The sequence below is a fragment of the Staphylococcus warneri genome (assembly GCF_900636385.1).
GTDB classification, from domain to species: Bacteria; Bacillota; Bacilli; order Staphylococcales; family Staphylococcaceae; genus Staphylococcus; species Staphylococcus warneri.
In genome coordinates this window covers 1,499,454-1,557,124 of the sequence record NZ_LR134269.1, presented here as the reverse complement: position 1 = coordinate 1,557,124, position 57,671 = coordinate 1,499,454, and the positions used below count along the sequence as shown (strand labels likewise).

The 57,671-nt window shown below is 32.6% G+C and carries 46 protein-coding genes and 3 pseudogenes (1 of these 49 only partly in view); 47 read left to right on the top strand and 2 right to left on the bottom strand.

From position 1 onward, the window contains the following. Positions 1 to 423: 423 nt before the first annotated feature. From rpsP to rplS, 4 genes are all read left to right on the top strand, one after another. Positions 424 to 699, top strand: coding sequence for a 30S ribosomal protein S16 (gene rpsP / locus EL082_RS07485; protein ID WP_002466054.1), 276 nt, complete (start codon positions 424 to 426; stop codon positions 697 to 699). A 167-nt stretch (positions 700 to 866) separates the two neighbouring features. Then, complete coding sequence (rimM, locus tag EL082_RS07480; protein ID WP_002466057.1) at positions 867 to 1,370, top strand: ribosome maturation factor RimM; 504 nt, start codon at positions 867 to 869, stop codon at positions 1,368 to 1,370. Further along, on the top strand, positions 1,370 to 2,107 hold the full coding sequence (trmD, locus tag EL082_RS07475; protein ID WP_002466037.1) for a tRNA (guanosine(37)-N1)-methyltransferase TrmD: 738 nt from the start codon (positions 1,370 to 1,372) through the stop codon (positions 2,105 to 2,107). Before rimM ends, trmD begins: the two co-directional genes overlap by 1 nt. 105 nt (positions 2,108 to 2,212) lie before the next feature. Next, entirely contained in the window at positions 2,213 to 2,563 is a 351-nt protein-coding gene (gene rplS / locus EL082_RS07470) for a 50S ribosomal protein L19 (protein ID WP_002450570.1), read from the top strand. A 165-nt stretch (positions 2,564 to 2,728) separates the two neighbouring features. Here the strand turns inward: rplS and EL082_RS07465 are convergent, their stop codons facing one another. Next, the gene (locus EL082_RS07465) at positions 2,729 to 5,338 is read right to left on the bottom strand and encodes a YfhO family protein (protein ID WP_019235877.1); all 2,610 of its coding nucleotides are present in this window, start codon (positions 5,336 to 5,338) and stop codon (positions 2,729 to 2,731) included. Then, positions 5,331 to 7,931, bottom strand: coding sequence for a YfhO family protein (locus tag EL082_RS07460; protein ID WP_002466048.1), 2,601 nt, complete (start codon positions 7,929 to 7,931; stop codon positions 5,331 to 5,333). The genes EL082_RS07465 and EL082_RS07460 overlap by 8 nt, the downstream gene beginning before the upstream one ends. A gap of 299 nt (positions 7,932 to 8,230) precedes the next feature. On the opposite strand from EL082_RS07460, the gene ylqF reads away from it, so the two are divergent. The 43 genes and pseudogenes from ylqF to rny all read left to right on the top strand — a co-directional run. Next, positions 8,231 to 9,106, top strand: coding sequence for a ribosome biogenesis GTPase YlqF (ylqF, locus tag EL082_RS07455; RefSeq protein ID WP_002466050.1), 876 nt, complete (start codon positions 8,231 to 8,233; stop codon positions 9,104 to 9,106). Further along, on the top strand, positions 9,099 to 9,869 hold the full coding sequence (locus EL082_RS07450) for a ribonuclease HII (protein WP_002466053.1): 771 nt from the start codon (positions 9,099 to 9,101) through the stop codon (positions 9,867 to 9,869). Before ylqF ends, EL082_RS07450 begins: the two co-directional genes overlap by 8 nt. 107 nt (positions 9,870 to 9,976) lie before the next feature. Continuing rightward, positions 9,977 to 11,143: an ADP-forming succinate--CoA ligase subunit beta gene (gene sucC, locus EL082_RS07445; protein WP_002466034.1), complete on the top strand. Its 1,167-nt coding sequence runs from the start codon at positions 9,977 to 9,979 to the stop codon at positions 11,141 to 11,143. Between the two features lie 21 nt (positions 11,144 to 11,164). Beyond that, complete coding sequence (gene sucD, locus EL082_RS07440; RefSeq protein WP_002466045.1) at positions 11,165 to 12,070, top strand: succinate--CoA ligase subunit alpha; 906 nt, start codon at positions 11,165 to 11,167, stop codon at positions 12,068 to 12,070. Between the two features lie 234 nt (positions 12,071 to 12,304). Continuing rightward, complete coding sequence (gene dprA, locus EL082_RS07435) at positions 12,305 to 13,180, top strand: DNA-processing protein DprA (RefSeq protein WP_373364739.1); 876 nt, start codon at positions 12,305 to 12,307, stop codon at positions 13,178 to 13,180. Between the two features lie 177 nt (positions 13,181 to 13,357). After that, entirely contained in the window at positions 13,358 to 15,433 is a 2,076-nt protein-coding gene (gene topA / locus EL082_RS07430; RefSeq protein ID WP_180991094.1) for a type I DNA topoisomerase, read from the top strand. Between the two features lie 116 nt (positions 15,434 to 15,549). Continuing rightward, positions 15,550 to 16,857, top strand: a complete 1,308-nt coding sequence (gene trmFO, locus EL082_RS07425) for an FADH(2)-oxidizing methylenetetrahydrofolate--tRNA-(uracil(54)-C(5))-methyltransferase TrmFO (RefSeq protein WP_103286313.1) — start codon at positions 15,550 to 15,552, stop codon at positions 16,855 to 16,857. 164 nt (positions 16,858 to 17,021) lie between these two features. Next, entirely contained in the window at positions 17,022 to 17,915 is an 894-nt protein-coding gene (gene xerC / locus EL082_RS07420; RefSeq protein ID WP_103286312.1) for a tyrosine recombinase XerC, read from the top strand. Further along, on the top strand, positions 17,912 to 18,457 hold the full coding sequence (gene hslV / locus EL082_RS07415; protein WP_002450559.1) for an ATP-dependent protease subunit HslV: 546 nt from the start codon (positions 17,912 to 17,914) through the stop codon (positions 18,455 to 18,457). The genes xerC and hslV overlap by 4 nt, the downstream gene beginning before the upstream one ends. Positions 18,458 to 18,545: 88 nt before the next feature. Next, positions 18,546 to 19,949: an ATP-dependent protease ATPase subunit HslU gene (gene hslU / locus EL082_RS07410; RefSeq protein ID WP_015365077.1), complete on the top strand. Its 1,404-nt coding sequence runs from the start codon at positions 18,546 to 18,548 to the stop codon at positions 19,947 to 19,949. A 23-nt stretch (positions 19,950 to 19,972) separates the two neighbouring features. Continuing rightward, entirely contained in the window at positions 19,973 to 20,746 is a 774-nt protein-coding gene (gene codY, locus EL082_RS07405; RefSeq protein WP_002450557.1) for a GTP-sensing pleiotropic transcriptional regulator CodY, read from the top strand. A gap of 306 nt (positions 20,747 to 21,052) precedes the next feature. Continuing rightward, entirely contained in the window at positions 21,053 to 21,841 is a 789-nt protein-coding gene (rpsB, locus tag EL082_RS07400) for a 30S ribosomal protein S2 (RefSeq protein WP_002466032.1), read from the top strand. Between the two features lie 151 nt (positions 21,842 to 21,992). Then, the gene (tsf, locus tag EL082_RS07395) at positions 21,993 to 22,871 is read left to right on the top strand and encodes a translation elongation factor Ts (RefSeq protein ID WP_049414688.1); all 879 of its coding nucleotides are present in this window, start codon (positions 21,993 to 21,995) and stop codon (positions 22,869 to 22,871) included. A gap of 140 nt (positions 22,872 to 23,011) precedes the next feature. Continuing rightward, positions 23,012 to 23,734 (top strand): UMP kinase, encoded by a 723-nt coding sequence (gene pyrH / locus EL082_RS07390; RefSeq protein WP_002450554.1) that lies wholly within the window; start codon positions 23,012 to 23,014, stop codon positions 23,732 to 23,734. A 15-nt stretch (positions 23,735 to 23,749) separates the two neighbouring features. Further along, the gene (gene frr, locus EL082_RS07385) at positions 23,750 to 24,304 is read left to right on the top strand and encodes a ribosome recycling factor (protein WP_002450553.1); all 555 of its coding nucleotides are present in this window, start codon (positions 23,750 to 23,752) and stop codon (positions 24,302 to 24,304) included. 232 nt (positions 24,305 to 24,536) lie between these two features. Beyond that, positions 24,537 to 25,307, top strand: coding sequence for an undecaprenyl pyrophosphate synthase (locus tag EL082_RS07380; RefSeq protein WP_002466060.1), 771 nt, complete (start codon positions 24,537 to 24,539; stop codon positions 25,305 to 25,307). 3 nt (positions 25,308 to 25,310) lie between these two features. Continuing rightward, complete coding sequence (locus EL082_RS07375; RefSeq protein WP_002466065.1) at positions 25,311 to 26,093, top strand: phosphatidate cytidylyltransferase; 783 nt, start codon at positions 25,311 to 25,313, stop codon at positions 26,091 to 26,093. A gap of 242 nt (positions 26,094 to 26,335) precedes the next feature. After that, the gene (rseP, locus tag EL082_RS07370) at positions 26,336 to 27,622 is read left to right on the top strand and encodes an RIP metalloprotease RseP (RefSeq protein ID WP_002466035.1); all 1,287 of its coding nucleotides are present in this window, start codon (positions 26,336 to 26,338) and stop codon (positions 27,620 to 27,622) included. A 19-nt stretch (positions 27,623 to 27,641) separates the two neighbouring features. Beyond that, positions 27,642 to 29,345: a proline--tRNA ligase gene (locus tag EL082_RS07365; protein ID WP_049414683.1), complete on the top strand. Its 1,704-nt coding sequence runs from the start codon at positions 27,642 to 27,644 to the stop codon at positions 29,343 to 29,345. 267 nt (positions 29,346 to 29,612) lie between these two features. Beyond that, complete coding sequence (locus tag EL082_RS07360; RefSeq protein ID WP_103286318.1) at positions 29,613 to 33,923, top strand: PolC-type DNA polymerase III; 4,311 nt, start codon at positions 29,613 to 29,615, stop codon at positions 33,921 to 33,923. 182 nt (positions 33,924 to 34,105) lie between these two features. Then, positions 34,106 to 34,573 carry a ribosome maturation factor RimP gene (gene rimP / locus EL082_RS07355; RefSeq protein WP_015365074.1) on the top strand — a complete coding sequence of 156 codons (468 nt, stop codon included), beginning with the start codon at positions 34,106 to 34,108 and terminating at the stop codon, positions 34,571 to 34,573. Positions 34,574 to 34,593: 20 nt separating this feature from the next. Further along, on the top strand, positions 34,594 to 35,826 hold the full coding sequence (nusA, locus tag EL082_RS07350; protein ID WP_015365073.1) for a transcription termination factor NusA: 1,233 nt from the start codon (positions 34,594 to 34,596) through the stop codon (positions 35,824 to 35,826). Between the two features lie 19 nt (positions 35,827 to 35,845). Then, the gene (rnpM, locus tag EL082_RS07345) at positions 35,846 to 36,133 is read left to right on the top strand and encodes an RNase P modulator RnpM (RefSeq protein WP_002450545.1); all 288 of its coding nucleotides are present in this window, start codon (positions 35,846 to 35,848) and stop codon (positions 36,131 to 36,133) included. Next, the gene (locus EL082_RS07340) at positions 36,130 to 36,447 is read left to right on the top strand and encodes a L7Ae/L30e/S12e/Gadd45 family ribosomal protein (RefSeq protein ID WP_002466040.1); all 318 of its coding nucleotides are present in this window, start codon (positions 36,130 to 36,132) and stop codon (positions 36,445 to 36,447) included. The genes rnpM and EL082_RS07340 overlap by 4 nt, the downstream gene beginning before the upstream one ends. A 4-nt stretch (positions 36,448 to 36,451) precedes the next feature. Further along, positions 36,452 to 38,617: a translation initiation factor IF-2 gene (gene infB, locus EL082_RS07335; protein ID WP_015365072.1), complete on the top strand. Its 2,166-nt coding sequence runs from the start codon at positions 36,452 to 36,454 to the stop codon at positions 38,615 to 38,617. Positions 38,618 to 38,756: 139 nt separating this feature from the next. Next, complete coding sequence (gene rbfA / locus EL082_RS07330; protein WP_002466047.1) at positions 38,757 to 39,107, top strand: 30S ribosome-binding factor RbfA; 351 nt, start codon at positions 38,757 to 38,759, stop codon at positions 39,105 to 39,107. A gap of 152 nt (positions 39,108 to 39,259) precedes the next feature. Then, entirely contained in the window at positions 39,260 to 40,177 is a 918-nt protein-coding gene (gene truB / locus EL082_RS07325; RefSeq protein WP_002466042.1) for a tRNA pseudouridine(55) synthase TruB, read from the top strand. 12 nt (positions 40,178 to 40,189) lie between these two features. Further along, positions 40,190 to 41,161, top strand: coding sequence for a riboflavin biosynthesis protein RibF (gene ribF, locus EL082_RS07320; protein WP_002466033.1), 972 nt, complete (start codon positions 40,190 to 40,192; stop codon positions 41,159 to 41,161). 113 nt (positions 41,162 to 41,274) lie between these two features. Beyond that, positions 41,275 to 41,544, top strand: a complete 270-nt coding sequence (gene rpsO / locus EL082_RS07315; protein WP_002450539.1) for a 30S ribosomal protein S15 — start codon at positions 41,275 to 41,277, stop codon at positions 41,542 to 41,544. 135 nt (positions 41,545 to 41,679) lie between these two features. Beyond that, complete coding sequence (gene pnp, locus EL082_RS07310; protein ID WP_002466036.1) at positions 41,680 to 43,779, top strand: polyribonucleotide nucleotidyltransferase; 2,100 nt, start codon at positions 41,680 to 41,682, stop codon at positions 43,777 to 43,779. Between the two features lie 186 nt (positions 43,780 to 43,965). Beyond that, positions 43,966 to 45,640, top strand: a pseudogene (gene rnjB, locus EL082_RS07300) (ribonuclease J2). Between the two features lie 239 nt (positions 45,641 to 45,879). Further along, positions 45,880 to 46,713 (top strand): annotated as a pseudogene (locus EL082_RS12190) (cell division protein FtsK); the annotation flags it as partial. Between the two features lie 111 nt (positions 46,714 to 46,824). Further along, positions 46,825 to 48,276, top strand: a pseudogene (locus tag EL082_RS12185) (DNA translocase FtsK); the annotation flags it as partial. Positions 48,277 to 48,278: 2 nt separating this feature from the next. Further along, positions 48,279 to 48,992, top strand: a complete 714-nt coding sequence (locus EL082_RS07290) for a GntR family transcriptional regulator (RefSeq protein WP_049414672.1) — start codon at positions 48,279 to 48,281, stop codon at positions 48,990 to 48,992. A 12-nt stretch (positions 48,993 to 49,004) separates the two neighbouring features. Beyond that, positions 49,005 to 50,291 (top strand): EF-P 5-aminopentanol modification-associated protein YfmF, encoded by a 1,287-nt coding sequence (yfmF, locus tag EL082_RS07285; RefSeq protein ID WP_037539758.1) that lies wholly within the window; start codon positions 49,005 to 49,007, stop codon positions 50,289 to 50,291. Next, complete coding sequence (gene yfmH / locus EL082_RS07280; protein WP_015365066.1) at positions 50,291 to 51,580, top strand: EF-P 5-aminopentanol modification-associated protein YfmH; 1,290 nt, start codon at positions 50,291 to 50,293, stop codon at positions 51,578 to 51,580. Before yfmF ends, yfmH begins: the two co-directional genes overlap by 1 nt. Further along, positions 51,577 to 52,281: an elongation factor P 5-aminopentanone reductase gene (gene ymfI, locus EL082_RS07275; RefSeq protein ID WP_002465810.1), complete on the top strand. Its 705-nt coding sequence runs from the start codon at positions 51,577 to 51,579 to the stop codon at positions 52,279 to 52,281. Before yfmH ends, ymfI begins: the two co-directional genes overlap by 4 nt. Before the next feature lie 134 nt (positions 52,282 to 52,415). Then, complete coding sequence (locus EL082_RS07270) at positions 52,416 to 53,252, top strand: YmfK family protein (protein ID WP_015365064.1); 837 nt, start codon at positions 52,416 to 52,418, stop codon at positions 53,250 to 53,252. Between the two features lie 20 nt (positions 53,253 to 53,272). Continuing rightward, positions 53,273 to 53,665, top strand: a complete 393-nt coding sequence (locus EL082_RS07265; protein ID WP_002465806.1) for a helix-turn-helix domain-containing protein — start codon at positions 53,273 to 53,275, stop codon at positions 53,663 to 53,665. A 30-nt stretch (positions 53,666 to 53,695) separates the two neighbouring features. Further along, entirely contained in the window at positions 53,696 to 54,271 is a 576-nt protein-coding gene (pgsA, locus tag EL082_RS07260; RefSeq protein ID WP_103286311.1) for a CDP-diacylglycerol--glycerol-3-phosphate 3-phosphatidyltransferase, read from the top strand. 172 nt (positions 54,272 to 54,443) lie between these two features. Continuing rightward, positions 54,444 to 55,595 (top strand): CinA family nicotinamide mononucleotide deamidase-related protein, encoded by a 1,152-nt coding sequence (locus EL082_RS07255; RefSeq protein ID WP_002465812.1) that lies wholly within the window; start codon positions 54,444 to 54,446, stop codon positions 55,593 to 55,595. Positions 55,596 to 55,761: 166 nt separating this feature from the next. Continuing rightward, positions 55,762 to 56,808, top strand: coding sequence for a recombinase RecA (recA, locus tag EL082_RS07250; RefSeq protein ID WP_002451246.1), 1,047 nt, complete (start codon positions 55,762 to 55,764; stop codon positions 56,806 to 56,808). Positions 56,809 to 57,254: 446 nt separating this feature from the next. After that, positions 57,255 to 57,671, top strand: partial view of a ribonuclease Y gene (rny, locus tag EL082_RS07245; RefSeq protein ID WP_015365062.1) — the beginning only. Its footprint extends 1,143 nt past the window's final position; only the first 417 of its 1,560 coding nucleotides appear in the window; it begins with the start codon at positions 57,255 to 57,257; its stop codon lies off the right edge, out of view.

Genomic DNA, 57,671 nt, shown 5'->3' with positions numbered 1-57,671 from the left:
TTCGTGAGATTAATGAAAATGAAACGCTTGAGATAAATATCATGGACTAAATTTATATATTGCAGTAGCTGACTGGAAGAAAATACGCTTATTCAAAACGATTTTCTATCCTAGTCAGCCTTGCCGGGGTGAGACATCGAAATAAAAATTATTATTTCTGTCTCACTCCCATAACCAACACTAATTTTTCTGAAAGGGAGGGAACGCCTTAGCTAAAGCTAATGCATAACCAAATCTACAATTCATTCCATTAATTTAATAAAGATGAAACGCTTGAGACCAAGGCTCAAGCATAACCAACACTAATTTTTCTGAAAGAAAAAAGTGTTGGTAAAGCAAAATGTCTTTACAAAGTTTAGTATTCCTGTTATTATTTATTCTTGTAGAAAATAAAAATTGAAATGTTTAAAGGAGAGTTTTATAATGGCAGTTAAAATTCGTTTAACTCGTTTAGGTTCAAAAAGAAATCCATTCTATCGTATCGTAGTTGCAGATGCTCGTTCACCACGTGATGGTCGTATCATCGAACAAATCGGTACTTACAATCCAGCACACGTTAATGCTCCAGAAGTTAAAATTGACGAAGAATTAGCATTAAAATGGTTAAAAGACGGTGCAAAACCAACTGATACAGTTCATAATATCTTATCAAGAGAAGGTATTTTGAAAAAATTCGATGACCAAAAATACGCTAAATAATCATAGTCACTTGTGATGTGTTTATATATTTAGTTGAAAGGGCGCCATATATTGGTGTCCTTTTTTATTTTTAACAGAATGATAAAAATGCATGTATAACATATTAATCAATGATATAGTAAAACCATTAATTAACAATATATAAATATATAAGGAGGTTAGTCATTATGGAAGTCGAAGTAGGACAAATCGTCAATACCCATGGAATCAAAGGAGAAGTTAAAGTAAAATCTAACTCAGATTTTACTGATACACGTTTTCAACCAGGTGAAGTGTTAACAGCAAAATTAAATCAAATAGAAAAAGAATTAACTGTGACGTCTTATCGTACACACAAAGGATTTCATATGTTGAAGTTTGAAGGTATCGATAACATCAATGATATAGAATATCTTAAAGGTGCTTTATTATATCAAGAACGAGATCATGAAGACATTGAACTTGAAGAAAATGAATTTTATTATTCAGATATTATAGGTTGTACTGTATTTGACGATGAACAACAGCCAATCGGTCGCATCACTAGTATTTTTGAAACTGGTGCTAATGATGTGTGGGTTGTTAAAGGGGATAAAGAATATTTAATTCCTTACATAGCAGATGTTGTTAAAGAAGTGGATGTAGAAAATAAAACAGTTATCATCACACCAATGGAAGGATTGTTAGATTAATGAAAATCGATTATTTAACTTTATTTCCAGAAATGTTTGACGGGGTATTAAATCATTCTATTTTAAAAAGAGCACAAGACAAAGATATTATAAATGTGAATACTATCAATTTTAGGGATTATTCAGTAAATAAACATAATCAAGTAGATGATTATCCTTTTGGCGGAGGTCAAGGTATGGTATTGAAACCTGAGCCAGTGTTTAATGCGATGGAAGACATCAATAGGACCGATGATACTCGCGTTATATTAATGTGCCCTCAAGGCCGTCCATTTACGCAAGACATTGCTCAAGAATTAAGTGAAGCCAAACATATTGTGTTTATATGTGGTCACTATGAAGGTTATGATGAACGTATAAGAGAACATTTAGTAACTGACGAAATTTCCATGGGCGATTATGTATTAACAGGTGGGGAATTACCTGCAATGACGATGACTGATGCTATTGTTAGATTAATTCCAGGTGTACTTGGAAACGAACAGTCACACCAAGATGATTCATTCTCTGATGGGTTATTAGAATTTCCACAATATACTAGACCACGTGAATATAATGGAATGAAAGTGCCAGATGTTTTATTATCTGGAAATCATGCTCATATTGATCAATGGCGTCATGAACAAAAATTAATCCGTACTTTGAACAAGAGACCCGATTTATTAGAGCAATATGATTTATCGGATAAAGATAAAAAAATAATACAAACATACAAAAACCAATTGAAAAAAGACTAACGTTGTGCTAACATAATTTAAGTGTGAAAAAACACTAAAAATCACTATGATCCGCTGCTATACATTTGTCTAGGCAAGAACATAGGTTGAAGAGGAGAATTTATAATGAGTAATCATAAGTTAATCGAAGCAGTAACTAAATCACAATTACGTACAGATTTACCTTCATTCCGTCCAGGTGACACTTTACGTGTACACGTTCGTATCATTGAAGGTTCACGTGAACGTATCCAAGTATTCGAAGGTGTTGTAATTAAACGCCGTGGTGGAGGAATTTCAGAAACTTTCACAGTTCGTAAAATTTCTTCAGGTGTAGGTGTGGAACGTACATTCCCATTACACACTCCAAAAATCGAAAAAATTGAAGTTAAACGTCGCGGTAAAGTACGTCGTGCTAAATTATACTACTTACGTAATTTACGTGGTAAAGCTGCTAGAATTCAAGAAATTCGTTAATCAGCCAATTCGATCAATAAAATTGAATCATATCAGATTCAATCATAAAGCATTAAACTGTTGTCATTTCAGACACAGTTTAATGCTTTTTTTATTTATTTTTATATAAAAAAGATGGTCGAAGGACTCATTATTGTGCCCTTCGACCAACTATTTATCAATAATTTAATGATTCTTTTTAATACTTCTAGCAAATATCATACTAATGATAATACCTGCAATTGAGATAACAATTAATAAATAAAAGTGTGGTGGAGTGTATGTTAATCGAATCAGTTCTTGGCCTTTTTTAACAGGTATAGCTGTCATAATACCATTTGCTTTTTTAACTTCCACTGCGTGACCATCAATACTTGCCTTCATCCCTTTGGCATAAGGAATAGGCATGACTAAATAGCCATCTTCTTTTTTATCTTTTTTAATCATATATCCATTTCTTTGTTTATGGATATCCACTTTTTTCAAGTGCTTCTCTGATTTGCGTAAAGTTTGATAGTTTTCTCCATAAATACCGTTAACTTTAAGACGATATTTACCTGGCGATAGCTTGATATTTAATAGATTTGATGATTTTACCCTCATAGTGACAGGACTAACAAATCTACGATATTTATAAGTAAGAGGATTCCTATCTTGACTATATTCATTAACACTAACACGATGATTCTTGTCAGGTGCTAATAACTCAACATCCATTTCTATATATAAATCTTTATAACGTTGAGTAAAAGATTTTGGTAGTTGAAGCTGCATACCACCATTATTTTTAGTAACTTCTATTTGATGATTTTTGATTTGTTTAGCATGATTTAATTTAATGTCAGCATGAGATAAAAGATTAGGATTTCGTTTAAACGATGTATTCGGTTTTGAACTTTTATCATTCAATACAATACCTTGAATCATAGCTTGTTCACGATCTAAAGGTGATTTTAAATCACTTGAATCATAAATTTTATTTGTGACATGTGCTGCTGGATAATTAATCGTATTATGAGAATGAATCCATTGATCACCTTTATCTTTGATTAGCTTTTTCTTTTCAAAACCATAAGGCATATTTAAATCTTTAGGGTGTCTAAGGCGATCTTCCACACCCCAAATAGCCATTAAATTGGCTCGATTGCCTAAATAGCGGTAGGTACTGTTTTTATCCACTGGCATATTGATTTGCATCATTTTATCGTAATATTTCAATATGCCTCCATCAAATATACTTGAATAGAGTGAGATGCCATTATAGTGGTAAATAAATGGTGAATTCAAACCATAAAATGACATATAATCAATTCGTGATAGTGGATTTGATTGAGAATTTTTGATATTTTGAATGGTTTTATTTAATACTTTACCTCGGTAGCTAGGATCGTCAATTGTTTTCATTGTAGTTTGATACGGTTCAATGGTATTTTTGATTGTGATATGTTCAATTCCAAGTTGTTGTATGAAAATCATTAATACGAGTGCGATTTGAATCCATTTTTTTGATTGAAGTTGTGGTTTCTTAATCAATATAGCTAATAAACATATCAACACGATAGACACTGGAATCCAATATATTGTTTTTTCAGCTAATACAAAATAAACAATTCCATAAATTGTAATAGGGATAGCAATGAGATTATATCTTTTAAGAGATAACTCACTGATATGTTGAATGAATAATGCGACTAAAGCACTTGAAGATAGAGTTAAAGCGTATACCCAACGTCTTTGCGGCATTGAAAAACCATTAAAAGCACTATCAAAATATTGAGATAGAGAACCAATAAGTAATATCCAAGTTACAATCGCAAATAATTTAAAATAATAATGACGATATAATTTGAATGAAAATAAAGCAATAATAGTAATAAAGGTAATGGTTATATAAAAGCCATCTGAAAAAATATTAAAATTAGTATTAACAAGATCTGTAAAGAGTGGTGTTTCAAGTTTAGGATTTTGCGCTCGGTCATTATTAAAAAATGACGACAATCCAGTATATAAGCCTAAAATACTACTCATTACGCTTAATAAAACCCCTATGATGAGTAGATAGCATTTTTGCCATCTATTTACGATATCTTTAGGGTGAATGACAATGACTCTATACATAAAATAAAAGCCCAACACAATCGCTTGATAATAGCTAAAATAGAAGTTCATAAATAAAGTTAAAGCTATGACAAAGATAAATAACCCGATTTTCTTCTCTCTGAAGAAGCGTTCCATAGCCAATAATGAAAGCGGTAATAAGATTAATAAATTACCGTAAAATGACCATGTAAAGTTATAGTAGAGAACTACTGTCGACATACCATACATTATCGTTGCCATTATAACTGCTATTGGTTTTAACTTTATATATTTAAAGAAATAAAACGTACAGACAAATGTAATAACCGTTCTAACATAGGCCATTATGAGCTGATTAGCTGGCCAATAACTAATATCGTGAGGGTGTGCTAATCCAATTTTTTCTAATATCCATATCGTTAAAAAGTTTAACCACATTAAAGGTGACATGGAATAATAATATGCTAGCCCCTTAACATAATCTCCACCTAATCCAAAAGATTCATCATAAAATCCTTTGAATTGTGTGAAGTGCTCATATAGATACATTTGAAAAGGCATCATTTGCCTAAAGCCATCACCCTCACCACTAAAGACAACGCCTTGAGTGATGAAACGGTAAATGAATGGAATGTATATGAATAATGATAAGATGCAACTTAAAATAATAATTGAAGCTAATAATAAGAATGGCTTAGAAACAATTTTTTTAAACACTATGTGTCCTCTTCTTTCTCTTTTTAGGATAAATGTATTTAACGAATAACCAACTTATAAAAATGCTTGAAATCGAAATGAATATCATTGTATTCCAAAATGGTGGTTGATATTTTATGACTATTGTTTTTGCATTTTTATCTACTGGTACTGCTGTCATCATGCCATTGGCTTTATAAACTTTTTCTTGTTCTCCATCAACAAAGGCTTTCATACCGCTTCGATAAGGAATGTTAATGGTTGCCATGCCTTTGGAATGTTTATCTAAATTAACTTTAACGCCATTTTTAATATCATGATATGTCATATTAAAGTTTGCGGATTGATGTGCTTTTTTGAGCGTATCATAATTTTCACCATTTAGGTTCAATAATTGTAAATCGAAAGTGCCTTTTGGTGATAGTTGAATCGTAATATCACCATTCTTATCAGGTTGTGTTCGGTAAAGTTGTGTATCGACGCCAATTCTATAAACAGAATCATTGTACAGACGATTGTTACTATATTGATTAATATTCACCGTATAATTACTATCAGGTAAACCTCTTTTAATTTTCATCGTTAAATAAAAATCAGTGTATCGTTTTTGTAATTTCTTAGGTAAATGAAGCTTAACTTTGCCTGAAGATTGAGTTACTTTAATACGATGCTTATTTAATTTAACAATGTTTTGACTCGATATATCAACTTGATTTAACAAATTTTTTGCCCTTTGATTATAATTTGCCCCTTTATTATCTAATACGACTCCATCTAACATTGCATGCTCTCTATCAATAGGTGTCTTTAAAGATCCCTTATCATAAATATGATTTGTAACTTTAACTGAAGGTAGGTTAAGTGTATTTTCGTAAATTGAATATTGACCTGCAGATTTCACCTTTTTAAAGTAACTAGGAATATTATGTTGATAATCTTTCAACATGACATATCTAATAGAAAATAGACTGGCAATGTTTTGTCTACCGTTCGTTGATTGATAACGACTCAGTGATTCTTCAGCCAAGTTAATCTTTAAATCATCATAATAATCATCGAGGATATTGTGATGGAAGATACTTGAATACAAACTTAAACCTTTGAAATGTTGGTACATAGGTGTGTTGTCTTGCTCATTGACACGCCAATCAATTCGCTCATCATTACGTTTAGAATGATTCATTTGCTTAACTAATGCACGTTGTAATTCGGAACTATACATATTGGAATTAAGGTAGAACGTATTTGCTCTATCTTTATGATCTTCAAAGTATATCTGATTCTTTATAAAAACAAACGACACCATCACATTAAGTAATGAAATGGCAATGATAAATAGATAAGTCAATTTAGTACGACTCGTTCTATCGTTTAGAATTAAAATACATAAACCAATGATAGATACGATAGGTACCAAGATAATCCATGCAACATATGTATGATATGCAATTGCACTAATAAATATAGTACTTTGAGCCAATAGATTAGTTATGAGATAGGATTTAATCGATAAAGTTTTAAAATATTTTACATAAAGGCCTATGAGAATTGCTGAGTTAAATGCAATGATAAAATGCCATCTTTTTTGAGGTGCAGAAAATCCATTAAATAATTGGTCTATAAATGGAATGAAATTAAAACATATAAATATAATTGTTAAAATGGCAAAAAGTCGATAATAAAAATGTTTATATAATTTGAAACTTAAAATAGCTTGGATAGTTATAAATAAAATGACGATTAAGTAATTATCAAAAAATAAATTTGTATTTGCATCTAGATGTTCGAAGTTAGGTACTTTACCAGAGAATGGCGCTCTACGATTATTTAAATAACTTTGAACACTATGGTAAAAAATAAACAGGCTATTACCTAACGATAAAAATCCACTGATACCAAAGATGAATAACGCTTGTTTACGACTGGCTAGATCGTTAGGGTGTCTAAAGATGATTCTAAGAATGATATAACCTGCGCCTATAATGAGTAAGTAATAGGCAAAATAAAAATTGTTAATCAATATGAGCGACATGGTTACAATAAATAAGCCTAATTTTTTCATTTTTAAAAATCGTTCAATAGATAAAAGTAACAAAGGCATGAAAATAAAAACATCACTGAAAAATGGCCAATATACGGTGAATCTAAAATATAAGGGTGAGATCACAAATAAAAAGGCCATGAGTAGACTAATAAGATGATGTTTTGTCAGGTGCTTTGCAAATAAATATGTACAATAAAGTGCAATACTTGCTTTGATAATTGAAACGATAAGTGCGTTATTCATCCAAAATAATAGTTGAGATGTGTCTAAATGAATAACTAACTTTAACAACATAATGACTAATGCGTTGATAATAAAAAGTATATTTGTAGAAAAGTAATAGCTTAAATCGGTGAAGAAGTCGCCACCTAATCCAAAATCTGATGAATAAAACCAGTTACCGTGACTCCATTGATTGAATAGAAACATTTGGATAGGAACCATTTGTTCCATACCATCATTAGGTCCGGTAAAAAGTATGCCATCATGATAAAATTTATATATAACGTAGCTATGACCAACAAGTGATAAAAGTACGAATATGAATATGTATTTAAGTGATTTTTTCATGTCTTACTCCTAATTGCATATATATAACATAAGCATGTTTTACACTACCAAAATCAAACTGGTTTATATGTTAGTTTAAAGTCATGCTTATTATCAAATTGTATGTGATAGCAAGAATGATGAAAAGTATTTATGCTTTTGTTTAAGATATTTTACAAAATCTTAAAATATAAAATATGAAGTAAAATGGTCTAACAAGCTTATCGTGTTAAACTAAACCTAGTCTAGATGAAGATGTTAGCGTATAATTTGAACAATATGTATTTTAGAAAAATTGATAGTAACGAAAGGTGATAACGATGGCAATTCAATGGTATCCAGGACATATGGCTAAAGCCAAAAGGGAAGTAAGTGAGCAATTAAAAAAAGTTGACGTAGTGTTTGAACTTGTCGATGCTCGTATTCCGTATAGCTCAAGAAATCCAATGATTGATGAAGTAATTAAACAAAAACCTAGAGTGGTTATTTTAAATAAAAAAGATATGACAAACTTAAAAGAACTAGAAAAATGGGAACAATATTTCGAAGAGAAAGGGTATTATCCAGTTGCTGTAGATGCGAAGCATGGTAAAAATTTAAAAGATGTTGAGAAAGCAGCTATACAAGCTACTAAAGAAAAATTTGATCGTGAAAAAGCAAAAGGGTTAAGACCAAGAGCGATACGTGCAATGATTGTTGGTATACCTAATGTTGGTAAATCAACGCTCATTAATAAGCTCGCAAATCGTAGTATTGCACAAACTGGTAATAAACCAGGTGTTACGAAACAACAACAATGGATTAAAGTAGGTACTTCTTTACAATTGTTAGATACACCAGGGATTTTATGGCCAAAATTCGAAGATGAAGAGGTAGGTAAAAAATTAAGCCTAACCGGTGCAATTAAAGATAGCATTGTTCATCTAGACGAAGTAGCTATTTATGGTCTTCAATTTATGATTGAAAAAGATTTAGAAGGATTAAAAAAGCATTACAATATTGATGTTGATGAAGAAGCTGGAATATTGGAATGGTTTGATGCGATTGGTCGTCGTAGGGGTCTTTTACAAAAGGGTAACGAAGTGGATTATGAAGCAGTTATTGAACTTATTATTTATGAAATCCGTAACGCTAAAATTGGCACATATTGTTTTGATATATATAAAGAAATGAAGCGTGACATTGAACATGGCTAAAACAATTAAAGAAATAAAATCAATTATTGATCAAATTGATTCGTTAGAAGTCCTTGAACAACACGAATGTAATAACGATGACCGTAAAGGTGTTCAAAAAGCAATTACCTCACGAAAAAAACAATTAGAAAAAGAATTAACATTAATTCGAAATTATGAAGAAATGAATTTGTATGAAAATGATATTTTAGCTCAAAATAGTAAAGCATTTATATGCGGTATTGATGAAGTCGGAAGAGGTCCACTAGCTGGACCAGTCGTGGCATGTGCAGTGATTTTAAATCCAGGCCATCGATATTTAGGTCTTAACGATTCTAAAAAAGTATCTGCTAAAAATAGAGCTGTCTTGAATCAACAATTAATAGATGGTGTGACAGATTATGCATATGGTATTGCTACATCAGCAGAAATTGATGAAATGAATATCTATCAAGCAACACGATTGGCTATGCAACGTGCCATTGATCAATTAAAGGTTCAACCAACGCATTTATTAATTGATGCGATGACTTTAGATAATGAGATTAATCAAACGTCGATTATTAAAGGTGATGCTAAAAGTGTATCTATTGCAGCTGCAAGTATTATGGCTAAAGAGTACCGAGATAACTATATGAAGGATATAGCGAAACAATATCCCGGTTATGATTTTGAAAATAATGTTGGTTATGGTACTAAAGCTCATCTTGAAGGTATTGCTCAAAATGGTGTCATATCAGAACATCGTAAAACTTTTGAACCGATAAAATCAATCTTACAATAGTTTGAATTTTAAATTAATTGCAAAAAAGATGGTGTATCAGTTTACAATAACGCTTTCATTTTTTATAATTAAAAGGGAACTTAACCTAAGAAACAGGAGGATGGAAGATGAATATCCACGAGTATCAAGGTAAAGAAATATTTCGTTCAATGGGCGTAGCCGTTCCAGAAGGACGAGTAGCATTTACTGCTGAAGAAGCGGTGGAAAAAGCGAAAGAATTAGATTCAGATGTATATGTGGTTAAAGCACAAATACACGCTGGGGGTAGAGGTAAAGCAGGCGGTGTTAAAATTGCAAAATCACTATCTGAAGTTGAAACTTACGCTAATGAATTATTAGGTAAACAATTAGTTACACATCAAACAGGACCTGAAGGTAAAGAAGTGAAACGCTTATATATCGAACAAGGTTGCGATATTCAAAAAGAATATTATGTAGGTTTTGTAATTGATCGTGCTACTGATAAAGTGACTTTAATGGCTTCAGAAGAAGGCGGTACTGAAATTGAAGAAGTAGCTGCTAAAACACCTGAAAAAATCTTTAAAGAAACAATTGATCCGGTTGTAGGTTTATCACCTTACCAAGCACGTAGAATTGCTTTCAATATTAATATTCCAAAAGAATCAATTAATAAAGCAGCGAAATTCTTAATTTCACTTTACAATGTATTCATTGAAAAAGATTGTTCAATCGTTGAAATTAACCCACTAGTAACTACTGGTGACGGTGATGTTTTAGCATTGGATGCTAAACTTAATTTCGATGATAACGCTTTATTCAGACATAAAGACATTATGGAATTAAGAGACTTAGAAGAAGAAGATCCAAAAGAAATCGAAGCATCTAAATATGATTTATCATATATTGCTTTAGATGGAGATATTGGTTGTATGGTTAATGGCGCAGGTTTAGCCATGGCTACAATGGATACAATCAATCATTTTGGTGGAAATCCGGCTAACTTCTTAGACGTTGGTGGCGGTGCTACTAAAGAAAAAGTTACTGAAGCATTCAAAATCATCTTAGGTGATGAACATGTTAAAGGTATCTTTGTAAATATCTTTGGTGGAATCATGAAATGTGACGTCATTGCTGAAGGTATTGTTGCAGCAGTTAAAGAAGTAGAGTTAACTTTACCACTTGTAGTACGTTTAGAAGGTACTAACGTAGAACGCGGTAAAGAAATCTTAAATGATTCAGGTTTAGCGATTGAACCAGCAGCTACTATGGCTGAAGGCGCTCAAAAAATTGTTAAACTTGTGAAAGAATCATAAGGAAAGGATGGGAACACTAAGATGAGTGTATTTATAGATAAAAATACTAAAGTAATGGTACAAGGTATTACAGGGTCTACTGCCCTTTTCCATACAAAACAAATGTTAGATTATGGAACACAAATTGTCGCAGGGGTAACACCTGGTAAAGGTGGACAAGTAGTAGAAGGTGTTCCAGTATTCAATACTGTAGAAGAAGCAAAACAAGAAACTGGTGCTAATGTATCAGTAGTTTACGTGCCTGCACCATTTGCTGCAGACTCTATTTTAGAAGCTGCTGATGCTGAATTAGACATGGTTATTTGTATTACTGAACATATTCCTGTTGTAGATATGGTTAAAGTTAAACGTTATTTACAAGGCAGAAAAACACGTTTAGTAGGACCAAACTGCCCAGGTGTTATCACAGCAGATGAATGTAAAATTGGTATTATGCCAGGTTACATCCACAAAAAAGGTCACGTAGGTGTTGTATCTCGTTCAGGTACATTAACTTATGAAGCAGTTCACCAATTAACTGAAGAAGGTATTGGCCAAACAACTGCTGTAGGTATCGGTGGCGACCCAGTTAACGGTACTAACTTCATCGATGTATTAAAAGCATTCAATGAAGATCCAGAAACAAAAGCTGTTGTTATGATTGGTGAAATCGGTGGTACAGCTGAAGAAGAAGCAGCTGAATGGATTAAAGCTAATATGACTAAACCAGTAGTAGGATTCATTGGTGGTCAAACAGCACCTCCAGGAAAACGTATGGGCCATGCTGGTGCGATTATCTCTGGTGGTAAAGGTACTGCATCTGAAAAAATTAAAACTTTAAATAGTTGTGGTGTAGAAACTGCTGACACACCTTCTGAAATTGGTACAACATTAATCGAAGCAGCTAAAAAAGCTGGTATTTATGACGAATTATTAACTGTAAAATAATCGTACGAATAATGTATGTAATGAGCTTAGACACTTTATATGAGTGTCTAAGCTTTTTTTGTGCGCATATTAAATTTATATTCTTACTATTCATTTTACGGCCATATTTCATTTCAGGTGTATAAAGAAATGATGATTTTACTTCTTAAAAGTTCATTACAAATCGTATTAAGATGTTTGTTAACTGTAATGTTTTAATGAGTTATTTCTTTGTATAATTGAGCTAAAGGAGTAATGAATTTGAACGAAAACTTTTTACCTAAATTATACTGGTCACATTTTACAACCTCACAAATCCATCAATTTTATCGGTACAACCCTCATATTTTCCAAATGACTTCTAATGAACAAGAAATTTCATTATTATATTGGATTACTCAACATCATCCTACGCTTTTATCAAAATTTCATAAATATAAACAAATAAATATAGTAGAAATTATGAAAATTCTTCGACAATTACATGTAAAATATATCACTTTTTTCGACGAAGATTATCCTTATTTATTAAAAGAAATCTATGATTATCCATTTGTTCTATTTTATAAGGGAGATAAGAAATTATTTTTAAGTAATCAAACTTTGGCAATTGTTGGTGCTAGGAAATGTTCAAATTATACGCAAGAAGCACTACAATATCTTTTTCCTTCATTTAAAGAAAAAAATATTACGATTATTTCTGGGTTAGCAGAAGGTGCCGATAGTGAAGCACACATACAAGCCTTGAAAATCGATTTATCAACCATTGCAGTATTAGGGTTTGGTCACCATTATTATTATCCTAGAAACTTAGTTTCATTAAGAAAAAATATTGAAGAAAAGGGGTTAGTTATTTCGGAGTACCCACCATTTTCGCCAATTGCTAAGTATAAGTTTCCAGAAAGAAATAGGATTATTAGTGGATTATCAAAAGGTGTATTATTAACTGAATCAAATGAAAGAAGTGGTAGCAGAATCACAGTTGATTGTGCATTAGAACAAAATAGAAATGTGTATGTTTTACCGGGTAAATTATTTGATTCAAAAACAAAAGGAAATCTATTATTGCATCAAGAAGGAGCTTCTATGGTCGTTAGTGCTGAAGACATTTTACAAGACTATTTAAATTGATAAAATAGTTAGTGTGAGACAATTAGACTTTAAGAAAATGGATTAAAATCATTAAAGAAATGAATGGAAAATTAAATAAAAGTTAAAACAAAATGCTTGATAAAATATTAAAACATTGACAAAAACAAAATTAAACGTTTATCATTTATCTTTAGTAATTAGATTAGCAAGGGGGAAATCACTTTGGCAGATAATTTAGTCATAGTTGAGTCGCCTGCAAAAGCTAAAACCATTGAAAAGTATTTAGGAAAAAGATATAAAGTTATTGCTTCAATGGGACACGTTCGTGATTTACCTAGAAGTCAAATGGGCGTGGACACTGAAGATAACTATGAACCCAAATATATAACAATACGTGGTAAAGGTCCTGTTGTAAAAGAATTGAAAAAGCATGCGAAAAAAGCTAAAAAAGTTTTTCTAGCTAGTGACCCGGACCGCGAAGGTGAAGCGATTGCTTGGCATTTGTCAAAAATATTAGAATTAGAAGATTCAAAAGAAAACAGAGTTGTATTTAATGAAATAACAAAAGATGCAGTCAAAGATAGTTTCAAACACCCTAGAGGTATTGAAATGGATCTAGTAGATGCGCAACAAGCACGTCGTATACTTGATAGATTAGTAGGTTATAATATTTCTCCTGTATTATGGAAGAAAGTTAAAAAAGGTTTATCAGCAGGACGTGTACAATCTGTAGCATTGAAACTTGTTATTGATAGAGAAAATGAAATAAGAAACTTTAAACCAGAAGAATATTGGACAATTGAAGGTGAGTTTAGATATAAAAAGTCTAAATTTACTGCCAAATTCCTTCATTATAAAAATAAACCATATAAATTAAATAAAAAAGAAGATGTTGAAAAGATTACTGCAGCGCTAGATGGAGACGAGTTTGAAATAACAAACGTTAATAAAAAAGAAAAAACACGTAATCCAGCTAATCCATTTACAACATCTACGCTTCAACAAGAAGCAGCACGTAAATTGAATTTTAAAGCGCGTAAAACAATGATGATTGCGCAACAACTTTATGAAGGTATTGATTTGAAGCGACAAGGAACAGTTGGTTTAATTACCTATATGCGTACTGATTCAACACGTATCTCAGATCAAGCTAAATCAGAAGCTAAAAATTATATCATTGATAAGTATGGCAATGAATACGTATCTAAAAGAAAAGCATCTGGTAAACAAGGGGATCAAGATGCCCATGAAGCTATTAGACCTACAAGCACATTAAGAACACCAGAAGAAATGAAATCGTTCTTAACACGTGATCAACATCGATTATATAAATTGATATGGGAACGTTTTGTGGCAAGTCAAATGGCTCCAGCTATTTTAGATACTATTGCTTTAGATGTCACTCAAAATGATATTAAATTCAGAGCTAATGGTCAGACAATAAAATTTAAAGGTTTCATGACATTATATGTTGAAACTAAAGATGACAAAGACAGTGATAAAGAAAATAAATTACCTAAATTAGAGCAAGGTGATAAAGTCACAGCTACACAAATTGAACCAGCACAACATTTTACACAGCCACCACCGAGATATACGGAAGCACGATTAGTTAAAACGTTAGAAGAATTAAAAATTGGACGACCTTCGACGTATGCACCAACGATAGATACAATTCAAAAACGTAACTACGTTAAACTTGAAAGTAAACGTTTTATGCCAACTGAATTGGGTGAAATTGTTTATGAACAAGTGAAAGAATACTTCCCAGAAATTATCGATGTTGAATTCACAGTTAATATGGAGACATTACTTGATAAAATTGCAGAAGGTGACATGAATTGGCGAAAAGTTGTTGGTGACTTCTACAATAGTTTCAAACAAGATGTTGAACGTGCTGAAGAAGAAATGGAAAAAATCGAGATAAAAGATGAACCTGCTGGAGAAGACTGTGAAGTTTGTGGCTCTCCAATGGTTATCAAAATGGGAAGATACGGAAAATTTATAGCATGTTCCAACTTCCCAGATTGTCGAAATACAAAAGCAATCGTGAAGACTATCGGTGTTAAGTGTCCTACATGTAAAGATGGAGAAGTAGTTGAACGTAAATCTAAGAAAAATAGAATTTTTTATGGTTGTTCAAATTACCCAGAATGTGATTTCATTTCATGGGATAAACCGGTAGGTAGAGATTGTCCAAAATGTAATCATTATCTCGTTGATAAGAAAAAAGGTCGAAGCAGCCAAGTCACTTGTTCAAATTGTGATTACAAAGAAGAAGTACAAAAATAGATATGACTTATATAAAAATAGCTACACAATCAAGTTGTGCGAGCTATTTTTATAGTTTAAATAAAGACCATAAATCGTTAAAATATAACCAAAAGAAGTCTACAGGAGGCATAAGCATGACACAAACAGTCAATGTAGTTGGTGCTGGTTTAGCTGGTTCCGAAGCTGCATATCAATTAGCAGAAAGAGGAATTAAAGTTAATTTAATAGAAATGCGCCCAGTTAAACAAACACCTGCGCATCATACAGATAAATTTGCAGAGTTAGTATGTTCAAACTCATTAAGAGGTAATGCACTTACAAATGCTGTAGGTGTATTGAAAGAAGAGATGAGACGCTTAGATTCTTTAATTATACAGGCTGCAGATAAAGCTAGAGTACCAGCAGGAGGCGCTCTTGCAGTTGATAGACATGACTTTGCTGGTTATATCACTGACACACTTAGAAATCATCACAATGTGACAGTTTTAAATCAGGAAGTTCACAGTATTCCAGAAGGATATACAATCATTGCTACTGGACCACTTACTACAGAAAATTTAGCACAAGAAATCGTAGATATTACAGGCAAAGATCAATTGTACTTCTATGATGCTGCAGCACCTATCATCGAAAAAGATTCAATAGATATGGATAAAGTTTATTTAAAATCTAGATATGATAAAGGAGAAGCAGCATATTTAAACTGTCCGATGACCGAAGAAGAGTTTGATCGTTTTTATAATACTGTATTAGAAGCGGAAGTCGCACCAGTTAATGAATTTGAAAAAGAAAAATATTTTGAAGGCTGTATGCCGTTTGAAGTCATGGCAGAACGCGGTAGAAAAACATTGCTTTTTGGGCCAATGAAACCAGTTGGATTAGAAGATCCTAAAACAGGTAAACGTCCATTTGCGGTTGTTCAATTAAGACAAGATGATGCAGCGGGCACGTTATATAATATTGTTGGTTTCCAAACACATTTAAAATGGGGTGCGCAAAAGGAAGTTATTAAATTAATCCCAGGATTAGAAAATGTAGATATTGTACGTTATGGTGTAATGCATAGAAACACATTTATTAATTCACCAGATGTCTTAAACGAAAAGTATGAATTAATTGGTCATGAAAATATTTACTTTGCAGGACAAATGACTGGTGTGGAAGGTTACGTTGAAAGTGCAGCAAGCGGATTAGTTTCAGGGATTAACTTAGCACATAAATTACTAGATAAAGGTGAGGTTATTTTCCCTAGAGAAACAATGATTGGTAGTATGGCTTATTATATTTCACATGCTAAAAATGAAAAGAACTTCCAACCAATGAATGCCAACTTTGGTTTATTACCATCATTAGAAAAGAGAATTAAAGATAAAAAAGAAAGATATGAAACACAAGCAAATCGTGCATTAGAATATCTTGAAAATTATAAAAAGACTTTATAATTTTTAAGAACATGAACTAGGTGGCTTATGCTATCTAGCTTTTTGTTGGTTATGATTGATAAAGGGATATGTTACAATTCTCGAAAGATTTTGAATTGAATATCAAATCACTGTAAGCCCTACCACGGATATGCTACAATTCAATATGATGGAGGCGAAATTTATTGAATGATATTCAAAAAGCGTTTCTCTATATGTTAAAAGTAGAACGAAATTTTTCTGATCACACGCTTAAATCATATCGTGATGATATTGTGCAATTTAATGATTTTTTATATCAGGAATCTTTAGATTTAAATAACTTTGAATATAAAGACGCAAGAAATTATTTAAGTTTTTTATATTCGAAAAATTTGAAAAGAACTACAGTTTCACGTAAAATTTCTACGTTACGTACTTTTTATGAATATTGGATGACACAAGATGAGTCAGTTGTTAATCCATTTGTTCAACTTGTACACCCTAAGAAAGAACAGTATCTACCACAATTTTTTTATGAAGAAGAAATGGAAGCTTTATTTAAAACAGTAGAGACTGATAGTAAAAAAGGTATGCGAGATAAAGTAATACTTGAACTATTATATGCAACAGGTATACGTGTTTCTGAGTTGGTGCACATCAAAACACAAGATTTAGATATGAAGTTACCTGGTGTTAAAGTATTGGGTAAAGGTAATAAAGAAAGATTTATTCCTTTCGGCGAATTTTGTAAGCAAAGTATAGAACGATATTTAAAGGAATTTAAACCTTTAAAACATGTTGATCATGACTATTTAATCGTAAATATGCAAGGTCAACCAATAACAGAAAGAGGAGTTAGATACGTACTTAATGATGTGGTGAAACGTACGTCAGGTGTAACGAACATTCACCCTCATAAATTACGACATACCTTTGCAACGCATTTGTTAAATCAAGGTGCGGATTTGAGAACAGTGCAATCATTACTTGGTCATGTTAATTTATCAACCACAGGAAAATATACACACGTATCTAATCAACAATTAAGGAAAGTTTATTTTAATGCACATCCTCGAGCAAAAAAGGAGAATGAATGATGGATAACTCATTACATGCAACTACGATATATGCTGTAAGACATAATGGTGGCGCAGCGATGGCCGGTGACGGACAAGTCACATTAGGACAACAAGTGATTATGAAACAAACAGCAAGAAAAGTAAGACGTTTATACGATGGGAAGGTACTAGCAGGGTTTGCAGGTAGCGTTGCCGATGCGTTTACACTTTTTGAAAAGTTCGAAACAAAACTTCAACAATTTAGTGGAAATCTTGAAAGAGCAGCCGTTGAACTTGCACAAGAGTGGCGAGGCGACAAACAGCTTCGTCAGTTAGAAGCAATGTTAATTGTTATGGACAAAGATGCAATCTTAGTTGTCAGCGGTACAGGAGAAGTAATAGCTCCTGATGATGATTTAATAGCTATAGGTTCAGGTGGAAATTATGCATTAAGTGCAGGTCGAGCACTTAAACGACACGCAGGACAAATGTCAGCAGAAGAAATGGCTTACGAGAGTTTGAAGGTGGCATCTGACATTTGTGTTTTCACAAATGATAATATTATAGTTGAAACATTATAAGTATCAATAATCAATCGAGCAAATTGATTTGTAGTAAATATAAATAACATTGATTTCAGAAAGTAAGAAAATTGGAGGTCATCCATATATGGATACAAATGGTATAAAATTAACACCGAAAGATATTGTATCTAAATTAAACGAATATATTGTAGGGCAAGATGATGCGAAAAGAAAAGTAGCGATTGCCTTACGTAATAGATACAGAAGAAGCTTATTAGATGAAGAATCAAAACAAGAAATTGCACCCAAAAATATTTTAATGATTGGACCAACAGGTGTAGGTAAAACAGAAATCGCACGTAGAATGGCCAAAATTGTAGGTGCACCATTTATTAAAGTTGAAGCAACTAAATTTACAGAAGTTGGTTATGTAGGTCGTGACGTTGAGAGTATGGTCAGAGATTTAGTTGATGTGTCAGTGCGATTAGTTAAAGACGAAAAGAAAGAAATGGTCAAAGATGAAGCAACACAAAAAGCTAACGATAAATTAGTGAAGTTACTTGTTCCTAGTATGAAGAAAAAAGCATCTCAAGGCAATAATCCCTTAGAGTCTTTATTTGGTGGAGCAATTCCAAACTTCAATCAAAATAATGAAGAAGAGGAAGAACCACCAACAGAGGAAATTAAAACTAAACGTTCAGAAATCAAAAAGCAACTTGAAGAAGGAAAACTTGAAGAAGAAAAAGTGCGTATCAAAGTTGAACAAGATCCTGGTGCTTTAGGAATGTTAGGTACTAATCAAAACCAACAAATGCAAGATATGATGAATCAACTTATGCCGAAAAAGAAAGTTGAACGTGAAGTTCCTGTTAAGACGGCACGTAAAATACTTGCTGATGACTTTGCAGATGAATTGATCGATCAAGAAACAGCTAATCAAGAAGCATTAGAGTTAGCTGAACAAATGGGAATTATCTTTATCGACGAAATCGATAAAGTGGCAACAAATAATCAAAATAGTGGTCAAGATGTTTCAAGACAAGGTGTTCAACGTGATATCTTGCCAATTCTTGAAGGTAGCATGATTCAAACTAAATATGGTACTGTAAATACTGAACATATGCTATTTATTGGCGCTGGTGCATTCCACGTGTCTAAACCTAGTGATTTAATTCCAGAGCTTCAAGGACGATTTCCAATTAGAGTCGAACTTGATAGTTTATCAGTAGAAGATTTCGTTAGAATTCTTAAAGAACCTAAATTATCACTAGTTAAACAATATGAAGCTTTACTACAAACAGAGGAAGTAACAGTTAACTTCTCAGATGAAGCCATTACACGATTAGCTGAAATTGCATATCAAGTCAATCAAGATACTGATAATATTGGTGCTCGTCGATTACACACAATTTTAGAAAAAATGTTAGAGGATTTATCTTTCGAAGCACCAAATATGCCACATGCGGTTGTTGATATCACACCACAATATGTTGATGATAAATTAAAATCAATCTCAACGAATAAAGATTTAAGTGCATTTATTCTATAAAAATAAAAAGAAGGAGAAAAATTATGAGCTTATTATCTAAAACAAGAGAGTTAAACACGTTATTACAGAAACATAAAGGCATCGCAGTAGATTTTAAGGACGTTGCACAAACGATTAGTAGCGTTACAGTAACTAATGTATTTATTGTGTCGAGAAGAGGTAAAATTTTAGGGTCGAGCTTAAACGAATTACTTAAAAGCGATCGTATTATTCATATGCTTGAAGACAGACATATCCCAGCAGAATATACAGATCAATTAATGGATGTTAAAGAAACGCAATCTAATATTGATATTGATAATGTTTTAACGGTATTCCCACCAGAAAATAGAGAAGTGTTTGTTAATAGTAGAACAACAATATTCCCTATTTTAGGTGGAGGAGAAAGATTAGGTACGTTAGTTTTAGGAAGAGTTCAAGATGATTTCAATGAAAATGATTTAGTTTTAGGTGAATATGCTGCAACAGTCATTGGTATGGAGATTTTACGTGAAAAGCACAATGAAGTTGAAAAAGAAGCACGAGATAAAGCATCAATAACAATGGCAATCAATTCATTATCTTATTCAGAAAAAGAAGCTATCGAACATATCTTTGATGAATTAGGTGGTAATGAAGGATTATTAATCGCTTCTAAAGTTGCTGATAGAGTCGGTATTACACGTTCAGTAATTGTAAATGCACTTCGTAAATTAGAAAGCGCTGGTGTCATCGAGTCACGTTCTTTAGGTATGAAAGGTACATTTATCAAAGTTAAAAAAGAAAAATTCTTAGATGAATTAGAACGTAATAAATAAAACTATTGAGGTTTAGGGACGACTATTGAGGTACCTAAACCTTAATTTTTGTGAGAAATTGAAAATGATATTTGGTAACACTTTAGCAATCAAAAATAAATAATAAATAACACTAGATAGGGTTTGTTTTAATCAATCATTTATTATTCAAAAGGCATTGCAATCAACGTCGAATTATGATATATTTATTTTCGGCTATAAAGCCAATACGCACATAATAAATGCAAATATAGAGGGTGCAATATTTAATTATTGTCTTTATATGAGTTTGTTATGGAGGTAATTAACCAATAGGAGGAATTTATAATGGCAGTTATATCAATGAAACAATTGTTAGAAGCTGGTGTTCACTTCGGCCACCAAACACGTCGTTGGAACCCAAAAATGAAAAAATATATCTTCACTGAGAGAAATGGTATTTATATCATTGACTTACAAAAAACAGTGAAAAAAGTTGAAGAAGCATACAACTTCATCAAACAAGTATCTGAAGATGGCGGTAAAGTCTTATTCGTAGGTACTAAAAAACAAGCACAAGATTCAGTTAAAGCTGAAGCAGAACGTGCTGGTCAATTCTACGTTAACCAAAGATGGTTAGGTGGAATCTTAACTAACTACAAAACAATCTCAAAACGAATCAAACGTATTTCTGAAATTGAAAAAATGGAAGAAGACGGCTTATTCGAAGTATTACCTAAAAAAGAAGTTGTTGAACTTAAAAAAGAATACGACCGTTTAATTAAATTCTTAGGCGGTATTCGTGATATGAAAACTATGCCTCAAGCATTATTCGTAGTTGACCCTCGTAAAGAGCGCAACGCAATTGCTGAAGCACGTAAATTAAATATTCCAATCGTGGGTATTGTTGACACTAACTGTGACCCAGACGAAATTGATTATGTAATCCCAGCAAACGACGATGCTATCCGTGCCGTTAAATTATTAACTGGTAAAATGGCAGACGCTGTTTTAGAAGGTCAACAAGGTGTATCAAACGAAGAAGTAGCTGCAGAACAAAACATCAATTTAGATGAAAAAGAAGAATCTGACAAAGCAGAAACAACTGAAGAAAACACTTCTGTTGAATCAAACTAAGTTATAGTTTAAATGGGTGATAAGATACTAATGCTTATCACCTTTTTTTAAAAAATAAATTAAAAGTATAGAGTATTGGAAATTTTACTAGGAATAATGGTAAAATTTAAATATATCTGTAACAGAATTATATATACTGGAGGAATAATTAATGGCAATTTCAGCTAAACTTGTTAAAGAATTACGTGAAAAAACTGGCGCTGGCATGATGGATTGTAAAAAAGCGCTAACTGAAACTGATGGTGATATGGACAAAGCTATCGATTACTTACGTGAAAAAGGTATTGCTAAAGCAGCTAAAAAAGCTGATCGTATCGCAGCAGAAGGTCTTGTACATGTTGAAATCAATGGTAACGAAGCAGCTATCGTTGAAATCAACTCAGAAACAGACTTCGTTGCTCGTAACGAAGGTTTCCAAAACTTAGTAAAAGAAATTGCTAACCAAGTACTTGCTACTAAAGCAGAATCAGTTGAAGCATTAATGAAAACTAAATTCGAAGACGGTAAAACTGTTGACGAAAAAATGAAAGAAGCTATCTCAACAATCGGTGAAAAATTAAGCATCCGTCGTTTTGCAGTAAGAACTAAATCTTACAACGATGCATTTGGTGCATACTTACACATGGGTGGACGTATCGGTGTGTTAACTGTAATTGAAGGTACTAATGATGAAGCAGCTGCTAAAGATGTAGCTATGCACATTGCTGCTATCAATCCTAAATATGTTTCATCTGATCAAGTAAGTGAAGATGAAATTAATCATGAAAGAGAAGTACTTAAACAACAAGCATTAAATGAAGGTAAACCAGAAAACATTGTTGAAAAAATGGTTGAAGGTCGTTTACGTAAATATTTACAAGAAATTTGTGCTGTTGACCAAAACTTCGTTAAAAACCCAGATGAAACAGTTGAAGCTTTCTTAAAATCTAAAGGTGGTAAACTTGTTGACTTCGTAAGATATGAAGTAGGCGAAGGAATGGAAAAACGCGAAGAAAACTTTGCTGATGAAGTTAAAGGACAAATGAAATAATAAGTCATATTGTTAACAAGAAAGAAGACACCTGAAAGGTTTTCTCAGATTAAAAGCATTTGTTTTTAATATAGAGAAGACACCCGTGTCTTCTTTACTTATATACTTTTACATATTTCTACTATAGAGAGGATAAGAAAATGGCTCAAACTTCTAAATATAAACGTGTAGTCTTGAAACTTAGTGGTGAAGCACTTGCAGGTGATAAAGGATTTGGCATTAATCCTATGATTATTAAAAGTGTTGCTAAACAAGTAGCAGAAGTAGCAAAAATGGATTGCGAAATTGCTGTTATTGTTGGTGGCGGTAACATTTGGAGAGGTAAAACAGGAAGCGATTTAGGAATGGATCGCGGAACTGCTGACTATATGGGAATGTTAGCTACTGTTATGAATGCACTTGCATTACAAGATAGTCTAGAACAATTAGAATGTGATACACGTGTATTAACTTCTATTGAAATGAAACAAGTTGCTGAACCTTACATTCGTCGTCGTGCCATTCGTCATTTAGAGAAAAAACGTGTTGTGATCTTTGCAGCAGGTATTGGTAACCCTTACTTCTCTACTGATACAACAGCGGCATTAAGAGCGGCTGAAGTAGAAGCAGACGTTATATTAATGGGTAAAAATAATGTTGATGGTGTTTACTCTGCAGATCCTAAAGTAGATAAAGATGCAGTTAAATATGAACATTTAACACACATTCAAATGCTTCAAGAAGGCTTACAAGTCATGGACTCTACAGCTTCTTCATTCTGTATGGATAACAATATCCCATTAAATGTGTTCTCTATTATGGAAGAGGGTAATATTAAACGAGCTGTAATGGGCGAAAAAATTGGTACATTAATTACAAAATAATATGAGGTGTAAAAAATGAGTGACATTATTAAAGATACTAGAGCAAGAATGCAAAAATCTATCGATAATTTATCTAAAGAATTAGCTAATATCAGTGCAGGTAGAGCGAATTCTAATTTATTAAATGGTGTAAATGTTGATTATTATGGTGCGCCAACACCAGTACAACAATTAGCAAGTATTAATGTTCCAGAAGCAAGATTACTTGTTATTTCTCCTTACGATAAATCTTCAGTGGCTGATATAGAGAAAGCTATTAATGCGGCTAACCTTGGTGTTAACCCTACTAGTGATGGAGAAGTGATTCGTATTTCTGTACCTGCATTAACAGAAGAACGTCGTAAAGAATTAGTTAAAGACGTTAAAAAAATTGGAGAAGATGCTAAAGTTTCAATTAGAAACATTCGTCGTGACGTTAACGATCAACTTAAAAAAGATGAAAAGAATGGCGACATTACTGAAGATGATTTAAGAAGTCAAACAGATGACGTTCAAAAAGCAACGGATAATTCAATTAAAGAGATTGATCAATTAGTTGATGACAAAGAAAAAGACATTATGTCAGTATAATCTTCTGACAAATTGAAAATAGTATTAACTAATTGTAGATTGCACTTATATAGTGTTAATGTAAGACAAAATGATTCAATATTCATTCTAGTCTAGACTGTACCAAGTAAGACTTTGGTACAGTTTTTTTATTTGCTTATTCAATGCTATAAATGAGTATGATAAAATGGTAGATGATTGTTTAAACAACCTATACAATAATACAGAGATGATCAGGCTCGGAGGAAAGACCATGTTTAAAAAGCTTAGAAATAATAATAAGAGTGAAAGTAATCAATTTAATAATTTAGATTTACATAATATACCTGAACATGTTGCAATTATCATGGATGGTAATGGCCGTTGGGCTAAACAACGTAAAATGCCTCGTATCAAAGGACATTATGAAGGTATGCAAACAATCAAGAAGGTCACACGAGAAGCCAGTGATATCGGTATTAAATATCTTACCTTATACGCTTTCTCCACTGAAAATTGGTCTAGACCTGAAAGTGAAGTAAACTATATTATGAATTTACCAGTTAACTTTTTAAAAACATTTCTACCAGAATTGATAGAGAAGAATGTTAAAGTTGAAACAATTGGTTTTCAAAAAGGGTTACCGACATCAACAATCGAAGCTATTGATCATGCCAAAGAAAAAACGAAAAATAATACAGGATTAAGATTGATTTTTGCCATCAATTATGGCGGCCGTGCTGAAATCGTTCAAAGTTTTAAAACGATTGTAGATGAACTCCAACATAAAGGATTGAGTAGTGATGATATTAACGAAGATTTAATTAATCAACACTTGATGACTAAGAATTATCCTGATCCAGAATTATTAATTAGAACTTCTGGTGAGCAACGAATAAGCAACTTTTTAATTTGGCAAGTTTCATATAGTGAATTCATATTTAATGAAAAATTATGGCCAGACTTTGATGGTGACGAATTGAAAAATTGTTTAAAAATTTACCAATCACGCCAAAGACGTTTTGGAGGATTGAGTGAGGAGTAAAGTATGAAAGTAAGAACATTGACAGCGATTATTGCTTTATTAATTTTCTTGCCTATCCTTTTAAAGGGTGGATTAGTACTAATGCTTTTTGCTTATTTATTAGCATTAATTGCATTAAAAGAACTTTTAAATATGAATATGATTAAATTTATTTCAATTCCCGGGATAATAAGTGCAATCGGTTTAATTATTATTATGCTTCCTCAAGATGCCGGAGATTGGGTACAAGTCATACAGTTGAAAAGTTTAGTCGCAATGAGTTTTATAGTACTCAGTTATACTGTTTTATCGAAAAATAGATTTAGTTTTATGGATGCAGCATTTTGTTTAATGAGCGTTGCATATGTAGGAATTGGTTTTATGTACTTTTATGAAACACGTTCAGAAGGATTACACTACATTTTATATGCATTCTTAATAGTTTGGTTAACTGATACTGGTGCATACATTTTTGGTCGTTTAATGGGGAAACATAAATTATGGCCGGTTATAAGTCCAAACAAAACGATTGAAGGATTTATTGGTGGTATTTTCTGTAGTTTACTTGTACCACTAGTTATGCAATTTTTTGTAGATTTTAATTTAAATGTGTGGTTATTGTTAATTGTAACCATTATCTTAAGTATGTTTGGACAATTAGGTGATTTGGTAGAGTCCGGATTTAAACGTCATTTTGGTGTGAAAGATTCTGGAAGAATTTTACCAGGACATGGTGGTATATTAGATAGATTTGATAGTTTCATGTTTGTGTTACCATTGTTAAATATTCTTTTAATTCAAATTTAATATCATAAAGCATTTTTTTATAAATAAAATGTTATAATGGGGGAGTTATTGAGATGCTCAAAGCATTTCTTAACTCCTTTTCATAACTTATACATAATTTTTTACAGGTATAAAAATATAACGAACTTTATTAGCCAAATTAATATGCTAATTAAGTCAATCGTAATATAATGTCTTATATTATCTTATTTATAATTAATCGAAAGAAATTAGAAATATTACTTAAAATAGAGGTGTAGCGAGTGAGCTCATTAATAACAATATTAGCGTTCATCATCGTTTTTGGTGTTCTTGTAACTGTACATGAATATGGACATATGTTTTTTGCTAAGAGAGCGGGCATTATGTGTCCAGAATTTGCCATTGGTATGGGACCGAAAATCTTTAGTTTTAGAAAAGATGAAACGTTATATACAATTCGTATTTTGCCAGTAGGCGGATATGTTCGTATGGCAGGGGATGGTCTTGAAGAGCCACCTGTCGAACCAGGTATGAACGTTAAAATTAAATTAAATGATAAAGATCAAATCACACATATCATTTTAGATGATCAACATAAATTCCAACAAATTGAAGCTATTGAAGTTAAAAAATGTGATTTTAAAGACGATTTATATATTGAGGGTATTACATCATATGATGAAGAGCGTCACCATTTTAATATTGCTGAGAAAGCATATTTTGTTGAAAATGGTAGCTTAATTCAAATAGCACCGAAAGAACGTCAATTCACACATAAGAAACCGTTACCCAAATTTTTAACATTATTTGCAGGACCGTTATTTAACTTTATTCTAGCCATCGTATTGTTTATCGGATTAGCATATTATCATGGTACACCTACAACAACTGTAGGTGATTTAGCTAAAGGTTACCCTGCTGAAAAAGCAGGCTTGAAAGCAGGCGATAAAATTGAACAAATTGGTAACCACAAAGTCAAAGACTATAATGATATTTCAAATATTTTAGATAAAAATAAATCGGCAAAAACAACTGTTAAAGTTGAGCGAGACGGTAAGATGAAATCAATCGATATCGAACCTAAGAAAACTGAAATCAAACAAACAAAGAATAAAACTGAGACAGTTTATCAAATTGGATTTAAACCGAAAGCAGAACATACGGTATTTAAGCCGCTTGTCGCTGGTGTTGAACAGTTCTTTAAAGCAGGTACATTAATATTTACAGCAGTCGTTGGCATGATTGCGAGTATCTTTACAGGTGGTTTTTCATTAGACATGTTGAATGGGCCAGTAGGTATTTATCATAATGTGGATTCTGTAGTTAAATCAGGAATTATTAACTTGATCACATATACGGCCTTATTAAGTGTTAACTTAGGTATTATGAATTTATTACCAATTCCAGCATTAGATGGCGGAAGAATTTTATTTGTAATTTACGAAGCAATATTTAGAAAGCCTATTAATAAAAAGGCAGAAACAGGTATTATTGCAGTCGGTGCAATCTTTGTAGTTATCATTATGATTTTAGTAACATGGAACGATATTCAAAGATATTTCTTATAAATAGGGAGGCAATGTAACTATGAAACAATCTAAAGTTTTTATACCAACTATGAGAGAAGTGCCAGCAGAAGCTGAAGCTTTAAGTCATCGTTTATTATTGAAAGCAGGCTTAATTAAACAAAGTACAAGTGGGATATATAGCTACTTACCATTAGCTACACGTGTTCTTAATAATATTTCTAAGATTATACGTGAAGAAATGGAAAAAGTAGATGCGGTTGAAATATTAATGCCGGCGCTTCAACAAGCTGAATTATGGGAAGAATCAGGCCGTTGGGGTGCATATGGTCCAGAATTAATGCGTTTAAAAGACCGTAACGGACGTGAGTTTGCATTAGGACCAACTCATGAAGAAGTGGTGACATCACTTGTTAGAGATGAGTTAAAGTCATATAAACGTTTACCTCTAACGTTATTCCAAATCCAATCTAAATTTAGAGATGAACAACGCCCTCGTTTTGGGTTACTTCGTGGTAGGGAATTTATCATGAAAGATGCTTATTCTTTCCATGCGGATGAAGCATCATTAGATGAAACGTATCAAGATATGTATAACGCGTATGATCGTATCTTTAAACGAGTAGGCATCAATGCACGTCCTGTTGTAGCAGATTCAGGTGCAATAGGCGGTAACCATACACATGAATTTATGGCGTTAAGTGAAATTGGCGAAGATACTATCGTTTATAGTAATGAAAGTGATTATGCTGCAAACATTGAAAAAGCAGAAGTTGTTTATACAGCTAACCCTAAAAATACTGAAGTTGCTGAATTGAAAAAGATAGAAACGCCTAATATTAAAACTGCCGAAGAAGTAGCTAAATACTTAAAACGTCCGTTAGATGAAATTGTGAAAACAATGATTTGCAAAGTTGATGGCGAATTTATCATGGTACTTATAAGAGGACATCATGAATTAAATGATGTGAAATTAAAAGCTTATTTTGGTACAGACCAAATTGAAATGGCAAACCAAGATGAGATTATTAATATTGTGGGAGCACATCCAGGTTCATTAAGTCCTATTCATGATAAAGATATCAAAATCTATGCTGACAATTTTGTTCAAGACTTAAATAATTTTGTGATTGGTGCAAATGAAGATGGATATCATTTCGAAAATGCACAATTAGATCGTGATTTTAAAGTTGACGAGTTTGGAGACTTTAGATTTATTTTAGAAGGTGAACCATTAAGTGATGGTTCTGGAAATGCACAATTCGCTGAAGGGATTGAGGTTGGACAAGTATTTAAACTTGGAACTAAATATTCTGAAACAATGAATGCGACGTTCTTAGATAATCAAGGTAAAGCACAACCACTTATTATGGGTTGTTATGGTATTGGTGTGTCTAGAACATTAAGTGCTATAGTAGAACAGCATCATGACGATAATGGTATTATTTGGCCTAAATCTGTTACACCATTTGATTTACATTTAATTACAATTAATCCTAAAAAAGAGGACCAACGTGAGTTAGGTAACCAATTATATGATCAGTTAATGAATAACTATGATGTACTATATGATGATCGCCAAGAACGTGCGGGTGTTAAATTTAACGATGCGGATTTAATAGGATTACCAATACGAGTTGTTGTTGGTAAACGTGCTGAAGAAGGTATTGTAGAAGTTAAACAACGTTCAACAGGTGAAAGTGAAGAGATTCATATTGACGATTTAGAAAATTATATTAATGATTTGTATTTAACTTTAAACTAAAAATGAGCATTTGACCTTATAGGTTTCATGTATTGGGAGTGCGATGATGGATTCAATACGAATTCTTGTCCGCTCCTTATTTTTCGTAAAAAGTATTTAATTCATATCGATGAAATCTATACCAATTAAGCGTATAATAAAATATAAATTTGCTTTGAACTTCGAATGATTCATCAGTATAATTTGTATGATTGATTTCATAATTCCAAATGACTAGTTCAAATAATGTTAAAGAAGTATATATTTAAGGTGGTTTTCACATTGGCAATGACAAATCAAGAAAAATTTAAAGTACTTGCTGATCAAATAAAAATTTCTAATCAATTAGATTCAGAAATATTAGCGCAAGGTGAACTAACTAGAATTGATGTCTCAAGTAAAAATAGAACATGGGAATTTCATATTACATTGCCATATTTCTTATCTCATGAAGATTATTTACTTTTTAATCATGCGATTGTGGAAGAATTTAAAGAAATAGCCGATGTAAGTTGTCATTTCACGATTGAAAACACTGATAATCAAGATGAACAGGCAATTAAATATTTTGCACATTGTATCGATCAAACTGCCTTATCTCCTAAAGTAAAAGGGCAGTTAAAACAAAAGCGCTTGATTATGTCAGGTAATGTTCTAAAAGTTATGGTTTCTAATGATATTGAAAGAAACCATTTTGATAAAGCATGTAATGGTAGTTTAGTAGCTGCTTTTAAAAAATGTGGATTTAAAATCGATAAAGTAGTATTTGAAACAGATAATACTAACCATGATGAAGATTTAGCATCTTTAGAAGCACATATTCAAGAAGAAGATGAACAAAGTGCGCGTGAAGCTACTGAAAAACTTGAAAAAATGAAAGCAGAAAAAGCAAAACAACAAGATAATAACGAGAGCGATGTAGATAAATGTCAAATTGGTAAACCAATTCAAGTTGAAAATTTACGATCTATAGAATCGATTATAGAAGAAGAATTTAAAGTAGCTATTGAAGGTGTTATTTTTGATATTAATTTAAAAGAATTGAAAAGTGGACGTCATATCGTAGAATTAAAAGTGACAGATTATACAGATTCACTAGTGTTAAAAATGTTTACTCGTAAAAATAAAAATGATTTAGATCATTTTAAAGCCTTAAGTGTAGGAAAGTGGGTTCGTGCACAAGGCCGTATTGAAGAAGATACGTTTGTTAGAGATTTAGTGATGATGATGTCCGATATTGAAGAAATTAAAAAATCACCTAAAAAAGATAAGGCAGAAGATAAAAGGGTTGAATTTCATTTACATACATCAATGAGCCAAATGGATGGTATACCCAATATTGGTGGCTATGTAGCACAAGCGGCTGAATGGGGTCATCAAGCGATTGCTGTTACAGACCATAATGTTGTTCAAGCATTTCCTGATGCTCATGCTGCGGCTGAAAAACACGGTATCAAAATGATATATGGTATGGAAGGTATGTTAGTGGATGATGGTGTACCTATCGCTTACAAACCTACAGATCGCGATTTAAAAGATGCTACATATGTTGTTTTTGACGTAGAAACGACTGGTTTATCAAATCAATATGACAAAATTATAGAATTAGCAGCTGTCAAAGTACATAATGGAGAAATCATAGATAAGTTTGAAAGATTTAGTAATCCTCATGAGAAATTATCAGAAACAATTATTAATTTAACGCATATTACTGATGATATGTTAACTGATGCTCCTGAAATAGAAGATGTACTTACTGATTTTAAAGAATGGGTAGGAGATGCTATATTCGTGGCGCATAACGCGTCATTCGATATGGGGTTCATTGATACGGGTTATGAACGCCTCGGATTTGGTCCTTCAACAAACGGTGTAATTGATACATTAGAATTATCTCGTACTATAAACACAGAGTATGGTAAGCATGGATTGAATTTCCTTGCCAAAAAATATGGTGTCGACTTAACACAACATCATAGAGCGATATATGACACTGAAGCTACTGCATACATTTTTATCAAAATGGTTCAACAAATGAAAGAACTTGGGGTAACTAATCATATAGATATTAATCAAAAATTATCTAACGAAGATGCATATAAACGTGCTAGACCATCACACGTCACATTAATCGTCCAAAATCAACAAGGTTTAAAAAATCTATTCAAAATCGTGAGTGAATCATTGGTAACGTACTATTATAGAACGCCAAGAATACCAAGGTCTTTATTAAATGAATATAGAGAAGGTCTGCTAGTCGGAACGGCATGTGATGAAGGTGAACTATTTACAGCTGTCATGCAAAGAGATCAATCAGAAGTAGAAAAAATAGCGAAGTATTATGACTTTATTGAGGTACAGCCTCCTGCGCTTTACCAAGACCTTATTGATCGTGAACTCATTAGAGATACAGAAACACTTCATGAAATTTATCACCGTTTAATAGAAGCAGGTAAAAGTGCTAATATTCCAGTTATTGCAACTGGTAATGCACACTATTTATATGAGCATGATGCTATTGCTCGTAAAATTTTAATTGCTTCTCAACCGGGGAATCCATTGAATCGTTCAACTTTACCAGAAGCACATTTTAGAACAACTGATGAAATGTTGGATGAATTGCATTTCTTAGGTGAAGAAAAGGCTTATGAGTTAGTTGTAACTAATACTAATGCCTTAGCAGATCGAATTGAACGTGTCGTACCAATTAAAGATAAATTATATACACCACGAATGGATGGTGCGAATGAAGAAATTAGAGAATTAAGTTATAGCAATGCTAAAAAGTTATATGGTGAGGATTTACCTCAAATTGTAATTGATCGTCTAGAGAAAGAATTAGATAGTATTATAGGGAATGGTTTCTCAGTTATATACCTTATTTCACAACGCTTGGTTAAAAAATCTTTAGATGATGGTTACTTGGTAGGTTCACGTGGTTCTGTAGGATCAAGCTTTGTAGCGACTATGACAGAAATCACTGAAGTTAACCCACTTCCCCCACATTATATTTGTACGCATTGTAAAACGAGTGAGTTTTTCGACGATGGTTCTGTAGGTTCGGGATTCGATTTACCTGATAAAAAATGTCCTGAATGTGGTAATGAACTGATTAAAGAGGGACAAGATATACCTTTCGAAACGTTCTTAGGATTTAAAGGAGATAAAGTACCAGATATCGACTTAAACTTCAGCGGTGAGTATCAACCTAATGCACATAACTATACAAAAGTATTATTCGGTGAAGATAAAGTATTCCGTGCAGGAACAATTGGTACAGTTGCCGAAAAAACCGCATTTGGATTTGTTAAAGGTTATCTAAATGACCAAGGTATTCATAAACGTGGTGCTGAAGTGGATCGATTAGTTAAGGGTTGTACAGGTGTTAAACGTACAACTGGACAACACCCTGGTGGTATTATCGTAGTTCCAGACTACATGGATATTTATGATTTTACACCTATACAATATCCAGCAGATGACCAAAGTTCTGCTTGGATGACAACACATTTTGATTTCCATTCTATCCATGATAACGTCTTAAAACTCGATATACTTGGACACGATGATCCAACTATGATACGTATGCTACAAGATTTATCCGGCATTGATCCTAAAACGATTCCTGTCGACGATAAAGAAACTATGAAAATATTTAGTAGTCCAGAAAGTTTAGGTGTGACTGAAGAAGACATTTTATGTAAAACAGGGACATTTGGTGTACCGGAATTTGGTACAGGATTTGTAAGACAAATGCTTGAAGATACTAAACCAACAACATTTTCTGAATTAGTACAAATTTCTGGACTATCACATGGTACAGATGTTTGGTTAGGTAACGCACAAGAATTAATCCGTGCAGGTATCTGTGATTTATCATCAGTTATTGGTTGTCGTGATGATATCATGGTATATCTGATGTATGCAGGATTAGAACCATCAATGGCCTTCAAAACAATGGAGTTCGTACGTAAAGGACGTGGCTTAACTGATGAAATGGTTGAAGCTATGAAAGAAAATGACGTTCCTGATTGGTATCTAGATTCTTGTCGTAAAATCAAATACATGTTCCCTAAAGCCCATGCGGCAGCCTATGTATTAATGGCAGTCCGTATCGCATACTTTAAGGTACATCATCCTTTATATTATTATGCGTCTTACTTTACAGTTAGAGCATCTGATTTTGATTTAATTACTATGATTAAAGATAAAACAGGTATTAAAAACACTGTAAAAGATATGTACTCTCGCTATATGGATTTAGGTAAAAAAGAAAAAGATGTATTAACAGTATTAGAAATAATGAATGAAATGGCTCATCGAGGTTACCGTATGCAACCGATTAGTTTAGAAAAAAGCCAAGCGTTTGATTTCATTATAGAAGATGATTCATTGATTCCACCATTTATAGCAGTACCAGGTCTTGGTGAAAATGTTGCCAAAAGAATTGTTGAAGCAAGAGAAGAAGGGCCGTTTTTATCTAAAGAAGATTTAAACAAAAAAGCAGGTTTATCACAAAAAGTTATTGAATACTTAGATGATTTAGGTTCATTACCAGGATTACCTGATAAAGCACAATTATCTATTTTTGATATGTAATGTAAAAAACAAATAAGTGAATTAATTTTTTATGTAAATATAGTTAAGATCCCATTTGTTAGGGTGTGATTTGTTTACTTGCATAACTTATGGTATACTTAACTTGCTTAAAAAATTAGTAACTCAGGCAAAAGAGTGGGCATATACCCGCTCTTTTCTATTTGCCTAAAAGGGAGGCCTGTATGAGTAAAATAGCTGAACAAGTTGAACCTATTATTCAACCCGTATTAGATGAGCTTAACTTTGAACTAGTTGAAATTGAATACGTTAAAGAAGGTAAAGATCATTTTTTAAGAATTTCAATAGACAAAGAAGGTGGCGTTGATCTTAATGATTGTACGTTAGCCTCAGAAAAAATAAGCGAAGCTATGGATGCAAATGATCCAATACCTGAAATGTATTACTTAGATGTAGCATCACCAGGCGCAGAAAGACCTATCAAGAATGAGAAAGCGCTTAAAAATGCAGTATCACATCCCATTTTTATTTCACTTTATGTACCAATCGAAAATGAAAAAGAATGGTTAGGTATTTTAAAAGAAGTCAAAGAGGATATTATATTAATAGAAGTCAAAGAGAAATCTAAAACAAAAACGATAGAGATACCACGCAATAAAATTGCAAAAGCACGTCATGCAGTAATGCTATAACGTGGTGAGGAGGAAGAGCCGTGTCAAGTAATGAATTATTATTAGCAACTGAATATTTAGAAAAGGAAAAGAAAATTCCGAGAGAAGTATTAATTGATGCCATTGAAGCAGCTTTAATTACTGCTTACAAGAAAAATTATGATAGTGCCAGAAATGTAAGGGTAGAACTTAATATGGATGAAGGTACTTTCAAAGTAATTGCGAGAAAAGAAGTTGTCGAAGAAGTATTCGATGATAGAGAAGAAGTTGATATTAGTACTGCACTAGTTAAAAATCCAGCATATGAAATTGGTGACATATATGAAGAAGATGTGACACCACAAGATTTCGGACGTGTTGGTGCTCAAGCAGCTAAACAAGCAGTCATGCAACGTTTAAGAGATGCTGAAAGAGAAATTCTTTATGATGAATTTATCGATAAAGAAGAAGATATTTTAACTGGTGTGATTGACCGTGTAGACCATAGATATGTTTATGTTAATTTAGGTCGTATTGAAGCAGTATTATCTGAAGCAGAGAGAAGTCCTAATGAAAGCTATATTCCTAACGAAAGAATTAAAGTCTTCGTTAATAAGGTTGAACAAACAACTAAAGGACCTCAAATTTACGTGTCAAGAAGTCATCCAGGCCTTTTAAAACGATTATTTGAACAAGAAGTACCTGAAATCTTTGATGGTACCGTTATCGTTAAATCAGTTGCACGTGAAGCAGGCGATCGTTCTAAAATCAGTGTTTACTCTGAAAACCCTGAAATCGATGCAGTAGGTGCATGTGTGGGTTCAAAAGGTGCTCGAGTTGAAGCTGTAGTTGAAGAACTTGGTGGTGAAAAGATTGATATTGTTCAATGGAACGAAGATCCTAAAGTGTTTGTAAGAAATGCTTTAAGTCCATCACAAGTGTTAGAGGTTATCGTAGATGAAGAAAATCAATCAACAGTAGTGGTCGTTCCAGATTATCAATTATCTTTAGCAATTGGTAAACGTGGTCAAAACGCACGTTTAGCAGCTAAATTAACTGGTTGGAAAATTGATATAAAATCTGAAAGTGATGCACGTGATGCAGGCGTTTATCCTGTTATTGAATCAGAAGAAATCGCTGATGAAGTTGTAAATTCAGGTGATGAGGATATTGAATTTGATGATGTGAATTTAGAGGAATCAAATTTAACTACTGCAGAATTAGCAGCAGAAACTGATGAATCGTTAGAAGAAACGGATGAAGTAACTACTGAAGATAAAGATACAGAAAAATAGTTTGGAGTGATGATTGAACATGAAAAAGAAAAAAATTCCAATGCGTAAATGTATCATATCTAATGAAATGCATCCTAAGAAAGATATGATTAGAGTTGTGATTAATAAAGAAGGCGAAATATTTGCTGATGCTACTGGTAAAAAACAAGGCCGTGGTGCCTATGTTTCAAAAGATGTTCAATTAGTAGAAAAAGCACAACAAAAAGAGGTTTTAGAAAAATATTTTAAAGCTTCAAAAGAGCAATTAGAGCCTGTATATAAAGAGGTTATTCGTTTAATTTATAGAGAAGAGATTCCAACAAAATGATTAATGAGAAGATATTTAATTTTTTAGGTCTTGCGATGAGAGCAGGTAAAGTGAAAACGGGTGAATCAGTTATTGTCAGTGATATGCAAAAGGGCAATATTAAATTAGTTATATTAGCTAATGATGCTTCTCCAAACACTACGAAATTAATTAAGAATAAAACTTCGAGTTATAAAGTGCCTTTAAGGGTATTTGGAACAAGAGAAGAATTAGGGATAGCACTTGGTAAAGGCGAGAGAGTCAACGTTGGCATTACAGATCAAGGTTTTGCCAAAAAGTTGCTGTCTATGATAGATGAATATCGTGAGGAGTGATTATATGAGTAAACAAAGAATTTACGAATATGCGAAAGAATTAAATCTAAAGAGTAAAGAGATTATAGATGAATTAAAGAGTATGAACGTTGAAGTGTCGAACCATATGCAAGCTTTAGAAGATGACCAAATTAAAGCTTTAGACAAAAAGTTCAAACCAGGACAAAGTAACGAAACACAAAAGAATACTCAAAATAATCACAATAAATCTGAAAATAAGCAACAAAATAACCAAAAACAAAATAATAATAAATCAAATAATCAAAACAAGCAGAATAATAACAACAAAGGTAAACAACAAAATAATCAAAATAACAACAACAATAAGAAGAATAATAAAAATAACAAAAACAACAAAAATAATAAAAAGAATAATCAAAAGCAAAGTTCTCCACAACAAGCAGAACCTAAAGAAATGCCATCTAAAATTACTTATCAAGAAGGCATCACAGTAGGAGAATTAGCAGATAAATTGAATGTTGAATCTTCAGGTATAGTTAAGAAATTATTCTTATTAGGTATTGTTGCAAATATTAACCAATCATTAGACCAAGAGACGCTTGAGTTAATTGCAGATGATTACGGTGTTGAAATTGAAGAAGAAGTCATTATCGAAGAAGAAGATTTATCTATTTACTTCGACGATGAAACTGAAGATCCAGATGCTATCGAACGTCCTGCAGTTGTTACTATTATGGGACATGTTGACCATGGTAAAACAACGTTATTAGATTCAATTCGTCATACAAAAGTTACTGCAGGCGAAGCGGGCGGTATCACACAACATATTGGTGCTTACCAAATCGAAAATGAAGGTAAAAAAATTACTTTCCTTGATACACCTGGACACGCAGCATTCACTACAATGCGTGCACGTGGTGCTCAAGTTACAGATATAACAATTCTTGTAGTAGCTGCCGACGATGGTGTTATGCCTCAAACAATTGAAGCAATCAATCACGCTAAAGAAGCGAATGTTCCTACAATTGTTGCAGTTAATAAAATAGATAAGCCAACAGCAAACCCTGACCGTGTAATGCAAGAATTAACAGAGTACGGTTTAATTCCAGAAGACTGGGGTGGCGATACGATTTTCGTACCACTATCAGCATTAAGTGGTGAAGGTATCGATAGTTTACTAGAAATGATTGGATTAGTTGCAGAAGTTCAAGAATTAAAAGCAAATCCTGAAAAACAAGCAGTAGGTACTGTGATTGAAGCTGAATTAGATAAATCAAGAGGCCCTGCAGCATCATTACTAGTACAAAATGGTACATTACATCAAGGAGATTCAATTGTTGTAGGTAATACGTATGGTCGTATTCGTGCCATGGTTAATGACTTAGGACAACGTATCAAAACTGCTGGTCCATCAACACCAGTTGAAATTACAGGTATTAATGATGTACCACAAGCAGGCGATCGCTTTGTAGTATTTAAAGATGAAAAACAAGCACGTCGTATAGGTGAAGCACGTCATGAAGAAAGTGTCATTCAACAACGTCAAGAAAGTAAAAACGTTACATTAGATAACTTGTTTGAACAAATGAAACAAGGTGAAATGAAAGACTTAAACGTTATTATTAAAGGTGACGTTCAAGGTTCTGTAGAAGCTTTAGCAGCATCATTGATGAAAATAGATGTTGAAGGTGTAAATGTACGTATTATTCACACTGCAGTAGGTGCAATTAACGAATCTGATGTTACTTTAGCCAACGCATCAAACGGTATTATCATCGGATTTAATGTACGTCCGGATGCAGGTGCTAAGCGTGCAGCTGAAGCAGAAAACGTAGATATGCGTTTACACCGTGTTATTTATAACGTTATTGAAGAGATTGAATCAGCTATGAAAGGTCTACTTGACCCTGAATATGAAGAACAAGTCATTGGTCAAGCAGAAGTACGTCAAACATTCAAAGTATCTAAAGTTGGTACAATTGCAGGTAGTTATGTTACAGAAGGTAAAATTACTCGTAATGCAGGCGTACGTGTCATTCGTGATGGCATCGTTCAATTTGAAGGTGAATTAGATACCTTAAAACGTTTCAAAGACGATGCTAAAGAAGTAGCACAAGGTTATGAATGTGGTATTACGATTGAAAAATATAATGACCTAAAAGAAGGCGACATTATTGAAGCATTCGAAATGGTTGAAATCAAAAGATAATCGTTAATATTATGATGAAGTTTGGAGGTTGAGACAGGCGATATATATTAGAGCGGTAAACAATGTTCTAATAAATAATTGTCTTTTGTCTCACCTCTTATTTAAACTGAAAATTAAAGAATAAGAGAGGTGACAATAAATGAGTAATATGAGAGCAGAACGTGTTGGCGAACAAATGAAAAAAGAAATCATGGATATCGTTAATAATAAAGTGAAAGATCCTAGAGTTGGTTTTATTACAATTACAGATGTTGAATTAACAAATGACTTATCTCAAGGTAAAGTTTATTTAACAGTTCTAGGCAATCAAAAAGAAGTAGATAATACTTTTAAAGCATTGGAAAAAGCTAAAGGATTTATAAAATCTGAACTTGGCTCACGTATGAGATTACGTATTATTCCAGAATTATCATTCGAATATGATGAATCAATAGAATATGGTAATAAAATCGAACGTATGATCCAAGATTTACACAAACAAGATAAATAATAATCATTTTATTTTAGCCTGGGAAAATGTTTCTCAGGCTATATACATATCAAAATCATTTAATATTAAAGTATGAACAATATCATCCATTTCATAGTTAAATGTTATAATAAATAAGTATATCAATTTTGAAAAATAAAAGGTGTGAAACCATGTATAACGGTATATTACCAGTATATAAAGACCGAGGATTAACCAGTCATGATGTGGTCTTTAAACTAAGAAAGATACTTAAAACTAAAAAAGTTGGTCATACGGGTACGTTGGATCCTGAAGTATCAGGCGTCTTACCTATATGTATTGGCTCAGCAACACGTGTGAGCGATTATGTTATGGAAATGGGTAAATCCTATGAAGCAACTGTAACAATTGGTAGAAGTACAACTACAGAAGATCAGACAGGCGAAACAGTTGAATATCAAAAAATAGAAGAAAATGAACTAACTGACATTCAAGTTGACGATATTATCAGACAGTTTGAAGGTACGATAGAACAAATTCCACCAATGTACTCTTCGGTTAAAGTTAAAGGGAAAAGGTTATATGAGTATGCACGCAATAATGAAACTGTGGAACGACCAGTGAGAAATGTAACGATTAAACATATTGCACGTACATCCCCTTTACGATTCAAAGACGGCGAATGTCATTTTGATATTTCAGTAAATTGTGGTAAGGGAACATATATTAGAACATTAGCGACGGATATAGGTTCAAAATTAGGTTTGCCAGCACATATGTCGTTGTTAACACGTGTCCAATCAGGGGGATTTGACCTCGAACAAAGTCTGACTCTTGAAGATATACGTTCATTACATGAGCATGATGCATTACAAGATAAATTGTTTCCTATAGAATATGGTTTGAAAGGTTTACCGCAAATCAATATAGATAATGAACAAATCAAACAACGCATTTTGAATGGTCAAAAGTTTTATAAAAAACAATTTCAAAATATAACGAATGACCAATTTGTATTTGTTGATGATTCTACTCAAAAAGCAATGGCAATATACATTGTACATCCAGATAAACCAGATGAATTAAAACCTAAAAAAGTATTTAATTAAAGGAGATTTATTATGAAAGTGATAGAAATTACCCATCCAATTCAAGATGACCAACGAATAAATGAAAACGTTGCGATGGCGTTTGGTTTCTTTGATGGTATGCATAAAGGGCATGATAAAGTTTTTCAAACATTAGATCAACAGGCACAATCTCGTGGACTGAAGAAGGCTGTTATGACGTTTGATCCACATCCATCTGTTGTGTTAAATCCTGAACGCAAAAGAACGACTTACTTAACACCACTTTCAGACAAAATTGATATGATAGCTTCACATGATGTGGACTACTGTATCGTTATTAATTTCTCATCTAGGTTTGCAAATGTAACATCTGAAGAATTTATTGAAGAATATATTATTAAAAATAATGTCAAAGAAGTTATTGCTGGATTTGACTTTACGTTTGGTAAATTTGGTAAAGGTAATATGACGGTGTTAAATGAGGTTGATTCATTTAATACGACAATAGTGGGCAAACAAGAATTAGACGATGAAAAAATTTCTACTACAGCGATTAGAGATGCATTACAAAGCGGTGAATTGCAAAAAGCGAATGAGGAATTAGGTTACTTATATAAAATAAAAGGTACTGTTGTTCAAGGTGAAAAACGTGGACGAACAATTGGATTCCCAACTGCTAATGTTCATCCTAGTGATGATTATTTGTTACCCAAAAAAGGCGTTTATGCAGTAAGTATGGAAATTGGCACCGAACAAAAATTATATCGAGGCGTTGCAAACGTTGGTGTTAAACCCACTTTCCATGATCCAGCAAAGGCAGAAGTTGTCATAGAAGTTAATATTTTTGATTTCGATGAAAATATTTATGGAGAACGAGTAGTGGTATACTGGCATCATTTCTTACGCCCTGAAATAAAATTTGATGGTATCGATCCATTAGTAGAGCAGATGAATGATGACAAAGCTCGTGCTAAATATTTATTATCTGTTGATTTTGGAGACGATGTATCATATAATATATAAAGTTGATTAAAACAAGACAGACTTGTTTAAGAGACAACCTTTTTCTTAGTAGGTCGAGACTCCGACGCCTAACTCGGATAAAGGAGTATACAAATTAAAGGAGGAAATTGACAATGGCAATTTCACAAGAACGTAAAAATGAATTAATTAAAGAATACCGTACTCACGAAACAGATACTGGTTCTCCAGAAGTACAAATCGCTGTTTTAACTGCAGAAATCTCTGCATTAAACGAACATTTACGTGAGCACAAAAAAGATCACCATTCACGTCGTGGATTATTAAAAATGGTTGGTCGTCGTAGACATTTATTAAACTACTTACGTGGTAAAGATATTCAACGTTACCGTGAATTAATCAAATCTTTAGGTATCCGTCGTTAATCTTAATAATAAATTAGGAAAGCACCATTCGATTGGTACTTTCCTTTTTTTATTGTCTAACAAATAAGAACTAATATAAATTAAATGTAATAAATGATATGATATAGATAATAGAATTTAGAGAGGAGATTCATAATGTCTCAAGAGAAGAAAGTTTTTAAAACTGAGTGGGCTGGCAGATCATTAACAATTGAGACAGGACAATTAGCCAAACAAGCTAACGGTGCTGTTTTAGTACGTTATGGTGATACAGTTGTCTTATCAACTGCTACAGCTTCTAAGGAACCACGTGATGGTGACTTTTTCCCATTAACAGTTAATTATGAAGAAAAAATGTACGCTGCAGGTAAGATTCCTGGAGGATTTAAAAAAAGAGAAGGACGTCCAGGAGATGACGCAACATTAACTGCACGTTTAATAGATAGACCAATACGACCATTGTTCCCTAAAGGATATAAGCATGATGTTCAAATTATGAATATTGTGCTTAGTGCTGACCCTGATTGTTCACCTGAAATGGCCGCTATGATTGGTTCTTCAATGGCTTTAAGTGTGTCTGATATTCCATTCTTGGGGCCTATTGCAGGTGTGAATGTAGGATATGTAGATGGCAAGTATGTGATTAATCCAACTGTTGCTGAAAAAGAAGTATCGCGTTTAGATTTAGAAGTAGCAGGCCATAAAGATGCAGTTAATATGGTTGAAGCTGGTGCGAGTGAAATCACAGAAAGTGAAATGCTTGAGGCAATCTTCTTTGGTCATGATGAAATTAAACGATTAGTCGCTTTCCAACAAGAAATCATTGATTATATTCAACCGGAAAAGCAAGAGTTTATTCCAGTTGAAAGAGATGAAGAACTTGTTGAAAAAGTTAAATCATTAACTGAAGCTAAAGGATTAAAAGATACAGTATTAACTTTTGATAAACAACAACGTGACATTAATTTAGACGCTTTGAAAGAAGATATCGTTGCTGAATTTATTGATGAAGAAGATCCTGATAATGAAGCGTTAATTAAAGAAGTATATGCTATTTTAAATGATTTAGTTAAAGAAGAAGTTAGACGTTTGATTGCAGACGAAAAAATACGTCCAGATGGTCGTAAACCTGATGAAATCCGTCCGTTAGAATCGGAAGTAGGACTTCTACCAAGAGCGCACGGCTCAGGCTTATTCACTCGTGGTCAAACACAAGCATTGTCTGTTTTAACACTAGGTGCTCTAGGAGATTATCAATTAATTGATGGTCTAGGACCTGAAGAAGAAAAGCGCTTCATGCATCACTATAATTTCCCTAACTTCTCTGTAGGTGAAACTGGGCCTGTAAGAGCACCAGGACGTCGTGAAATTGGTCACGGTGCCCTTGGTGAAAGAGCACTTAAATATATTATTCCAGATACATCGGACTTCCCTTATACAGTGCGAATTGTAAGTGAAGTATTAGAATCTAATGGTTCATCATCACAAGCTTCAATTTGTGGTTCAACATTAGCGCTAATGGATGCCGGTGTACCAATCAAAGCACCAGTTGCCGGAATTGCAATGGGATTAGTTACACGTGAAGATAGTTATACTATTTTAACTGATATTCAAGGTATGGAAGATGCGCTAGGTGATATGGACTTTAAAGTAGCAGGTACTAAAGATGGTATTACTGCAATCCAAATGGATATTAAAATTGATGGTTTAACACGTGAAGTAATTGAAGAAGCTTTAGAACAAGCGCGTCAAGGTCGTTTAGCGATAATGGATCATATGTTACAAACAATTGATCAACCAAGAAACGAATTAAGTGCATATGCACCTAAAGTGGTTACTATGAATATTAAACCTGAAAAAATTAGAGACGTAATCGGACCTGGTGGTAAAAAAATCAATGAAATTATTGATGAAACAGGTGTTAAATTAGATATCGAACAAGATGGTCAAATATTCATCGGTGCTGTGGATCAAGAAATGATTGATCGCGCACGTGAAATTATTGAAGAAATCACACGTGAAGCAGAAGTTGGTCAAGTATATAATGCTAAAGTTAAACGCATTGAAAAATATGGTGCCTTCGTAGAATTGTTCCCTGGAAAAGATGCATTATTACACATCTCACAAATTTCAACTGAGCGTATTAATAAAGTTGAAGATGTATTAAAATTAGGTGATTCAATCGAAGTTAAAGTAACTGAAATTGATAAACAAGGCCGCGTTAATGCATCTCACAAAGCAATTAATGAAAAATAATGATATCTTACAAGATTGGAAACCCAATAAAGGTTTCCAATCTTTTTTAGTTCATACAAAGAATTCAAATATCCTATTATAATATAGAGTCATGACGTGCATTAATAGTGTACATCAAGCAAATTTTAACTTATAATAAATGGTGAGTTTATATATGGACGGGGATTAATTATAGGAGGTAACATTTTGAGTTTAATAAAGAAAAAAAACAAAGACATTCGCATCATACCACTTGGTGGTGTTGGAGAAATTGCGAAAAATATGTATATCGTTGAAATAGACGATGAAATGTTTATGCTAGATGCAGGCTTAATGTTTCCAGAAGATGAAATGTTAGGTGTAGATATAGTAATACCAGACATTCAATATGTCATTGAAAATAAAGAAAAGTTAAAAGGGATATTCCTTACACATGGTCACGAGCATGCAATGGGTGCTGTAAGTTATATTTTAGAACAAGTTGATGCACCTGTGTATGGTTCAAAATTAACAATTGCACTTGTTAAAGAGAATATGAAGTCTCGAAATATTAATAAAAAAGTACGTTACTATTCAGTCAATCATGAATCTGTGATGCGTTTTAAAAATGTGAATATTAGTTTCTTTAATACTACACACAGTATCCCTGATAGTTTAGGTATTTGTATTCATACTTCATATGGATCAATCGTTTATACTGGTGAATTTAAATTTGACCAAAGTTTAAGAGGGCAATATTCTCCAGATTTCAAACGTATGGCGGAAATTGGTGAAGAAGGCGTATTTGCATTAATTAGTGATTCTACAGAAGCAGAAAAGCCGGGGTACAATACACCTGAAAATGTCATCGAACATCATATGTATGATGCATTTGCAAAAGTTAAAGGTCGTTTGATTGTATCATGTTATGCATCGAATTTTATAAGAATTCAACAAGTGTTAAATATTGCTAGCCAATTGAATCGAAAAGTCTCATTTTTAGGTCGTTCATTAGAAAGTTCATTTAATATCGCACGCAAAATGGGATATTTCGATATTCCTAAAGACTTACTTATTCCAATTAGCGAAGTCGAAAATTATCCGAAAAATGAAGTCATCATTATTGCGACAGGAATGCAAGGCGAACCTGTAGAAGCGTTAAGTCAAATGGCTCAACAAAAACATAAAATTATGAACATCGAAAAAGGTGATTCAGTATTCTTAGCGATTACTGCATCTGCCAATATGGAAGTCATTATAGCTGATACATTAAATGAATTAGTACGTGCTGGTGCACATATTATTCCAAATAATAAAAAAATACATGCGTCAAGTCATGGTTGCATGGAAGAGTTAAAAATGATGATTAACATCATGAAACCAGAATACTTTGTACCAGTTCAAGGTGAATTCAAAATGCAAATTGCGCATGCTAAGTTAGCAGCTGAAGCAGGGGTTGCTCCTGAAAAGATTTTCCTTGTTGAAAAAGGGGATGTCATCAATTACGATGGCAAGAATATGGTATTAAATGAAAAAGTACATTCTGGCAATGTATTAATTGATGGTATTGGTGTAGGAGATGTCGGTAATATTGTATTAAGAGATCGTCATTTGTTAGCTGAAGATGGTATTTTTATTGCTGTTGTAACGCTGGACCCTAAAAACCGTAGAATTGCTGCTGGTCCTGAAATTCAGTCAAGAGGCTTTGTTTATGTACGAGAAAGCGAAGAATTATTAAAAGAAGCTGAAGAAAAAAGTGCGAGAAATTGTAGAAGCTGGCTTACAAGAAAAACGAATTGAATGGTCAGAAATCAAACAAAACATGAGAGATAAAATTAGTAAATTACTTTTCGAAAGTACAAAACGTCGTCCAATGATTATTCCAGTTATATCTGAAATATAATCATTATAAAATAAACTAAAGAGGTTGGGACAAACTCACGTTGTTTGTAGTTTAAGTATGTCAATCACTACAGACTTCAATAGACAAATGTTGAAATGCGAATCTGCATCAAGATAGATTCGTTGTATCATACAGATGTTCTATTATGTGTGTGACGTCCTTACCTCTTTCATCTTATTTAATAAAACTTTAAATAAATACGATACATACGAAAGATTAAAAAAAGAAGGTGTACGAATTTGCCACAAGCAAAGAAAAAATCGCCGACAAAGAAAAAATCGAATACAACTAGAAAGAAATCAACCACAAAGAAAAAGCAAACGGAGAGTCCATTAAGATATATTGTTGCTATCATTGTGGTTATTTTAGTCATTTTAGGTGCTTTTCAATTAGGCATCGTTGGAAGAATGATAGATAGTTTCTTTAATTATTTTGTCGGAATGAGTCGTTATTTAACATATATATTAATATTATTAGCAACAGGATTTATCACATATTCTAAAAAAATTCCTAAAACAAGACGTACGGTAGGAACGATTACTTTACAAGTAGCATTATTATTTATTTCTCAACTATATTATCACTTTAGTAAAGGTGTCGTATCTGAAAGAGAACCCGTTTTATCATACGTTTATCAATCATACAAACATAGTCACTTTCCTAATTTTGGTGGGGGCTTAATTGGATACTATTTATTAGAATTATTTATTCCACTTATTTCTATTATTGGCGTATTTATCATAACTGTTTTACTTGTTGCTTCAAGTATTATTTTATTATTTAATTTACGCCATAGAGATGTAACTAAAAAAGTTTTTGAAAATATTAGAACATCGAGTATTTCAGCCACTCAAAATTTAAAAGAAAAACGTGAAGTCAAAAAATCAAATAAAGAACAAAGAGCTAAAGATAAAGCTGAAAGAATAGACAAACGACATCGTACAAAAGATAAAGAAGAAATCAAAGATGTCTCAGATTTACCAGAAGTACCTCAAGATAGTGATATTCCTATTTATGGGCACAGTGATTCTGAGCAAGAACCTACCCCATCTAGACGAAAAAAACGATCATTTAGTAATGATTCAGAACAAATGTCACCAAAGGCAAGCGACATTCAGAACACTTCACAACCATCAACAGTAGATGAGCCAGAAAATCATCAACAGTCTAGTGATGAAGATAATGAAAATTCTATTTCAGAAGCTGGAGAAGAAATGAATGCAGCTTATGTAGTGCCACCATTATCATTATTAAACCAACCTACACATAAGCAATCGACATCAAAAGCAGAAGTGAAAAGAAAAGGACAAGTTCTAGAATCTACGATGAAAAACTTCGGTGTAGATGCTAAAGTGACGCAAATTAAAATAGGTCCAGCAGTAACACAATATGAGGTACAACCCGCGCAAGGTGTGAAAGTCAATAAAATAGTAAACTTGCATAATGATATTGCTTTAGCGTTAGCAGCTAAAGATGTAAGAATAGAAGCACCAATCCCAGGTCGTTCAGCAGTGGGGATTGAAGTTCCAAATGATAAAATTTCTCTTGTGGCACTCAAAGAAGTTTTAGAAGAAAAATTTCCTTCTAATGATAAATTAGAAGTAGGTTTGGGTAGAGATATTTCAGGTGACCCTATTACCATTCAATTAAATGAAATGCCTCACTTGTTAGTAGCAGGGTCTACAGGTAGTGGTAAATCAGTATGTATCAATGGAATTATTACAAGCTTGTTATTAAACGCGAAACCGCATGAAGTAAAACTTATGCTGATTGATCCAAAAATGGTAGAATTAAATGTATACAATGGTATTCCACATTTATTAATACCAGTTGTAACTAATCCACATAAAGCAGCACAAGCATTGGAAAAAATAGTAGCTGAAATGGAGAGACGATACGATTTATTCCAACATTCATCAACTAGAAACATTGAGGGTTACAATCAATTTATTAGAAAACAAAATAAAGAATTAGATGAAAAACAAGCTGAGTTACCTTATATAGTAGTCATTGTCGATGAATTAGCTGACTTGATGATGGTAGCTGGTAAAGAAGTCGAAAATGCAATTCAACGTATTACACAAATGGCTCGTGCAGCGGGTATACATTTAATCGTTGCAACACAAAGACCATCAGTGGATGTTATCACAGGTATTATTAAAAATAATATTCCATCAAGAATTGCCTTTGCTGTAAGTTCTCAAACAGACTCAAGAACCATCATTGGATCTGGTGGAGCTGAAAAATTATTAGGTAAAGGTGATATGTTGTACGTTGGAAATGGAGATTCAACTAAAACAAGAATACAAGGTGCATTCTTAAGCGACCAAGAAGTTCAAGATGTAGTTAACTATGTTGTTGAGCAACAACAAGCAAATTATGTCAAAGAAATGGAACCTGATGCACCAGTAGATAAGTCAGAAATGAAAAGTGAAGATGCCTTATATGATGAAGCCTATTTATTTGTAATTGAAAAACAAAAAGCAAGTACATCTTTATTACAGAGACAGTTTAGAATTGGGTATAACCGAGCATCACGACTGATGGATGATCTTGAAAGAAACCAAGTGATTGGTCCACAAAAAGGTAGTAAACCAAGACAAATTTTAGTTGATATTGATAAAGATGAGGTGTAATTATGGCGGAAATGAATGCTATTTATAGAGTGAAACAATATATTCTAAACAAAATTAAGTCTGGAGAATTAGAGTTTGGTAGTAAACTACCTAGTAATTTAGCTATTGCTCGAGAACTCAATATTAAAACAGACGATGTTTATGAAGGTATAAGAGAATTAATTACTGAACAAGTAGTTGTAGATAATTTTGAAGAGGGTACCAGTGTCAAATCACTGCCCCCTTTCTTTTATCCATTAAATGAATTAATTAGTATTACTGAAATGATTAACAGTGCTGGTTATCAATCTGGTACAGAATATTTAAACTTTGATGAACAACCTGCAACGTTATTAGATGCTAAACGTTTAGGCATTAATGAGAAACAACCGGTAACTATTATAGAAAGATTGAAAACTGCTAATCATCAACCAGTAGTTTATTGTTTAGACAAGATTGCAAAGGACTATTTAACATGTACAGGTTATCAAGAAAGTAATGGATCAATGTTAAATGCAATTAAACATGCTACAGGACATACAGTCACTTATGCTGAAACTGATTTAGAAGCGGTTAATTATGAACCACATATTTCAGAAATGCTAAATGCCTCACCACATGAAGGATTAATGTTACTTAAGGTTACTCATTTTGATGAACAAAATAATCCAATTTTATATTCTTTAAATTATATGAAGAGTAGTTTAGTCAAATTTAGAATTACAAGAGAAAAATAATGGAAAATGTTAATGGAGGTATTGCAGTTGCATAACGAAAATCAAAATAATCATATACATGTGTTGCCAACCGAGAAATTTAAAACAACAACGATTACTTTTAAATTTATGGCACCACTTGAATATGAAACAATAACAGCACGTTCAGTATTAAGCAAAGTACTTGTTCGCGCATCTCAAAAATGGCAGGACGATAAAGCACTGAACCGTCGTTTATCTGAACTTTACGGCGCATATGTAAATAGCTTTGTTTCGAAATTTAAAGATAAACATGTCATCACTATTTCTTTAGAAATAGTCAATGAACGATATTTAAAAGATCAAACACCATTATTTGAGCATGGATTAGATTTATTAAATGAATTAATATGGAATCCTTTAATACATAATAAACAGTTTGACGACAAATTTGTGAAACAAGAAAAATCATTGTTAGGTAAAAAGATTGAAGCGATGATTGACAACAAAGCACAATATTCATTTTTAAAATTATTAGAAAATATGTTTGAAAATGAAGCATATCAATATTTAGCAACTGGTCAAATTGAACAAGTGCCACATGTAACACCTGCATCACTGTATGATACATATCAATCTATGATTGAAAACGACTACTGTGCTATTTATGTTGTTGGTAATGTTGATAAACAACAAGTCTATAATCAAATCCAATCTAAATTCGAAATTAAACCGTTTACTTTTGAAGTTTCTGATAATAAAGCACAAAAATTAGACAATAAAATTGAACAACTGCCAAAGACAATAGTTGAAACTGATGATGTCGATCAAGCTAAACTTAATTTAGGTTATCGTTTCCCAACTCATTATGGTAAAAGTAATTATTATGCTTTTATTGTGTTTAATATCATGTTCGGTGGAGATCCATCATCAGTATTATTTAATGAAGTACGTGAGCGTCAAAGTTTAGCATATTCTATACATTCTCAAATTGATGGTAAAAATGGATTTTTATTTGTGCTAAGTGGCGTATCAGCAGATAAATATGAAACTGCGAAACAAACGATTTTAGAAGAATTTGATAAATTCAAAAAAGGTGAATTTGACGAAAATAAACTTGCATTAGCTAAAAAAATTATTACATCTCAAAGACATGAATCTGCAGACAGACCAAAGAGTATTATTGAAATAGCACATAATCAAATTTTGTTAGATGAGCCTCAAAGTGATGAAGCTTTCTTAAATGAAATAGATAAAGTGACTAAAGAAGATATTATAAAATTAGCTAATGAAGCAGTATTAGATACAATTTATGTACTTACTAAAGGAGGGAATGAGTAGTGAAACAACATTATTATGATGTCATAGATGAGACAGTTTATGAACATGAATTACAAAATGGACTGCGTTTATTTGTCATACCAAAACCAGGATTTCAAAAAACGTTTGTTACCTATACTACTCAATTTGGCTCTCTAGATAGTCGTTTTAAACCGCTAGGTAAAGATGAATTTGTAACTGTACCGGATGGTGTTGCACACTTCTTAGAGCATAAGTTATTTGAAAAAGAAGAAGAAGATTTATTCACTGCATTTGCTGAGGAAAATGCACAAGCCAATGCTTTTACTAGTTTTGACCGCACAAGTTATTTATTTAGTGCGACAGATCATCTTGAGAATAATATCAAACGGTTATTGACTATGGTTGAAACACCTTATTTTACAAAAGAAACTGTAGACAAAGAAAAGGGTATAATTGCTGAAGAAATTAAAATGTATCAAGAACAACCTGGATATAAACTCATGTTTAATACATTAAGAGCTATGTATGAAAAACATCCTATTAGAGTTGATATCGCAGGTAGTGTTGAAAGTATCTATGATATTACAAAAGATGATTTATATCTTTGCTATGAAACATTTTATCACCCATCTAATATGGTGCTTTTCGTAGTAGGCGATGTAGAACCACAGTATATTGTTGATATTGTAGAAGAACATGAAAACCTTAGAGATAAAACGAATCAACCTAAAATTGAACGTGCATTGATTGATGAACCAAAATCAGTGAATCAACATGTTGTATCTGAAGAAATGAAACTACAATCTCCTAAGTTAATGCTAGGATTTAAAAATCAACCTTTAGATGAATCACCAGAAAAATATGTTCAACGTGATTTAGAAATGACATTTTTCTATGAACTTATTTTTGGAGAAGAAACAGAGTTTTATCAAGAATTATTGAATGATGATTTAATTGATGAAACATTTGGTTATCAATTTGTTTTAGAGCCAACTTATAGCTTTTCAATTATTACTAGTGCAACCAATCATCCAGATCAATTAAAACAGTTGCTTATCAAACAATTAAAGGATAACAAAGGTAATCTTACTGACGTTGAAGCATTTGATTTATTGAAAAAACAATTTATAGGAGAATTTATTTCAAGTCTTAATTCTCCTGAATACATTGCTAACCAATACGCAAAGTTATATTTTGAAGGCGTTAGTGTATTTGATATGTTAAACATCGTAGAAAATATCACGCTTGAAAGTGTCAATGAAACGTCTCAGTTATGCTTAGATTTAGATGAGATGGTAGATAGCCGTTTGGAGCTTAAAAACAAATGAGAGCATTAGTATTAGGTGGTTCAGGGTCAATAGGAACTGCAATTGTTGATCGGTTATTAGAAGATGGTTATGAAGTAGATTTACAATTTTTTTCAGCCGATAAATCAAAGTTAGTTACACGATATCTAAATCAACCTGTTAATTTAATACAATGTGATTTATCTAAGGATATCAATTTAGATAAGTTCTTTGGTCATATCAATCATCTTGATTGTATGATTTATGCAACAGGTACAGCATTGTATGGCATGATACAAGATGTAACAGATGGTCAAGTTGATCAATCTTACCATATCCATGTGAGACAATTCATTCGACTAAGTAGGTTTTTTGTTGATACTTTAAGACAAAGTGAAAATGGTAGAATTATAGTGATTTCATCTATATGGGGTGAAATGGGTGCTAGTATGGAAACTATTTATTCAGCAATGAAAAGTGCACAAATAGGTTTTGTAAAAGCATTAAGTCAAGAGTTAGCTCAAACAACAGTGACAGTGAATGCAATTACACCAGGATTTGTCTCAGGTAATATGAGCCAGAAGTGGTCAGAAGAAGAATTAGAAGAGATTCTAGATGATATCCCTCAACATCGCATGATAGAACCTTGCGAAATAGCACACACTTGTGCCTATTTATATGATCCGAGGGCTAAAAGTGTTACAGGGACCATACAAAAAGTGAATGGTGGATGGTATTTATAATCATTTCAATTAATAGTATTAACTATAAAACGTGATTTCTCTAGTACATGATATTCAATTCGATGTTATAATGTGATTATTATTAATCATTGAAATTGAACTTTTAGTTGTGTTTAAACAAGGGGTGGGTATTGGTGTCAGTTGCAGAGAGAAGAAAAGAATGGTATCTCGAATATGAAATTACAATGAACCGTGCCGGTTTGTTAGGTGATGTTTCAAGTTTATTAGGTATGCTAGGAATTAGTATTGTTACGATTAATGGTGTTGACCAAGGTAAACGTGGTTTATTAATTAAAACAGACAAACTAGAAAAAGTAGAACGCTTCGAACAAATAGTTAAAGAAATTAATGAAATTGATATTACTAAATTACGTATACCTGAATTGCGTGACAGATTAGCTGTCCGACATGGTCGCTACATAGAGCAAGATGCAGACGATAAAAAAACATTCCGTTTTGAACGAGAAGACCTGGGACTATTAGTAGATTTCTTAGCAGAATTATTTAAAGAAGAAGGACATAAGTTAATAGGAATTCGTGGTATGCCAAGAGTTGGGAAGACTGAATCAATTGTTGCTGGCAGTGTCTGTGCACACAAACGTTGGTTATTTATTAGTTCAACTTTAATTAAACAAACAGTTAGAAGTTCACTGATTAAAGGTGAATATGATTCAAATCATGTTTATATTATTGATGGCGCTGTTACAGCACGTGAATCTAATATGAAACATCAAGATTTAGTCAAAGAAATCATGACACTTCCTTCAGTAAAAGTAGTAGAACATCCTGATTTATTTGTAGAAGCATGTGATTATAGTATGGATGATTTTGATTACATCATAGAATTACGTGAAAATAAAAATCAAGAAATTCAATATGAAGAGATGAAAAAGCAAACGGTTCAAACTAAAAGTAAAAATAATTTAGACTTTGGTGACCCATTTGGTGGAGGTTTTGGATTCTTTGAATAGTTTTTTAAGGAGGCATCATTTTGAAAACAATAGGTGAAGTTTTAAAGAGTAGACGTGAAAGGTTAGGTATGACTCTAAATGAATTAGAACAACGTACTCAACTCAAACGTCATACTTTAGAACAAATTGAAAATAATGACTTTAATCAATTACCAAACAGTAACTATACTGAAGGTTTTATTAGAAAGTATGCCAGTGTTGTTAATATTGAACCTAATCATTTGATTGAAGTTCATCAAGATGAAATACCGGATAATCGTATTCAATTAGATGATGCGATTCATTCATTTGCTAATAGAGAAGCACCTCCTTATAGAAGAAAGTCAAAGGAATCCATACAAGTAGCAGTAATTATTGGGTTAGTGATTTTGGTTACACTTATGTTGTGGATTATAGCAGTACTATTATTTTAGATAAAAAAGTATTAGAAATGAGGATTTTAAATGAATATACCAAATCAGATAACGGTATTTAGAGTTGTACTCATACCAGTATTTATCTTATTTGCATTAGTCAATTTTGGTTTTGGGAAAATATCATTCCTAGGCGGATATGATATTAAAATAGAACTTTTAATAAGTGGTTTTATCTTTATCATTGCATCATTAAGTGATTTCGGAGATGGCTATTTAGCTCGTAAATGGCAATTAGTTACAAACATGGGGAAATTTTTAGATCCATTAGCTGATAAATTATTAGTTGCTAGTGCATTAATTGTGATGGTACAACTTGATTTAACCAATTCTGTTGTTGCTATTATCATTATTGCTAGAGAATTTGCAGTGACTGGGCTTAGATTATTACAAATTGAACAAGGATTTGTCAGTGCAGCCGGTCAATTAGGTAAAATCAAAACAGCAGTTACAATGGTTGCCATTATTTGGATTTTATTAGGTGATCCTTTAGCAACTTGGATTGGATTCCCAATTGGACAGGTATTATTATATATCGGTGTATTCTTCACTATTTTATCTGGTATTGAATACTTTTATAAAGGTAGAGATGCATTTAAACATTAATATATTAGCGAGTTGGAATGGCGTTTTATTTCAACTCGTTTTTTATTTTGGATTTATAGGTTGATTTGAAATGTCTAGCTATTGAGTAATCTCATTCTTAGATTTTAATTTTTCAAACGTTTATAATAGTGATATTACTTATATATGAGTATCAAAAGGGGAGAAATATGTTATGAATATTTCAATAATTGCAGTAGGATCAGAGTTATTATTAGGTCAAATAGCTAATACAAACGGTCAATATTTATCTAAATTATTGAACGGAGTAGGTAAAAACGTCGTTGAACATACTGTAATTGGAGATAATCCTGAACGTTTAGAGTACACTATACGACAAGGACTAGAGCGATTTGACATGATTGTACTAACTGGTGGCTTAGGTCCAACTAAAGACGACCTTACAAAGCACACTGTTGCAAAAGTATTAAATAAAGAATTAGTTATAGATGAGCCTTCTTTACAATATATTGAAAGTTATTTCGAGGACCAAGGACAAGTGATGACGCCAAACAATAAACAACAAGCGCTTGTTATAGAGGGAGCTACTGTACTTCCAAATAAAAATGGCATGGCACCAGGTATGTTAGTGGAAATTGCAGAAAAGAAGGTAGTATTATTACCTGGACCACCTAAAGAAATGCAACCAATGGCGAAAAATGAGTTATTACCACTTATATTAGATGATGATAAAGTTATCTTCTCAGAACAACTTAAATTTGCGGGAATAGGTGAGTCTAAAGTTGAGACGATCTTATTGGATTTAATTGACCAACAAACTAATCCTACTATTGCGCCACTTGCTGGGACACATGAAGTATATATTAGATTAACTGCAAATGCAGAAACTATAGAACAATGTCAGAAACTAATTCAACCGATTAAAAATGAAATTTTAAGTCGAATTGGCGAGTATTACTTTGGATCTGATGATATCAGTATAGAAGAATCAGTGATGAAATATATGAGCACTTCATTTGCAATATATGATGGCGTCACGAATGGGGCATTATATACTCGGTTGAAAAATGTAGATGACAGTCAATTATTAAAAGGTGCATTACCACATTCTTCACAATTTATTGATGTAAAACAAAATATTAATGAACAAATATATGAGAGTGCTAAATACGTCAAAGATTTGTTTAAAGTAGAAATGGGTATGACATTATTGCATGATGACAATGAAGTTTATTTAGGAAAACTTGTTGGAGATGAATTGGAAATTGAATCATTTAAAATGTCTCAAAACAGAAATTTACTTAGAAGCAGAAGTCAAAATTATGCATTAATTAAATTGTTAAAATGGTTAGAACAATCGAAATAAATCAATTACTGTTGGAATTAATAGCACGTTTGTTCGTTTTTGTGTAACTAAGCCTCGAAATAACACGAACAAATATTCGCAAAATGCTTGTAATTTGATTTAAAAGCTTGTATAGTATGAATTAAGATATTAAACAGAAAACATTCTCAATTTAGGAGGTCTCGCTTTGGATAACGAACGTCAAAAAGCTCTCGATACAGTAATAAAAAATATGGAAAAATCATTTGGTAAAGGTGCAGTAATGAAATTAGGCGATAATAAAGGTCGCAGAGTTTCAAGTACATCAAGTGGTTCAGTTACATTAGATAACGCATTAGGTGTAGGTGGCTATCCTAAAGGAAGAATTATTGAAATATATGGACCAGAAAGTTCTGGTAAAACTACAGTTGCATTACACGCTATTGCAGAAACACAAAAAAACGGTGGCGTTGCTGCATTTATTGATGCTGAGCATGCATTAGATCCTGTTTATGCTCAAGCACTAGGTGTAGATATTGATAATCTATATTTATCACAACCTGATCATGGGGAACAAGGTTTAGAGATTGCTGAAGCTTTTGTTCGTAGTGGTGCAGTCGATATCGTAGTAGTCGATTCAGTAGCTGCATTAACACCTAAAGCTGAAATTGAAGGTGAAATGGGAGATACTCATGTTGGTTTGCAAGCAAGATTAATGTCACAAGCATTACGTAAACTATCTGGAGCTATTTCCAAATCAAATACGACTGCCATCTTCATTAACCAAATTCGTGAAAAAGTAGGTGTGATGTTCGGTAACCCTGAAACAACACCAGGCGGTAGAGCATTAAAATTCTATAGTTCTGTTCGTTTAGAAGTTCGTCGTGCTGAACAATTGAAACAAGGACAAGAGATTGTTGGTAATAGAACTAAGATTAAAGTAGTTAAAAACAAAGTTGCACCACCATTCAGAGTTGCAGAAGTTGATATCATGTATGGTCAAGGTATCTCTAAAGAAGGCGAACTGATTGATCTTGGTGTTGAAAATGAAATCGTTGATAAATCTGGAGCTTGGTATTCATATAATGGTGAAAGAATGGGACAAGGTAAAGAAAACGTTAAAACTTACCTTAAAGAAAATCCTCAAATTAAAGATGAAATCGATCAAAAACTACGTGAGAAGCTCGGTATTTTTGATGGTGATGTAGAAGAAAAAGAAGAAGACGCACCGAAGTCATTATTTGATGAAGAATAAAATAATTTAATGTATTGATTGAATGAGGTCAAGACAAAAGTATTTAGGATATGAGCAGAACTGTATGATGAGCAAACTTACTTTTTAAATGTTTGTTGAATCATAAGAATTTTATTGCTCAACATGCAGTGTTAGGTGGTTTTTTTATATGAAAACTAATAGCACTGTAGATAAATCCTACTGTTGGGATACCGGTTATCGGTTCTCCAGAGTACCAAAACTTTATGTCTTCACCTCTTTTTTATTTATATAGAAATTTAAAAGTTAAAAATTAAATCTTGTAATATACGCATTTAATACATTTATGATACTGATAAGTTCAAATTGATATCTTGACACTTATAAGTGTAAAACCGTACAATTAGTATGTATGATTCTTATATAATTTCATATAATCATATTGATTTTGATATACAGAGCAAACCCTAGATAAAGGAGGTGTTTATGTGAATTTATTAGGCCTCCTACTCATTTTGCTGGGTATAATTCTAGGCGTTGTTGTAGGGTATGTTGTTGCCCGAAATTTATTGCATCAGAAACAAGTTCAGGCTAGACAAACAGCCGACGACATTGTTAATCAAGCACACAAAGAAGCAGACAACACTAAGAAAGAAAAGTTGCTTGAAGCAAAAGAAGAAAACCAAATTTTAAGAGAACAAACTGAAAATGAACTACGTGAAAGACGTGGTGAATTACAAAGACAAGAAACCCGACTTCTTCAAAAAGAAGAGAACTTAGAGCGAAAATCTGATCTATTAGATAAAAAAGATGAGATTTTAGAGCAAAAAGAATCAAAAATTGAAGAAAGACAACAACAAGTAGATGCAAAAGAGAGTAGTGTTCAAACATTAATAATGAAGCAT

Excerpts from the sequence above, each read along its gene's own strand:
- sucD (WP_002466045.1), top strand. The coding sequence starts at position 11,165 with ATGAGTGTATTTATAGATAAAAATACTAAAGTAATGGTACAAGGTATT.
- truB (WP_002466042.1), top strand. The coding sequence starts at position 39,260 with ATGTATAACGGTATATTACCAGTATATAAAGACCGAGGATTAACCAGT.
- ymfI (WP_002465810.1), top strand. The coding sequence starts at position 51,577 with ATGAGAGCATTAGTATTAGGTGGTTCAGGGTCAATAGGAACTGCAATT.
- hslV (WP_002450559.1), top strand. The coding sequence starts at position 17,912 with ATGATGGATAACTCATTACATGCAACTACGATATATGCTGTAAGACAT.
- rpsO (WP_002450539.1), top strand. The coding sequence starts at position 41,275 with ATGGCAATTTCACAAGAACGTAAAAATGAATTAATTAAAGAATACCGT.
- EL082_RS07450 (WP_002466053.1), top strand. The coding sequence starts at position 9,099 with ATGGCTAAAACAATTAAAGAAATAAAATCAATTATTGATCAAATTGAT.
- dprA (WP_373364739.1), top strand. The coding sequence starts at position 12,305 with ATGAATTTGAACGAAAACTTTTTACCTAAATTATACTGGTCACATTTT.
- EL082_RS07255 (WP_002465812.1), top strand. The coding sequence starts at position 54,444 with ATGAATATTTCAATAATTGCAGTAGGATCAGAGTTATTATTAGGTCAA.
- EL082_RS07290 (WP_049414672.1), top strand. The coding sequence starts at position 48,279 with ATGGCGGAAATGAATGCTATTTATAGAGTGAAACAATATATTCTAAAC.
- EL082_RS07360 (WP_103286318.1), top strand. The coding sequence starts at position 29,613 with ATGACAAATCAAGAAAAATTTAAAGTACTTGCTGATCAAATAAAAATT.
- EL082_RS07375 (WP_002466065.1), top strand. The coding sequence starts at position 25,311 with ATGAAAGTAAGAACATTGACAGCGATTATTGCTTTATTAATTTTCTTG.
- trmD (WP_002466037.1), top strand. The coding sequence starts at position 1,370 with ATGAAAATCGATTATTTAACTTTATTTCCAGAAATGTTTGACGGGGTA.
- rnpM (WP_002450545.1), top strand. The coding sequence starts at position 35,846 with ATGAAAAAGAAAAAAATTCCAATGCGTAAATGTATCATATCTAATGAA.
- pyrH (WP_002450554.1), top strand. The coding sequence starts at position 23,012 with ATGGCTCAAACTTCTAAATATAAACGTGTAGTCTTGAAACTTAGTGGT.
- hslU (WP_015365077.1), top strand. The coding sequence starts at position 18,546 with ATGGATACAAATGGTATAAAATTAACACCGAAAGATATTGTATCTAAA.
- EL082_RS07380 (WP_002466060.1), top strand. The coding sequence starts at position 24,537 with ATGTTTAAAAAGCTTAGAAATAATAATAAGAGTGAAAGTAATCAATTT.
- ylqF (WP_002466050.1), top strand. The coding sequence starts at position 8,231 with ATGGCAATTCAATGGTATCCAGGACATATGGCTAAAGCCAAAAGGGAA.
- sucC (WP_002466034.1), top strand. The coding sequence starts at position 9,977 with ATGAATATCCACGAGTATCAAGGTAAAGAAATATTTCGTTCAATGGGC.
- rimP (WP_015365074.1), top strand. The coding sequence starts at position 34,106 with ATGAGTAAAATAGCTGAACAAGTTGAACCTATTATTCAACCCGTATTA.
- rpsP (WP_002466054.1), top strand. The coding sequence starts at position 424 with ATGGCAGTTAAAATTCGTTTAACTCGTTTAGGTTCAAAAAGAAATCCA.
- EL082_RS07340 (WP_002466040.1), top strand. The coding sequence starts at position 36,130 with ATGATTAATGAGAAGATATTTAATTTTTTAGGTCTTGCGATGAGAGCA.
- rimM (WP_002466057.1), top strand. The coding sequence starts at position 867 with ATGGAAGTCGAAGTAGGACAAATCGTCAATACCCATGGAATCAAAGGA.
- yfmF (WP_037539758.1), top strand. The coding sequence starts at position 49,005 with ATGGAGGTATTGCAGTTGCATAACGAAAATCAAAATAATCATATACAT.
- infB (WP_015365072.1), top strand. The coding sequence starts at position 36,452 with ATGAGTAAACAAAGAATTTACGAATATGCGAAAGAATTAAATCTAAAG.
- pnp (WP_002466036.1), top strand. The coding sequence starts at position 41,680 with ATGTCTCAAGAGAAGAAAGTTTTTAAAACTGAGTGGGCTGGCAGATCA.
- trmFO (WP_103286313.1), top strand. The coding sequence starts at position 15,550 with ATGACACAAACAGTCAATGTAGTTGGTGCTGGTTTAGCTGGTTCCGAA.
- codY (WP_002450557.1), top strand. The coding sequence starts at position 19,973 with ATGAGCTTATTATCTAAAACAAGAGAGTTAAACACGTTATTACAGAAA.
- rpsB (WP_002466032.1), top strand. The coding sequence starts at position 21,053 with ATGGCAGTTATATCAATGAAACAATTGTTAGAAGCTGGTGTTCACTTC.
- frr (WP_002450553.1), top strand. The coding sequence starts at position 23,750 with ATGAGTGACATTATTAAAGATACTAGAGCAAGAATGCAAAAATCTATC.
- ribF (WP_002466033.1), top strand. The coding sequence starts at position 40,190 with ATGAAAGTGATAGAAATTACCCATCCAATTCAAGATGACCAACGAATA.
- rbfA (WP_002466047.1), top strand. The coding sequence starts at position 38,757 with ATGAGTAATATGAGAGCAGAACGTGTTGGCGAACAAATGAAAAAAGAA.
- rplS (WP_002450570.1), top strand. The coding sequence starts at position 2,213 with ATGAGTAATCATAAGTTAATCGAAGCAGTAACTAAATCACAATTACGT.
- pgsA (WP_103286311.1), top strand. The coding sequence starts at position 53,696 with ATGAATATACCAAATCAGATAACGGTATTTAGAGTTGTACTCATACCA.
- EL082_RS07460 (WP_002466048.1), bottom strand. The coding sequence starts at position 7,931 with ATGAAAAAATCACTTAAATACATATTCATATTCGTACTTTTATCACTT.
- tsf (WP_049414688.1), top strand. The coding sequence starts at position 21,993 with ATGGCAATTTCAGCTAAACTTGTTAAAGAATTACGTGAAAAAACTGGC.
- EL082_RS07365 (WP_049414683.1), top strand. The coding sequence starts at position 27,642 with ATGAAACAATCTAAAGTTTTTATACCAACTATGAGAGAAGTGCCAGCA.